The sequence below is a fragment of the Pantoea sp. Mhis genome (assembly GCF_009830015.1).
On sequence record NZ_SZZX01000004.1, the window covers coordinates 57,672 to 112,136 of the forward strand.

Here is a 54,465-nt window from a genome sequence, read left to right on the forward strand (position 1 = left end):
ATATGATTAATATTATTTTGTTTAAAGATTTCTTTAAGTCAAGTTATTAATTTGTGCTATTAAATTAGTTTTATGACGTGCAGCCTTATTTTTATGAATTAATCCTTTGGTAGCTTGACGGTCTACAATTGCTTGCATCGTATTAAATGCTTCTTGAGCTTTAAGCTTATCTCCTATCATAATAGCTGCATAAACCTTTTTAATAAAGGTTCTCATCATAGAACGATTACTTGCATTATGCTTGCGACGTTTCTCTGATATTAAGACTCGTTTTTTAGATGATTTTATATTAGCCAAATTTAATCTCCTAAACCTATCTCATTATATAAATATTTTATAGTATATTATTGTGCATTTTGTATTTTTTATTGTCAATAAACTTGTAGTAATTAACTATTATTTTGGTTACAACTCTTATCATGTTAAAGTTGATAACTTTTTAAATATATATTTAAAATATAAACATTATGTAAATCTAATAAATATTATTAAACTATCTTATATTAGATATACTCAAAATATATAAATAAGTAAACTTGAATACTATTCAAAGATATAATTTAATTATTTTTACCGGTTTTGAGTTAACAATGAATTTTATCCGCGGTATTTATAATTTTAAAAAGCAGCATCGCGGCTGCGTTTTAACTATAGGTAATTTTGACGGCGTACATTGTGGTCATCAATCCTTAGTAAAGTTACTAGTTGATAAAGGACACCAAGATAACTTACCAGTAGTAGTAATGCTATTTGAACCACATCCACTTGAAATCTTTTTAGGGAATAAAGCTCCAGCGCGTTTAACATGCTTACGTGAAAAATTACACTATTTAGAACAAATGAACGTAGATGCGGTGCTCTGTATTCGTTTTAATCGCCAATTTGCTAGATATTCAGCTCAAAAATTTATTGTTGAATTATTAGTAAATAAGCTAGATGTACGTTTTTTAGCTGTTGGTAAAGATTTTAGATTTGGCATTGATCGTCAAGGAGATTTTTTATTATTACAAGATGCTGGTGTTAGATATGGATTTGAAATTATGTGTACACGTACCATATATGATGATCATGGAAAACGTATCAGTAGTACTTCGGTACGTGAAGCATTATCAACAAATAATTTTGCGCTTGCACAAAAACTCTTAGGTCATCCATTTAGTATTTCGGGACGTGTAGTACACGGTAATGCTTTAGGAAGAACTATTGGTTTTCCCACTGCTAATATCCTTTTACGACGTATTGTAATGCCTGTCAGAGGCGTATTTATAGTTGAAGTAAAAGGATTAGGTGAACAATTAGTTTATGGTGTAGCAAATATTGGTTTACGTCCCACAGTAAAAGGTATAAATCAGCAGCTTGAAGTTCACTTGTTTAATACACATATGGATTTTTACGGATGTTATATTGAAGTAATACTCAAAAAGAAAATACGCGAAGAACAAAAATTCGATTCGTTAGGCGCATTAAAAATGCAAATAGTTAAAGATGTAGCTATAGCACACAAGTTTTTCTTAAAAACTTATCTAAAACGTAATTAATATATACATGGAATAAATAATGTAATGAGTGATTATAAAACAACTTTAAACTTACCACAAACACAGTTTCCAATGAAAGCAAATTTAGCAAAGCGTGAGCCATATACTTTACAACGTTGGTATAACGATGATTTATACAAACTTATTCGTTTATCAAAACAAGGAAAAAAAAAATTTTTTTTACATGATGGCCCTCCTTATGCAAATGGCGATATCCATATTGGACATGCAGTTAATAAGATACTTAAAGATATTATTGTAAAATCAAAAAATATGGCTGGTTTCGATTCACATTATATACCAGGTTGGGATTGTCATGGTTTACCAATAGAGCACAAAGTTGAACAAATGATTGGTAGGCCGGGGGAAAAAATTAGTATGCAAGCTTTTCGTAAAGCTTGTCGTCATTATGCAGCTGAACAAGTGGAAAAACAGAAAAAAGAATTTATACGTTTAGGGGTATTAGGTGATTGGTCTAATTGTTACTTAACTATGAATTTTCAGACTGAAGCAAATATTATTCGTGCTTTAGGCAAAATAATAGCTAATGATCATTTATACAAAGGTATTAAACCAGTATACTGGTGCCTTGAATGCCAATCAGCACTAGCTGAAGCGGAAGTGGAATATTATAATAAAGTTTCTCCATCCATTTATATAATGTTTAATGCATTAGATGTTAATGAAATTTATGCAAAATTTAAAGTAATGATTTCAAAAAATTTAATTTCATTAGTTGCATGGACAACAACACCTTGGACTATTTTAGCAAATCGTGCAATTTCATTACATCCTAATTTTACATACCAATTAGTACAAATAAATAACCGTAACTTAATTATCGCCAAAAATTTAGTAGAAAATATCATGGCAAGAGTTGGAATTACTGACTGGATAATTTTAGGAGAATGTAAAGGTTCAGAATTAGAGTTTCAACTATTTCAACATCCTTTTTTTGAAGAGATTAATTCTACAGCAGTTTTAAGTAAGCATATTACATTGGAACTTGGCACTGGTATAGTACATATTGCACCAAGTTACGGTACTGATGATTATTTAATTGGGTTAAAGTATGGATTAGAAATTATGAATTTAGTAGGGCCTGATGGAACTTATTTACCAGGTACTCATCCTAGTGTAGATTACATGAATATTTTTAAGGCAGATAATGTAATAATTAAATTTTTAAAAGAAAAAAATGTACTTTTACATTCTGAGAAAATAGAACATAGCTATCCTCATTGTTGGCGCCATAAGACTCCTATCATTTTTCGTGCTACTCCACAATGGTTTATTAGCATGGAAAAAAAAAGATTACGTGAACAATCTATTGAAGCAATAAAAAACGTAGATTGGATTCCACATTGGGGTCAAACACGTATCACTAAGATGATTCTAAATCGTCCTGATTGGTGTATTTCTCGTCAACGAACTTGGGGTGTACCCATCACATTATTTATACATAAAGAAACAGAACAGTTGCATCCTAATACAATAGCACTGATAGAAGAAATAGCTCAGCGTGTTGAGCATTTTGGCGTTGAAGCATGGTGGAATATTGAACCATATGATTTAATAGGTGATGATGCAAAGAATTATATTAAAGTTTTAGATACATTAGATGTTTGGTTCGATTCAGGTTCTACTAGTCAGACTGTAGTAAATACATATCCAGAATTTAAAGAATATATTTCCGATTTATACTTAGAAGGTTCAGATCAACATAGAGGATGGTTTTTATCATCTTTAATGATTAGCACTGCTATTAAAGGTAAAGCACCGTATCGTCAAGTACTAACCCATGGATTTACAGTAGATAATCAGGGTAGGAAAATGTCTAAATCGCTTGGTAATGTTATATCTCCGCAAGAGATAATAGATAATTATGGTGCAGATATTCTACGTTTATGGGTAGCTTCTACTGATTATTCAAGTGAAATAGTTATTTCTAATGAAGTGATTCATCGAGTTACTGATATTTATCGTCGTATTCGCAATACTGCACGTTTTCTTTTAGCTAATCTTTCAGGATTTAATCCTAAAATTGATGCTATTAATCAAGATAATATGGTGTTAATTGATCGATGGGCAGTGGGGCGTGCATTGGCGACACAACAATCTATTATACAATCTTATGATGTATATAATATCCACGAGGTAATACAACGTCTAATGCAATTTTGTTCAGTTGAAATGGGTTCATTTTATCTTGATATAGTAAAAGATCGCCAATATACCACTAAATATGACAGCTTAGCACATCGTAGTTGCCAAACAGCAATGTGGCATATTCTTGAAGCGTTAGTTCGTTGGATTCTACCTATTATGTCTTTTACAGCTGATGAAATATGGAGTTATCTGCCCGGTGAACGTTCTAAATATATTTTCACTGAAGAGTGGTATCAGAATTTATTTAGTTTATCTGATAATGAATTATTAAATGATTATTTTTGGGATGATTTATTAAAGTTGCGTAGCGAAGTTAATAAAATAATTGAACAAGCACGTAATAATAATTATATACGTAGTTCGCTTGAAGCAAGCGTGACACTTTATGTAAAACAAGAATTATTAACTAAATTACAATCAATAGATAATGAATTATGTTTTATATTATTAACTTCAAATGTACATATTACTGATTATTCATTAGCAACCAATAAAGCACAAAAAAGTAAGATATTACAAGGTTTAAAAATTGAATTACATAAAGCAAAAGGTGATAAATGTCCACGCTGTTGGCACTATAAATTAGATATTGCTGATAATCCTAAAAATATACCAATATGTAAACGTTGCTATACTAATGTATTTGATAATGGTGAATTTAGGAAATTTGCCTAATGTTTAAAACTTTATGGTTAACTGGTTTACGCTGGCTATGGTTAGTAGTTATCATAAGTATTTGTGATATGTATAGCAAGTATTGGATTATGCATCATATGTTTTTACATGAAACGTATCATTTTATTCCGTTTTTTAATTTACTTTATCTTCATAATTATGGAGCTATATTTAGTTTTTTATCTGACCAAAATGGTTGGCAGCGTTGGTTTTTTATTAGTATAACTTTGATCATCGTAATAGAATTATTAATGATGATGTATTGCAATCATGCTAGTAATAAAATAGCAAATATCGCTTATGCCCTGCTTATTGGAGGTGCAATAGGTAATTTATTAGATCGTATTCGTTATGGATTTGTTATTGACTTTATTGATTTTTATATTTGTAGATGGCATTTTGCTATTTTTAATTTTGCTGATTGTACTATTTGTATAGGTACTATATTATTAATAATAAAAAAATTTAATTTTAGGGATGAAAGTAGTTAATCATGAATATTCATAAGAATTAAAAGATGTTGTATACGCACTATTTTTATATAAAACAACAAATTTTGTTTTAATTAAATGAATAGAGAAAAAAGTATTTATATCTTAAATATTATATAAATTATAAACAGTTAAAATTTTCAGACATTAATTTTTTAAAGAAAATAATGGAAATTATATTAGCTAATCCTCGAGGATTTTGTGCGGGTGTGAATCGAGCTATTAATATCGTAATACGCGCATTAAATATATATGGAAAACCCGTTTATGTCCTTAATGACATAGTACATAATTATTATGTAGTGAACACTTTATGTTCATATGGTGCAATTTTTGTTCAAGAACTTAGAGAAGTTCCTGATAAAGCTATTTTGATCTTTTCAGCTCATGGCGTTTCAGAAATAGTACGTAAAGAAGCTAAATCACGTAATTTAACTATGTTATTTGATGCTACTTGTCCTTTAGTTGCTAAAGTTCATATAGAAGTGACTCAGGCTAGTCGTCAAGATATGGAAGTTATTTTTATTGGACATGCGGGCCATCCAGAGGTAAAAGGAAGCATGGGACAATATAACAATCCTAATGGCGGAATATATTTACTAGAATCTTCAAAGAATATTTTTAGTTTGAAGGTTAAAAATGAAAACAAACTTTGTTTTGTAACACAAACTACATTGTCAGTTGACGATACCTTAAATATAATTAGATTATTGAAACAGCGTTTTCCTACCATTACTGGACCTCGTCACAGTGATATTTGTTATGCTACTACCAATCGACAAAGAGCTGTACAATTATTATCACAACAATGTGATTTAATACTTGTGTTAGGATCGAAACATTCTTCTAATTCTAATCGTTTAATGGAATTAGCTAAGAATATTTGTAAATTTGCTGAGTTAATAGAGTCAGTGGATGATATTCAAATAAAGTGGATAAAAAATATAAAATATATTGGTTTAACTGCAGGAGCTTCAGTACCAGATATTTTAGTACAACAAGTAATTGAATATTTTTGTTCTATAGGAGGTGTAAAAGTAATAAGAGAATTAATGGGTAATAAAGAAAATTTTGTGTTTAAATTACCAAAACAATTATGTATTAAAGTACATAAAATATAATTAGCATTTTTTGAGTGGAGTGGTTAAATTCCTTTATATGTATGAGTTTACATTAGGAATAAATCTAAAATGACTTATATTCGTATAGCTATAGTTGATGCTTTTGGACGAATGGGAAAATATTTAATTCAAGCAGTTCAACAAACAAAAGGAGTATTACTTGGAACAGTGTTAACTCATAGGAAATTATCTAAATTGGATTTAGATGCTGGAGATTTAGTGGGCATTGGCAAAATTGGTGTAATAGTTAATAATAATCTTGAAGAAGTAATTGATAAATTTGATGTATTAATAGATTTTACTCGTCCAGAAGGAACATTAAAGTATTTGGATTTTTGTTGTAAACATAATAAAGCAATGGTAATTGGTACTACTGGTTTAAATGATAAAGCATGTGAAATAATTTATGCTGCATCAAAAGAAATTGCTATTGTATTTTCTAGTAATTTTAGTGTTGGTATCACTTTAATGCTTAATCTAATTAAGCAGACTACTAAAAGTCTAGGTAGTTATACTGATATTGATATTATTGAAGCACATCATCGTCATAAAATTGATGCTCCATCTGGTACAGCATTAACAATAGGAAATGTTATTGCAAATTGTATGAATTGGAAATTAGAAGACCATATAATTCATAATGATGCAAGAACTACTAAAGAACGTAAACCACATTCTATATCTTTTTCTAGTATTCGAGCAGGTGATATTATAGGAGAACATACAGTAATGTTTACTGATATAGGAGAAAGGATAGAAATATCTCATAAGACTTCTAGTCGTTTTATTTTTGCTAATGGTGCAATTAAAGCCGCACAATGGCTTAATAAAAAGAATGTAGGTCTTTATAACATGTTTGATGTGCTAGATTTATAGACTATATAATTAGATATGCATATATTACTATGATTAATAGTAGATAAAAAAAGAATTTTATCCATTCAAAACTCATTTTAATATAATTCAAACTATTAATAATGTACTACTTACTTGAAGTATTAAAGTTATTTATTATGATACTGATAGAGTAAATATCAACGATGCATATTGATTTCCTTAATTGAAATAATCGATGTAAATTAGCATAAAATACAAAATTATGCTTATTCAGTGGAGAATATTTTGAGTAAATCAGCCCTATTGGTTATGGAAGATGGTACCAGATTTCATGGACAAGCTATTGGTGTCACCGGATTTACAGTAGGTGAGGTAGTTTTTAATACATCAATGACTGGATATCAGGAAATAGTCACTGATCCATCATATTCTCACCAAATTGTTACTCTTACTTATCCCCATATTGGTAATGTTGGTATCAATGCTACAGATGCAGAATCTAGTCAAATTCATGTACGTGGTCTTATAGTACGTGATTTATCTCTTGCTACTAGCAACTTTCGTAGCGAAGAAAGTTTCTCGTCTTATTTGCAGCGTAATAATATTATCGGTATTTCTAATGTTGATACACGTAAATTAACTCGTTTATTACGTACAAAAGGAACACAGAATGGATGTATTATTTCTGGTAACGATTCAAATATTTCATTAGCCTTGAAAAATTTACAAGAGTTTTCTGGTTTACAAGGAGTAGATTTAGTAAAAGAAGTAACTACTACAAAATATTATATATGGCAAACAGGTAGTTCTGCATTTAAAGGAGAAGAAAAACAAATTATTAAACTATTATTTAATGTTGTAGTCTACGACTATGGCATTAAACGTAATATACTACGTATGCTTGTGGATCGTGGCTGTCGTTTAATAGTTGTACCAGCACAAACTACTGCTGAGGATGTATTAAAACTTAATCCTGATGGTATTTTTCTTTCTAACGGTCCTGGTGACCCAAAGTCATGTGACTATGCTATTAAAGCCATTAAAATATTGCTAAACACTAATATTCCGATTTTTGGTATTTGTCTTGGACATCAATTATTAGCTCTAGCAAATGGAGCAAAAATTATCAAAATGAAACATGGTCATCATGGTGCTAATCATCCAGTAAAAGATCTTGACAATAATATTGTTATAATTACTGCACAAAACCATAATTTTACCGTTGATAAAAGTAATTTAACTACTAACCATTTACGTATTACACATATCTCTTTATTTGACCAGACAATTCAGGGCATTCACTGCATTAATAAACCTGCTTTTAGCTTTCAAGGACATCCAGAATCCAGTCCAGGTCCTCATGATGCATCTATGCTATTCGATCATTTTATTGCACTGATTAACATTTACCGTTCTCGGGTTAAATAATTAGGAGAATATTATGCCAAAACGTACTGATATAAAGTCCATTCTAATTCTTGGTTCAGGCCCAATTATTATTGGTCAAGCTTGTGAATTTGATTATGCTGGTGTACAAGCTTGTAAAGCTTTACGTGAAGAAGATTACCGTGTTATTTTAATCAATTCTAATCCAGCTTCAATTATGACTGATCCAGAAATAGCTAATGTTACCTATATCGAACCAATTCATTGGGAAATAGTACGTAAAATCATTGAAAAAGAACGACCAGACGCAATACTTCCTACCATAGGTGGTCAAACTGCACTAACTTGCGCACTAGAATTAGAACGTCAAGGTGTATTAGAAGAATTTAACGTAATAATGATAGGTGCGACTTCAAATACTATTAATAAAGCTGAAAATCGTTGCCTTTTTAATATGGCAATGAAGAATATTGGTCTTGATACTCCACGTTCTGGTATTGCTCATAATATGCAAGATGCATTAAAGGTAGTTAAAGAAGTAGGATTTCCATGTATTATTCGTCCTTCTTTTACTATGGGAGGTACAGGTGGAGGTATTGCTTATAATCATGAAGAATTTAAAGAGATTTGTCAACGTGGTTTAGATATGTCTCCTACAGTTGAATTATTAATTGATGAATCATTGATTGGATGGAAAGAATATGAAATGGAAGTTGTCCGTGATAAAAATAATAATTGTATAATCGTTTGTTCTATTGAAAATTTTGATCCTATGGGTATTCATACTGGTGATTCAATCACAGTGGCTCCAGCGCAAACTTTAACTGACAAAGAATACCAAAGAATGCGCAATGCCTCTTTAGCCATTTTACGTGAAATTGGTGTTGAAACCGGGGGTTCTAATGTTCAATTTTCAGTTCATCCAACTACTGGTCGTCTCATTGTTATAGAAATGAATCCACGTGTTTCTCGGTCATCTGCGTTAGTATCAAAGGCTACCGGTTTTCCAATTGCCAGAATAACAGCAAAGTTAGCTGTTGGTTTTACATTAGATGAATTAATGAATGATATTACAGCTGATTATATTCCAGCATCATTTGAGCCATGTATTGATTATGTAGTTACTAAAATTCCTCGCTTTAATTTTGAAAAATTTATTGGAGTTAATGATCGTTTGACTACTCAAATGAAATCAATAGGTGAAGTAATGGCCATCGGTCGTACCTTTCAAGAATCAATACATAAAGCATTACGGAGTTTAGATATCGGTGTTAATGGATTTGATCCAAAAGTGGATATTAATCATAATGAAGCATTAATTTGTATTCGTCGTGAATTAAAAAATGCTGGTTTTGATCGAATATGGTATATTGCAGATGCTTTTCGTGTTGGTATGTCTATAGACAATATAGCTGATTTAACTAATATTGATCCTTGGTTTTTATATCAAATTGAAGAATTAGTAAAACTAGAAAAAACAGTTTTACACAGAGGAATAAATGGATTAACAAAAGATTTTTTATACGCTCTAAAGCGTAAAGGATTTGCAGATGCTCGTTTAGCTTCCTTAGTTGGCGTAAACGAAGAAGTAATCTATAAAATCCGTCAACAATATAATTTACATCCAGTATATAAACGAATTGATGCTTGTGCAGCAGAATTTAACACAGATATCAATTATTTATATTCTACATATGAAGAAGAATGTGAATCTAATCCAAGTTGTAATTCTTCTAAGATAATAATTTTAGGAGGAGGTCCAAATCGTATTGGCCAAGGTATTGAGTTCGATTACTGTTGTGTTCATGCTGCTTTAGCTTTGCGTGAAGATGGTTATGAAACAATTATGATAAATTGTAATCCTGAAACTGTATCGACTGATTATGATATTTCTAATCGTTTATATTTTGAACCAGTTACTTTAGAAGATGTATTAGAAATTGCTTATATAGAGCAACCAAAAGGTGTAATTGTACATTATGGAGGTCAAACTCCACTAAAGTTAGCAAGAGATCTAGAAAAGTATGGCATACCAATTATTGGAACTAATCCAGATGCCATTGATAGAGCAGAAGATCGTAAACGTTTTCAACAAACCGTAGAATCTTTAGGTTTTAAACAACCAGCAAATATTACTGTTAATTCTTTAGAAGAAGCGTTAAACGAAGCGGTTAGTATAGGTTACCCATTGTTAGTAAGACCTTCGTATGTTTTAGGAGGAAGAGCTATGGAAATTATTTATGATAAAATTGATTTAAATAGATATTTTCAAACCGCTATTTCTGTTTCTAACAATGCTCCAGTACTACTAGATCGTTTTCTTGATGATGCAGTAGAAGTAGATGTTGATGTTATATGCGATGGTGAAAATATATTAATTGCTGGTATTATGGAGCATATTGAACAAGCAGGCATTCATTCCGGTGATTCAGCATGTTCATTACCTCCCTATACTTTAAATAAAAATATTCAAAATATAATACGAAAGCAAGTAGAAAAACTAGCTTTTGAGCTAAACGTATGTGGTTTAATGAATGTACAATTAGCTATAAAGGATAATGAAGTGTATCTACTGGAAGTAAATCCACGTGCTTCTAGAACGATTCCATTTATATCAAAAGCTACTGGTATTCCATTAGCAAAAATTGCAGCACGAGTAATGGTAGGTAAAACATTAATTGAACAAGGTTTTAATAAAGAATTGGTAGAACAACCTTATTATTTCGTTAAAGAAGTAGTGCTCCCATTTAATAAATTTTATGGAGTTGATCCTATTCTTGGGCCTGAAATGCGCTCTACAGGTGAAGTTATGGGTATAGGCCGAACTTTTGAAGAAGCATTTGCTAAAGCCATGTTAGGTGCACAAACTAATATGAAAAAAACTGGTCGTGCATTATTATCGGTACGTGATAAAGATAAAAAACGTATTGTTGATCTTGCTATAATATTAAAAAAATTTGGATTTGAATTAGATGCTACTCGTGGTACAGCTATTGTATTAAGTGCAGCTGGTATTAATCTACGTTTAGTAAATAAAGTTCATGAAGGACGTCCACATATTCAGGATCGTTTAAAAAACGGTGAATATACTTATATAGTAAATACGACTGAAGGACGTCAAGCAATTGAAGATTCAAAATTGATTCGTCATAGCGCACTGCAATACAACGTACACTATGATACTACTTTGAATGGTAGTTTTGCTACAATGATGGCATTAAATTGTAATCCTAAAGAGAAAATAATTTCTATACAAGAAATGCATGCTCAATTAATTAGTTAATAATTGAATTCATTTATATTGTAATACTTCTACTATTAAGGATATATTAAGTTTGATTAGCTTAATTGCTGCATTATCAATGCAGAGTGTTATAGGCATAAGAAATACTATTCCTTGGAGATTACCTGCTGATTTAGCATGGTTTAAGCATAATACTATTAATAAACCTGTTATCATGGGAAGAATGACGTTTGAATCAATAGGTCGTCGTCCACTACCGGAACGTATAAATATAGTAGTTACTAATCATGTACAACATTATATTAATGCAGTTAGTGGTGTTATTTGGGTTAGTTCATTGTATCATGCTATAAAAGCTGCATTTTCTGTAGGAAATTTTAAAGAAATTATGGTGATTGGTGGCGGCTCTATTTATGAAAAAATGATCATATATGCAGATCGTCTTTATCTTACCCACATTGAGGTTAATATAGAGGGAGATGTATTTTTTCCAAAATATAAACTGAAAGAATGGAAAGTAGTATTTAATGAATCATATGATCATGATATAAATAATCCTTATAGATATCGATTTGAAATTTTAGAACGCAAAATAATACCTAATAAATAGATAGGTTAATAATAAGTTAATAAGAAAAGTTATTTGCAGAACTTAAAGAACTTTGCACATAATATTTTTTTGTCTCCCAATGTAGTAATGTGAGACTTCCTCCCCAACAACAACCAGTATCTAATCCAATGATTTTATTTGGAGTACCTTTTCCTTCTAAAGCAGCCCAGTGTCCAAATACTATGGTATACATATCATCAAGTTTTCTAGGTATTAAAAACCATGGTTTTAAATTATTAGGAATATAACAATTTTTATTAGGTGCTTTTTTATATAGCATATTTAATTGACCTTTTGAAGAACAGAAACGCATTCGAGTAAGAGCATTAATACTAAAACGTAAACGATTTATTCCTTCTAATTTTGGCGTCCAACTATTTGGCATATTACCGTACATGTCATGTAAAAATAATGGATAGTCATCGCTAGAAAGTACTTTTGTTATTTCATTCGCGCACATTTTTGTAGTATCTAAATCCCATTGAGGGGTAATACCTGCATGCGTCATTAATAATTTTTTCTCTTCATCTATCTGATATAATGGTTGACACCTTAACCAATTAATAAACTCATCTATATCTTCGTTTTTTAATAAAACATTGAGAGATTCTTGTGTCTGATTGGTTACAATACCTTTATATAAAGATAAGAGGTTTAAATCATGATTACCTAGTACTAAATGAACACATTCTCCAAGATATTTTACATAGCGAAGTACTTCCAATGGTTTAGGACCGCGTCCTACTAAGTCGCCAGTTAGCCAAAGTTGGTCATTTGATGGATTAAATTTTACTTTGTCTAGTAATATACAAAGTTCGTCATAACAACCATGAATATCACCAATTAAATATGTACTCATTATGATTTTATTTTAAAAAAGTATTTGATATGCATTGTTTTTAAAAAAGATCTCATTATTGATCTAATCAATATTAATTATTATTTAAATAAATAAATTAAATAGTTGATTCAACTTTATATTTATAACTTACAATAGGTACCTAGCCAATTTGCTAATTGACAATACTGTGATAATGTTATGTTTTCAGCTCTTAATGAAGGATTTATATTTAATAAATCTAATATATTAGTTGTAAATAAATGTTTAAGACTGTTATTTAATGTTTTTCGTCTTTGGCTAAAAGCTATAGTAGTAATATACTTTAGTAAAGATACATCAGTTAATGGATAGCGTGATTCAGTGAATGGTACTTGACGTACTAAAACGGAATTTACTTTAGGTCTGGGAATAAAAGCGGATGGCGGGACATCTAATAATGGAATAGTTTTACAAAAATATTGAGACATCACGCTAAGACAACCATAATTTTTAGTTCCTGGTATAGCAATTAAACGATCCACTACTTCTTTTTGAAGCATAAAATGCATATCTTCAATTACTTTAACATATTGAAAAAGATAAAATATTAATGCAGTAGAAATATTATATGGTAAATTACCAAAGATACGTAATTTCTGATTTTTGTCCTTAATAATTTTAAAAAAATCAAAATTCATTGCATCTTCTTGATAAATAATAATGTTTTTTTCTAAAAAATTATGATTTTTTAATATTTTAACTAAATTACGATCTATCTCAATTACTGTTAAAATATCTAAAAATTTACTTATCGGTTTTGTTAATGCTCCCAATCCTGGACCTATTTCAACCATTATTTCTTTTTTCTGGGGCTGTATAAATGATATAATATTGTCAATAATATCATTATTTTTTAAAAAATGTTGTCCAAAACGTTTACGAGAATAATGTGGATGATGATGTACATATTGATGATTCATGAGTATTTCCAAACATATAAATAGCATATTTAATTGCTATAGTAAAACTACTTGGATCTGCAGTTCCTAAACCAGCTAATTCTAACCCCGTACCATGATCCACAGAAGTACGAATAAATGGAAGACCAAGTGTGATATTAGTTGAACGTCCAAATCCTTTTAATTTAGAAGCTATAAGACCTTGATCATGATACATAGCCAGTATTACATCAGCATGTTCTAAATATTTTGATTGAAATATTGTATCAGCTGGCAATGGCCCTGTTAAATGTATTCCTTTTTGACGTAACGCATTAAGTACCGGAATGATAATCTCAATTTCTTCTGTCCCTAAATGACCACTTTCACCTGCATGAGGATTAAGTCCACAGACAAAAATATGTGGATTAGATAATCTTAATCTTTGTTTTATATCATTATGTAAAATAATAATAATTTCGTATAATCTATCATACGTAATTGTTTGTGAAACATCTTTTAGTGGTAGATGAGTGGTTACTAATGCTACACGGATATCTTGACTTACCAACATCATTACAGTGTACTGAATACCAGTACGTTTAGCTAAAAATTCAGTATGTCCTGTAAATATTATACCGGCATCATTAATGATGCCTTTATGTACTGGACCAGTAACCAACGCAAAAAATTCGTTATTCAAGCAACCGTCACATGCACGCTCTAATGTATTAATTACATATTGGCTATTAGCTATATCTAATAAGCCAGGAGTTACTGGCTTATCGATATTAATATGTAGTAATGTTAATGAACCAGCCAATTGTGGTTGTGGTATTGTATTAGATTTATAATCATGTAAATTTAAAGTTAATCCTAGTTGCTTTGAACGCTGGTGTAATAAATCGCCATCTGCACATACTACTAATTCAATAGGCCAATTAAACTGCGCTAATTGAATCGTCAGATCAGGACCTATACCAGACGGTTCCCCAGGAGTTATTATTAAACGATTACTATTCATTATGATAAAATTTTTATATACGAATTATTTCGTTGTTCTTGCATCCAACTTTGCATTTCTTCTGAGTATTTTTTATTAAAAATAAGGTTATAAGCAAGCTCTTTTTCCATTTCATCAGTTTTATCAACTTGACGGTTATCTATTAACTGAATCAGATGCCAACCTAATGAAGAGTATATTGGTTGACTTATCTGTCCTTTATGTAATTTAAGTAATACATTACGAAACATAGAATCATAAATATCTAATGCTGTCCAACCGAGATCACCACCTTGTTCAGATGAACTGATATCATCAGAAAAATCTTTTGCTGCTTTAGCAAAAGTAATTTTATTATTTTTAATATTTTTAATAATTTGCTTTAATTTAGAACGAGCTTCTTCATTTGTAAAAATAGGAGAAGTTTTTAATAAAATATGTCTGACATGCACTTCCGTTATAATTTTTTTTTCATTTTTTTTTCTTACATCGTTAATTTTTAAAATATAAAATCCAGAGTCAGAAACTATTGGACCAATAATATCATTTTTTTTCACAGAATATAAATTCTGAGCTAATATGTCAGGCAGATCCTTAATCTTATTCCAACCGATGTTATAGCTTCGAAATTTATCCGCATTAGCTGAATACTGTGCAGTAATTTTGTTAAAATCACTACCATCTTTTAATTTAAAAATCAAATGATCTGCTAATTTTTTCTGAACATTAAATTGTTGTTTTGTTGCAGATATGGGAAGAGGTATTAGAATACTACTAATATTTAACTGTATATCTTGATTATTTTGTATACGTAACTGCGTAACTAAAGTTTCTACTTCCTGTGGTAATATAGTAATACGTCGTCGTACTTCATTATTGCAAATTACTTCAATCATAATTTCTTTACGGATTTGATCACGATAATCTTGATAATTTATTCCTCTATTCACAATAATAGTATGTAATTGATTTAGAGTTATATGATTAGTAGCGGCAATATGTTGAATTGTCTCATCTAATTCTTCTTCGCTTACATTTAAATCAGTATTTTTATTTATTTGTAAAATAATATTGTTCATAATTTGTTGTTCAAGAATCTGATCATATAATTTCTTCTTATCAATAAATTGATGGCTAGATTTATATAGATGTAAGTTCAAATTATGTATAATCTGAGTAATGCTACTTTCTAGTATTATATCTTGATTAACAATTGCAGCTATTTTATCAATCGGTAGTGGAGATCCAAAAGCAATATTAGCAATAATTATTGTGCTAAAGATCAATATTCTCCAGTTTTTCATATTTTGTCCGTTTTTCCACTTTAACGTTTACGTTATAAACGATAAACTTACAAGAAATTATTTTAGCTAGTTACTTTCTGATTTATGATATCATGATCATAATCAGAATTAGATTCTGAATTAAAATTCTATTTTAATCCACGTATTTCAATGTTAAATGAAATTTGATTATTGTAGATAATGTTATTATTTTGTGAATTATTAATATTTCGTTTATATCCTAATCGAATTGAATAACAACAAGAATTATATGATAATCCAATTAGATTTTCAGTAGATCTGTTGTTAACAACATCATAATGATAACTTGCTACTAGTGACCAATGACTAGTAATCATCCAGTTTGCTACGATACCTATTTGCGAAAATCCATTTGTATAAATTGGATAATGTTTATTATTTAAAATGTGTGAAATATAAATTGGATTACAATAATCAAAATTCAATTGTACCATATCTTTATCATTTATACGATATTCTAATATTGAATTACTATGAGATATCCTATGGATAAAGGGAGAATATTGCAATTCACTTTTTACATGTAAATGATTACTTATTTTCCAAAAAGTTTCACCTGACCATACTATAGTTCCCCTATCTTTTTCTTTTTTTTGTATATGGATATCGCTAGCATTAGATGGAGAAAAGCAGTAAATTTGCCCTACAGAAACATTGAAGCGTTCGATAAAATTTTTATCATTAATTCGTGTGGTTATGCCAGTAATTACTTTATTGGATGAAGCAATGCGATCTAACCCACTATAACTATTTTCACTAAATAAACTATTATAATCAATTTGTAGTTCTGTAGTGTCATATAAATAAATATTACTTTGATCACGATAAGGAATATAAATATATTTTATATGTGGTTCTAATATTTGATTATAACCCTTTACCCTATTTATATTCTTATAAAATCTTAAACTACCATCAATCTTAAATTGTGGTAATGTGCGATTAACAACATAACTTAATAAATAATGTGATTGTCTTAAATAATGAATATTACTCTGCTTATAATGAGTCGCTAAAAATTTAACTTCAGTATTTAAATTAAACCAATCATTGTTTAATGATAAATTTAATGATGGTTCAATATGAAAGCGAATTGCTTTAGGCATTAATTTATTTATATTATTGAATCTTACTATTTGTGCATAAATATGTCCTTCAAAGGGTTTAATATTAGTTAAATAGAAATTTAAATCTAATTCTGGTACTGCTCTATAAGATACGCTATATTTTTCATTAAGAGAATAAAAGTTTTTAGTATATAGCATAATATTCCAGTTATTATTTAGATAACCAGCACTAATATTTTGTGTAAAATAATCTTTATTCAAATTATTTAAATGAAGATCTTTGAAATAAAAAAATTCATTTATTTTGAAATAATCAATGTCAAAGTACCAATGATGATTGTAATCGTCAATATGACGCCAGTAAAATAACCAACCATTAGAATTATTTTTGAGGATATTTCTATTTAATAATCTGTTGTTATAGTGATCATAACTTAATAATAAGTAATTAAAATTAATAAAACCTGAACTTGATGGAATCAAATAACGGAATTCGTTCTGTAATAATACACCATGTTTACTCATATAATGTATACTGGTAGTAGCATCAGATTGCGGTAATATATTCCAATAATAAGGAAATATAAGTTCAAATCCATTAGTATTGCTAAATTTAGCATGAGGTAATAAAAAACCTGAAGTGCGATTGTCATCAATTGGAAAACTCAAATAAGGACTATAAAAAATAGGTACTTTACCAATTTTAAAACGAGCATTCCATATCTTAGTTATTTTCTTTTGTCGATCTTGTATTAATTTTGAACCAGTTATACTCCAACTGTTGATACCAGATATGCAAGAACTAAAACTACCATTAGTTAAAATGATATATCGATTGTTATCTCGTAATTTTATTTGTTCAGCACTTCCATGACCTTGTTTCCCAACTATTTGATAATCAGCGTTCCATATATTAGTATCTTTATTATTTAGATTTAACCATGCTTGGTTTCCTTTTAAAATAATTTTTTCATCATGATAATGAACATTGCCTAATGCATCCATGGTACGTATCAATATAGCTTGTTTTTTCTTTAAATATTGATGAAGTCGTACTTCATGAGCATACAATAAACTATTTCCTTGTTGTACATTAACATTACCATTAAATACGATATTATTTGGATAATTACCTTTAGCTAAATTAGAATGAATGATTATTGGTAAAGACGTAGAATTATTATTATCCATTATAAATAATTGATGATAATGAGGAATATTTATCATACATTCAGACATTAAATCTTCAGCAAATAAAGACATACTACAAAAAGATATCCTAAGTATAATAATACTTAGTATCCATATATATTTTTTCATATCTTAATTTTAATCATCTTATAAATACTTGCATTATAATAAAATTTGAATTAACGAATTTATTTAGTAATTGAACATTAAGATTCGTCTTTTGTGCGAATTACTCTTAATTACTAAGATAATTATAAATAACTAAGTATCATAATATAATCTTGAATCTTAAGCATGATTAATTATAAATCTAGTTAAGATTATTTGATTAGTATTAGAATTTATAAAGTTTCTATATTATATAGATCTGCTATCATCATGTTTAAATTAATAATATCTAAAACATTGTTTATAGCAACAAACATATTTTAAACAATTTTAAAAAATTATTTTTTTAAATTAGAACATCTAATTATAATTTAGATAAGTTCTATATAAATATATATTGATATCATTTTGTTATTTATGATACATCTCTTTTATGAATAATTAGGTTTATATTTGAATAATAATTGGATTTGATTAAAATATTGTAGTGTTTAACACTAATATTTATTAAATAATCGAAGTAGTATATTACCTGATAAAAAGAAGATAACGTTTTATAAGTATATGAAAAGTTAACTGATCAATTTCATAATCTAATATAGATTGTTCATGCTGAAGTGTGAGCTCGATACTATCAAAACCATTGATAATACAATTTTTATAAATTTGATGATCCATATCAAAATTGTAAATTTTATTATTAGATATAATGAACCGTTTTGCTTAATTTACATTAAAGCTACTAACTGGATGTTTATGTACTAATTGGAACATTTCTTCTATTTCTTTATGCATTAATTTTACTTGAATTAACTGATTATTAAAACTTTTTGATAAAAAAATCAGCAAAACTAGGTGCAATGAACACATAAAAACCAACATTTTTAATACCAATAATGCATATTTTCTTGAAGAACCACATCTAAAATATTCACGTGTAAGTAAAATACTGATATTTATATATTCAAGTTTATTTAATATGAAGTTACGTTATGGTATAATACCTGCATCGTCTTTAAAACGCCACTTATGAAACAAGTATTCACCTAAATCTGTACGCATAAATTTTTGTAAAAATTCCTTGAGAATAATTGAATTAGCATCAATATTAGCTACATATATTGTAGCTATCATTCTGATATATATATATATATAAAATTTATTTTTCATATTTTCACTTATTAACTTAATTTTCTAATATCAACAAAATGACCAGATACTGCAGCAGCACCTGCCATTGCTGTACTTACTAAATAAGCACATCCAGCAATGAGCATGGTGATTTTAAAAATTACGATTACTTGTTTAAGTACAACGTGCTATTGAAGCAAGACAATCATTGTTCATCGCTAAACACATAGAATATTCAGAACAATGCAATTCAAAACCAGTATCCAAAAAGATTTTATACAATAATTCTATTTCTACTTTTTTTCACTGGATTAAATCCAATAATAACTAGAGCTTTAACATAAGAAGAAATTTTACGATTTTTAATAATAGCTGTTGCTAAACGCAAATCTTCAATACGTCTATTGGTACAAGAATCAATAAAAACTTTATTAATAATAACATTTGTTAATTAAATATCAGGTTTTAAACCAATATATATAAATGCCTTTTCTACACATGAGCGTTTAAGGATATCTATAAATGATACCAAGTTTGCTATGATTTGATCAGTATCTATTACTTTATCGGGCTCGGTTTCCTAATTAATTTAGGGTGAAATACTTGTAATATTTAATGTTAATATAATATCAAATTTTGTAGATACATTAGATTTTAATTAATTCCAGTAATTAATTGCTAAATTCTATAGTTTTTCTTTTGGACAGTATTTTTTACTTTTAAATAATAAACATTTTACTATCTACACTAATTAAACCTGCTGTAGGAATCATTTAAATTGTTATGTTTCATAAAGTTATGCATTCTTCCATACTGAATTCTTTAATTGCTTTACCACAGAATTCGATAATATGTCCCTTTCCACCGAAACTACCTATTTTATTAATAATTGCTAATGCTATATCTTGAGCAGTGATATCATAATAAAGGTATATCACCTATTAATTGAGTTTTCATTGTTTTTGTATTAATTTGTTTCAAAGTTTGAGTAGCAAATATATGCTCTATTCCTGAAGTGCCAATACTAAATGTTAATGCACTCAATGCTTCTTGAGTAAAGGTATATAAATCATCAAATAGAACAGTTATACTTGTTAATATTATCCTGTGCTTAACAAAGGCAATAACGTGCACTACTATACCTTGCAAAGAATCATGTATATTGTAAAGTTTAATATTAAAATTATCACAATCTTTTATAAGAGATTGTATTTAAAAATAAACCATTTTACTTAATGCTTTAATATTTTAGCATAAGTAGGACTATTATGATCCATTGTTGCACAATTTTTAGATGGTTATCATATTTTGCGATCATAGAGACGTAATCCATCAAAAAGCTTGCCGCGATGTAACTTCATGAACTAAATGAAGATCGATATATAATCATGGAATGATATTATATTCTTCATAAACTACATGTGAATGAAATAATTTTTGATATAGAGTTGTCAGTTTTGTTTTCCTCAACAATAAATTTAACAATAATATTATCCATTCCATGTATATTCAAAATCTTATTATTATTTCATTGAGTAAGACTATGACTAGTCTATCCTGCTTCTAATAAATATTGAATATCCCTTTCAATAATGTCAGCAGCTTTCAATCGATTTAGACTATGACGTAATAGAAGAGATAAAGAAAGTATTTGAGCCATAGTATCAGTAAGTAATATGCTGATTAGCAATATTGGTCACAAAATCAGCTGCTGATTGTTTCATAAATACCAAAATACTTTTCATTCAGACTAGCCGTAACTAATCTACCTATAGAACCTATAAGCAGCACAGCACATACATTAGAAACAATGTAACCAAATAAATTGGAACATAAAATTATATCAAATTGTGATTGTCTTTAAATAAGCTACATGATAAAATAGTCAATGCACAGGTGATTCATTTGTACGTCTATATATTCTTTAAATAGGTTATTAATAATTTCACGCTACATACGTGAACTTTGTAATACATTAGCTTTGTTGATCAATGTCACTTTCTTTTTTCTTTTACGGAATAAATTAAACGCAATACTTGCAATACATTCAATTTCAAATCGATGATGATAAATCTCTGTATCAAAGTAATTTCATACGTGAACTATACCTTTTCGACCTCTTTTTAATGGACTAAGATAGATATCTCTGATTAGTTCACGTATACAAATTGTATTATGTCAAAACCACGTACACTAATATCAGCAGATAAGGAACAAAAATTTTATAATTATTTATAAATTTTAGCTGAAGGTAAATTAGTAAATAAATTAAAGTGTTTTCTAAGTTTTAAAAGATCTGCTCGTTCTGATTGTTTATCTAATGATTGATTTTCCTCTTGATGAGCAGCTATAGATCCTAATAAGATAACATCGGTATGTTCAGCTTCTGTGATAGGAGCTGTTGGTAATGCTTTTTCATAATTATTGATAGCAATGCAAACAATATCATATTTATTACCATTGATATTTATATTGAAACATACATAAATTAAATCTTGCACCTTTATGGTCTGTTTCATTACTTCTGAACCTATATCATTACCTGGCATAATTGCTAAATTAAAAGATTTATTCAGAATTTAATTCTATTAATTTTAAGATTTATGTTATATTTTCTACTTATTTAGTCTACCATATCTTATTTAAAGCATTTTCCATGGTCTTAGCAAAAGGCTTTGCAATATCAATTGCGAGTCTAATACCTTAAAATTTAAGATTTTTATATTTAATTATTCTATTAGCTTGATTTCATATATTTTACCTTTATCCTTTTGTAGTTGAATCATAATTCACTAATTTAGTTTCAAATTTATTGATAAGATTAATAGCTTAATATAGCATCTATAGGACCATTACCAGTAGCTGTATTAGCTGAATTTGTAGCATCATAATTTAACTACACAGAGTCAATTGTCAATATGTCAGATCTAATCTGTACATTAAATTTATTTAATTGAAAATATTCAAATTCTTAATTTTGTTTGTTAGTAAACGCTAAGCTTTCTAAATCATAATCAGATTATTTGTAGTCTATTTTTTCCATATGATATTTTATTATTGCACGCCCCAGAACGAGATGTTAAATGTAATTTAATTTTATGTAAGTCTATAGATTCTGGAGGATTAAAATTTCGTAATTTTTTAAAATATCATCTTGATGAATGCGTTAAGAATATACAAAGGTATTGAACCTATTATAGCTTTGTAAGCAGAAATAAGTATATTACAAATTTGATTAATAGTTTGGCTAGTATGATATACTTCTTGATGATTAATATTATTATATAGATTTATAAGTTATTTTAGGATTTTAATTGCCATAATTACTTTTTAAGTACACATTCACCCGCACGTTAGTTAGTTCATTCAAAGCATTTAATGTGTTCCTTCAATTTATTTAGCTTCAACTGAAATAGCAGTAACAGCATTATCAGTAGCCATATCTACTAGGTAATGATGAGTATGTATTCATACAATAGCTTTATCAATATTTGATACTTTATTAATTAAATTATTAATAATATTACTATATTCATTAGGAGATATAGTATAATCGACGGTATGTGGAATATTAATAGTTTTTGTACCAGCATTAATAGCTGATTCGACTATGTGACATATATCATTGAAGTACTTCCGCTATCTTCACATGAAAATTGTATATCATGAGTATAATCACGTGATTATTTCACCATCTGAATCGCTTGCTTAATAACATCAACCAAATTATACAGTAATTTGGTAATAACTTGTATATGTAAAGTAAAGATAAATATATGGATACGAAACACCTCAGCAATGCATAGATCTTGATAAGTAGCGTCAATATCTTTTTCTATACAATGAGCTAATCCTCAAATACAATTATTATTAATATTATGTCAATATTTTGCACTGATTTAAAATCATTTGACGATGACATAGTATAATCATACTACCATTACATCTATTTCCTTTCTTCTAACTCATAGATAATTTATCATTTTTCTTAATACTCAAACTAGCTTGTAATCATTGTTCTGCATCACAGATAGTTGTATCAAATATGATAACTTATTGGTTTATCGGATTGGCCGTGTATTAATTATTTTTCTGTACTATAAGAATTTTCATTACAAATCTATGTTGCTTATAACGACAGGAAATAATTAATATAAAATATTAAGATAAAACTAATAATTTATATATTTTAATATTTTTATTTGATAAATATCAACTTTAATCAATATAATTAATTTTAGCAACTTAGATAAATAATTTATTAAAATCTATACATTATATGATGGCTATATATTAATTTTTACTTCTTTATTAATATATAGCCATCATATATATGTTGTATTAAATAACTATAATTAAAATTATTTAATATAAATAATTTTATAATTATAGTAGTGTTAATTACTTAAATTAATATTTAATTAATTATTCACTTTACTAACAAAGATTATTAAATTGTTATATAAAATATTAATAAAAATTAATTATTGTAATAAATATATCTATTTTAATTAAAAATTACAATTTAAATTTTGATTATTAATTAACATAAATAGCATTGGTAATAAAAATCTTTAAAAAATTATGATTTAACTTTATATTTTTGATAAATTTGATTATTTATCAATTTATTTTATTTAAATCATGTTAAGAGCAAGTTAAATAACTTAATTGACTTAAAAGTTTTTCAAACCTGGAGACAAAAATGGAAATATTGTCTGGAGCCGAAATAATTATTCGTTCGTTAATTGATCAAGGCATAAAGCAAATATTCGGTTATCCAGGTGGATCGATACTGGATATTTATGATGCGTTACAAACGATCAATGGTATTAATCACATATTAGTGCGGCATGAACAAAGTGCAGTTCATATGGCTGATGGTTTAGCTCGTGCTACAGGTGAAATTGGTGTAGTGTTAGTAACTTCTGGGCCAGGAGCAACTAATACTATTACTGGTATTGCAACAGCATATATGGATTCTATACCAATCGTGATCCTATCAGGACAAGTTGATTCTTCATTAATTGGTTATGATGCATTTCAAGAATGCGATATGGTGGGAATTTCAAGACCGATAGTAAAACACAGTTTTTTAGTAAAATCTACTAAAGAAATTCCAATAATATTAAAAAAAGCCTTTTGGCTTGCGATAACTGGTCGTCCAGGCCCTGTAGTAGTTGATTTACCTAAAGATATTCTTAATCAAACTAATAAAGTACCATACTTATGGCCTAAAACTATAAATATACGTTCATATAATCCAACTATTCAAGGACATAAAGGGCAAATTAAACGAGCATTAGATTCTTTATTACTAGCTCAAAAACCAGTAATTTATGTTGGTGGAGGTGCTATTAATTCAACTTGCTCAGAAGAATTACTTCAATTAGCTGAGAACTTAAATTTACCCGTTACTATGTCTCTTATGGGACTTGGTGCATTTCCTGGTACTCATGAGCAATGTCTTGGAATGCTAGGAATGCATGGTACCTATGAAGCTAATATGACAATGCATAATGCAGATTTGATTCTTGGTATAGGCGTACGATTTGATGATCGAACTACAAACAATCTAACAAAATATTGCCCAAATGCCATTATAATACATATTGATATTGATCCAACTTCAATTTCTAAAACTATTAAAGCAGATATTCCAATTGTCGGTGATGCAAAATATATACTTATAAAAATTTTAGAATTACTTAAAAATAGCACATATAAACAAAATCAAAAAAAAATATATGATTGGTGGCAATGCATTGCAATCTGGCGTGAGTATAAATGCTTAAAGTTCGACCGTACTAGTAATAAAATTAAACCACAAGCTGTTATTGAGACTATCTGGAATTTAACTAAAGGTAATGCTTACATCACTTCTGATGTTGGTCAACATCAAATGTTTACTGCACTTTATTATAGGTTTAATAAACCAAGACATTGGATTAATTCTGGAGGTCTTGGTACAATGGGCTTTGGCTTACCTGCAGCTCTTGGTGTGAAAGTAGCACTACCAGAAGAAATTGTTATTTGTATTACAGGAGATGGTAGTATTCAAATGAATATTCAAGAATTATCAACTGCATTACAATATAATTTACCTATACTTATCCTAAATCTAAATAATCGTTTTCTTGGCATGGTTAAGCAGTGGCAAGATATGATCTATTATGGTAGGCACTCACACTCATATATGAAATCGTTACCAAATTTTGTAAGTTTAGCAAAAGCTTATGGTCATATAGGTATGTCTATCAAAAAACCGACTGAACTAGAAGAAAATTTAACTCAAGCATTACAGCAGTTATCGCAAGGACATTTAGTTTTTGTTGATGTAATTATCGACGATAATGAACACGTATATCCAATGCAAATTCAAAATGGTGCTATGAATGATATGTGGTTAAGTAAAACAAAGAGAACTTAATTATGCGGCGTATTTTATCAGTTTTACTGGAAAATGAATCTGGTGCATTATCTCGTGTAATAGGTTTATTTTCTCAACGCGGTTATAATATTGATAGTTTAACAGTTGCCCCTACTGAAGATCGTACGTTATCACGTATAACAATTCAAACTGTTGGGGACGAGAAGGTATTAGAGCAAATTGAAAAACAATTACATAAATTAATAGATGTACTACATGTTAGTGAATTAAGAAAAAACGCATATATTGAACGTGAAATTGTTTTAGTAAAAATCAAGACCAATGGTCTTGTTCGTGAAGAAGTAAAACGCAATACAGAAATCTTTCGGGGTCAAATTATTGACGTAACTAGTATGCTATATATAGTTCAATTAGTTGGAACTAGCAAGAAAATAAATGCTTTTCTTCAGTTAGTACGCGATATAGCAGAAATTCTGGAAGTTGTACGCTCGGGAATTGTTACTTTATCACGTGGTTTACGTATATTACATTAGTATAATTAGTCAGTATTAATGTTATAGTAATATAATTAATTATAAATTATTGAATAGATTTTTAACAATCTATTTTATATTTATATGTATGATTATATTAATTTTATATAAAGTTAATATAATTAGTATTAAAAACTTTAAAATAAGTTAAGTAATATTAGAACTATTTAAATATTATTATATTGTCAATCTAAATAAATAATTTGCGTTATTTAATAATATATTTACTTTGTAAAGTTTTGAATTGTTAATTTTTGTGTATTTATACTTACTTATATAATATATAAAGTTATAATTAAAATTATTTTTATAATTAAATAAAACATTTAAATATTTCACAAATCTTAGTTAATCAATGAAGTTAACTAACAGAACAAGTTACTTTATATATATAATATAATGCCACAATTAATTATTGATTAAAATCATTTTTATTTATTTTATAATATAAATATCTATTTGATAATGTATATAAATAAATATTTTAAACTTTATATATATTAAATTTGGTAGTTTTTAACTAAAATATAAATTATATAATTAAATTAATAAAATAATTTAATTTATTAACATATTTACTTATTTTGATAATTAATTCTATGGAAAAAATATATAAACATATAACCGTATTATTACACGAAGCTGTTAACGGTCTTAACATAAAAAAAAGCGGTATTTATATTGATGCAACTTTTGGCAATGGAGGACATTCCAGATTGATTTTATCAAAATTAGGTATAAATGGACACTTAATTGCTATTGATCGAGATCCACAAGCTGTAGCTAATGCTAACATAAATGATTCACGTTTTTCTATTATACATGGCCCATTTTCAGCTTTAATAAATTACGTTTCACAACGTGGTCTAATTAATAAGATTGATGGTATATTATTAGATCTTGGTGTTTCTTCAACACAACTAGAAGATCCAAAACGAGGATTTTCATTTATGTATAATGGATTATTAGATATGCGCATGGATCCTACATGTGGCCAATCTGCAGCAAAATGGCTATTAAATGCTAAAGAAAAAGAAATTATATTTGTACTTAAAAAATATGGAGAAGAGCGTTTCGCTAAACGCATTGCTCATGCTATTGAATTACGTAAACGCAAAAAACCAATAACTACAACAAGAGAATTGGCAATTTTAATAAGTCAAGTAGTACCCATTAAATTTACACATAAACATCCAGCAACTCGTAGTTTTCAAGCTATTCGTATTTTGATTAATAATGAATTAGAAGAAATTAATAATGCATTAAAAGGAACACTTGCTGTATTAGCCTTAGATGGTAGACTCTCAGTTATTACTTTTCACTCTCTTGAAGATCGAATAGTAAAACATTTCATGCAAGATAATAGTCGTTTACCACAAATAACAAATGGTATTCCAATAACTGAAGATCAATTAAAAAAATTAAATTTTCGTCAATTAAAAATCTTAGATAGAATTTTTCCAAGTATGTCGGAAATTAAAAATAATCCTCGAGCACGTAGTTCAATTTTACGTATAGCTAAAAGAGTAAGATAATGGATAAAAATAACAATTATTATTTAACAACTATATTCTTCAAGATATTTGTAATATTAGAAAGATTGCTTTAATTCTTTTAGTTATTGTATTTTATCATCATTATTTGTTATATCTATAATACATCAAATACTCTTAATAATAGTAAAATATGTTCAACTAATATTAGATAATAATATGCTTAATATTAAATTATGTAATCTTCTTTTACAAACAAGAACACTGAAATAATATAGCAGAAATGAAGATATAACCATTAATAAATTGCAAATGCAACATGTTAAGTCTTATCAAGAAAATATAATAATAGAAGAATAAGGATTAATTAATTTTAATAAGTTGCATAGATAAAATTATGTTTTAAAAATATAAATATAACATGAATTTTAATAATTCACATTTTATAGTATTATACTGCTCTATTTTTCTAGTATTAAATTATTTATTATCACGTGTAACGTGAATTCAATTAATTAATCGATAGATTTTAATAAAAGAAATAAATTTATGCTTTAATTATATAAAACCTATTATGCTTGAGATAATTATAATGGCCTTCCTCTAGATCTGAATGTTCAATTTAATTTAATTTAATTTAATTTGAGTAGACCTTAAAGAAATTTACTAATGCACTTCTATCACAATGTATAAAAGATGGTAAATACTATCTAAAGCTCTATTAACGCCGATTAATTAGATAAAATCACGTATTAATGCTAATCCAAAAAGAGGATTTGTTTATCTAGCACGTCAAGTTAATTCAACCATTAGCGAACATGTAAAGTCATTTTAGAAGCCTCATATTTACGCGAATGATCTACTGATCAATATTGTCCTATTGGCCAACGAATTAATGTGAGTTTAATTGGTTTTACAAATATCGACAAATATGGTGATTGTTATTCGAAGTTATTAAAAAGTTTTGATACATCGCTTATAAGCGAATCAGATTAGTATACTGTACGTAAGGATTGTTATTGATAAATTATTGAAAACATGTCTTCCGTAAATTTTTACATTGCACATAATTTAATATTAAGTATTGATAAACATTTGCCAGTTTTAGTTCGTAGTTTATTGAATAATGCTGTAATAGTGAATTAAGCTGAGTCAACTATAGTAGTTTTGCTAGATGCTAATCCTGGGAAAATATTAGCTATTGTTAGTAGGATGTCTTTTAATATAAATAATGTTAACAATATTTTAAAATATGTTACGAAGAACAGAGCAATTACCGATGTGTTTGAACGTGGTTTTACAATAAAATATATGATAATTATTACAGTTTTAAAAATTGGAATAGTTAAGAAGAATAATATTTTAAGTTCAGATTGGTATAAATAAATGGTTATAAAATTAAAGATCTAATAGATTATCATAAATTAACTTTAACTGGTGTTTTACAAAAATGAAATAATGGGATGTTTCACGTTTAGTATTATCAATGGCTTATTCAGCATGAATATATACTTATTCTTATTTTGGAATAGGAAAATCAACTAATTTAGGTCTTATTAGTAAAATAATGAAATAAATCCTAAAAAATGGTGTAGAACTGAAAAACAACTTTTTCGTGTGGATATTGGTTAATGTTAAATGTTATCATCTTTACGATTAGCAAATGTCTATGCAATTATTGATAGTTATGGTATTAATCATGCAGTATCCATTACTAAAATTAATCATCCTATTATAGAACATTGTGTTCTTTCAGAAAATTTAGTGGAAATAGTATTCCATATGAGGGAAAGTATAGCATGACCAAGAAATGGTGCTGCTGTTAGAGATTCTATCAAAGAATACTTAATTGCTATTAAAATTGATACTACTAAAAAATCAAGTTCGAACAGACATAATAAATACATTAATTATGCTATAAGCATTGCACCTACTAGCAAACCTCGTTTCTTACTAGTAGTTTTAATAAATAATCCGGAAGTAGGCAAATATTGTGATGGCACAATTTATTCACTTTTATTTGTTAAAATAATGAAAAATTTACTAAGTTTGTTACATATTAAATCTGATATAAATATAAATTAACAATTTAATTTAATAAATTATCATCAAAATTATGAGGTCACAGGTGATAGAACGTAATTTACGTAAATTATTAGCGCCTTGGGGGATACCAAACGTGCCAATGCTAGATTGTCGTAATATGACATTAACTAGCTCTTCTGTAACCTCTGGTGATTTATTCATTGCTATTATTGGTCATAAAACTGATGGACGTCTTTTTATTACTCAAGCAATTGATAGAGGTGCTATAGCAGTGCTTGCAGAAGCTGAGTGTCAAGCTAAAGATGGACACATAGAGCAAATCAATAAAATTCCTATTATTTATATATCACAATTATCACAGAGACTGTCTGCATTATCAGGTCGCTTTTATCAACAACCAGCTTATAAATTAAAACTAATTGGTGTAACAGGTACTAATGGAAAAACTACAACTACACATCTTATTGCTCAATGGGCTAATTTATTAGGTGAAAATAGCGCTATAATGGGTACTATCGGGAATGGTATATATGGTAATTTAATAGCAAGCAAAAATACTACTGATTCTGCAGTAGTTATACAACAAGTTTTATATGATTTAGTAAAAAAAAATACTAACTTAGTGGCAATGGAAATTTCTTCTCATAGTTTAGTACAACATCGTGTTCATGCATTACCATTTGTAGCTGCAGTATTTACAAATTTAAGTCAGGATCATCTTGATTATCATCATAATATGGCTGAATATGAATCGGCTAAATGGTTATTATTCTCTCAACATAAAATAAATAAAGCCATTATTAATGCAGATGATAAAATAGGTCGTCAATGGATTAATAAAATTCCAAATGCTGTTGTTGTTACATCACAAAAAATATTTCAATTCAAATTTTATCAATATTGGTTACACGCTAACAATATATATTACCATGATAATGGTACATTTATTTCTTTTAATTCTAGTTGGGGAAATGGAAACTTTAAAAGTCAATTAATAGGAGAATTTAATTCTACAAATATACTATTAGCGTTAGCAACAATGTTAACTCTTAATTATCCATTAGAATTACTCATTGATACTGCAATAAAATTGCAACCAATATGTGGTCGTATGGAAAGATTTACTGCTCCTGATAAACCTCTTGTAATTGTAGATTATGCTCATACACCAGATGCATTGGAAAAAGCATTAAAGACAGCACGTATACACTATTGTAAAAAAGGAGGATATATTTGGTGCGTGTTTGGATGTGGTGGAGAACGTGATAGAGATAAACGCCCATTAATGGGTGCTATTGTAGAAAAATTAACTGATATAGTAATAATTACTAACGATAATCCACGTAATGAAAAATCAATGTTTATTATTAATGATATTCTTTCTGGCATGATTCAACCAAAACGTGCCCGGATAATTCTTAATCGTAAACAGGCGGTTACTAGTGCTATTATTGAAGCTCGAGTTAATGACCTTGTATTAATTTTTGGTAAAGGACATGAAAACTACCAGATTATTGGAAATGAATACATTCATTATTCGGATCGTGATATTGTTACTAAGTTGCTAGAAATAAAAACATGATTCCAATATCTCTTGATATTCTATCTAAAATTACTAATGGTTATTTATATGGTGAAAATTTAATTATCACAGATGTCAGCACCAACACTAATAATATTCCGAATGGTAGTTTATTTATTGCATTAATTGGTCAACGTTTTGATGCACATATGTTTGCAAAAGAGGCAGTTCTCCAAGGAGCACATGCGCTACTAGTTCAACATTTATTACCAATTAAAATTTCACAAGTAATAGTAAATGATACTCGTATTGCTCTTGGTCAACTCAGTAGTTGGGTGCGTCAACAAACAAAAGTTCGTATGATAGCTTTAACCGGTTCTTCAGGGAAAACTTCTGTAAAAGAAATGACTGCAGCAATTCTAAGTCAATGTGGTAATACGTTACATACCATTAAGAACCTAAATAATTCACTAGGAGTGTGCATGACATTGCTGTGTCTTACTACACAGCATGATTATGCTGTAATTGAACTTGGAGCTAATCATCATGGAGAAATTGCTTATGGAACAGAATTAATTCAGCCCGAAACAGCATTGATAAATAATTTAGCTCCAGCACATTTAAAAGGTTTTGGTTCATTAAACGGTCTAGCAAAAGCTAAAGGTGAAATTTTTAATGCGCTATCAATAGAAGGTACTGCAATTATCAATAATGAAAGCAATGATCTAAGTAATTGGTCTAAATATTTTTTAAACAAAAGATTATGGCGTTTTTCACTTGAATACACAAATAATGCAGAATTTTATGCTAGCAATATTTGTATAAATACTAAATTCACATTATTTACATTACATACACCTCGTGGTGATGTAAAAATTAAACTATTTCTGCTAGGAAGACATAATATTGCAAACGCATTAGCTGCAGCTGCTCTATCTATGTCAGTAGATGCGCCATTAAATGCTATTTCTACTGGTTTGCAATCTTTAAGATCAATTCCTGGTCGTCTTTGTCCAATTTATTTATCAACTAATCAATTAATACTAGATGATAGTTATAATGCTAACGTAGGTTCAATGATTGCTGCTATTAATTTTTTAAAAAATATATCAGGTTTTCGTGTTTTAGTAGTAGGTGATATGGCAGAATTAGGTGATCAAACCGAGGCCTATCATCGTCAAATAGGTAAAGTAGTAAAGGCTTCAGGTATTGATTGTATATTAAGTATCGGTACCTTTAGTTACTTAATAAGTAAATATTGTAGACAAGGTAAACACTTTATTTATCAATCTTCTTTAATTGAACATTTAGAACAAATGTTATCTAAATATAAAAATATTACTATATTAATTAAAGGTTCACATAATGCTAATTTACGTCAAATAGTACAAAGTTTACAGGAGAAAAAACATGCTACTATGGCTAGCTAAATATTTAATTGTTTTTTATTCTAGCTTAAATGTTTTTTCATATTTAACTTTTCGCGCTATTGTTAGTTTACTAACGGCTTTATTTATTTCTCTAATTATCGGACCTTATTTAATCTCTTGGTTACAGAAACTACAAATCTCTCAGATTATACGTAATGATGGACCTAAGTCTCACTTTAGTAAGTGTGGAACACCAACGATGGGTGGTATTATAATACTCATATCGATTATTATTTCAGTATTACTATGGGCTTATCTATCTAATCCTTATGTATGGTATATTTTAGTCATATTAATAAGTTTTGGGATTATTGGTTTTATTGATGATTATCACAAAGTAATACGTAGAAATACTAAAGGATTAATTGCACGTTGGAAATATTTTTGGATGTCTATTATTGCACTTATCCTAGCATGTACCCTATACATAACAGGTAAAAATACAGCTGCAACACTCATTGTTATTCCATTCTTTAAAGATATAATGCCGCAGTTAGGATTATTTTTTATTTTATTGGCTTATTTGGTAATTGTTGGTACTGGTAATGCTGTTAACTTAACTGATGGTCTAGATGGGTTAGCCATTATGTCTACTGTGTTTGTTGCAGCTGGATTTGCATTAGTGGCTTGGGTTACGGGTAACATTAACTTTGCTCAATATCTTCATATTCCTTATTTAAAATATGCAGGAGAATTAGTAATTGTTTGTACAGCTATTATAGGTGCAGGATTAGGATTTTTATGGTTCAATACTTATCCTGCACAGGTTTTTATGGGAGACGTAGGTTCATTAGCACTAGGTGGTGCATTAGGTACTTTGGCAGTATTGTTATGTCAGGAATTTTTATTGGTGATTATGGGAGGTATATTTGTACTTGAAGCACTTTCTGTAATTTTACAAGTGATATCATTTAAATTTTTAGGTTATAGAATCTTTCTTATGGCGCCTATTCATCATCATTATGAGTTAAAAGGATGGCCAGAACCACGTGTAATTGTGAGGTTTTGGATTATCTCATTAGTCTTAGTTTTAATTGGTTTAGCTACATTAAAATTACGTTAGTTATGATTAATTATCACAATAAAAAAATTGTTATTATAGGACTTGGTATAACTGGTATATCTTGTATTAATTTTTTTTTATCACAAGGAATTATTCCTCGTGTAATGGATAACCGTATATCACCTCCAGGATTAGCGAATCTACCGAAACAAATAGAATACTATCTAGGCGGTATTAATATTAATTGGCTTTTAGAAAGTGATCTAATTATTAAGAGTCCTGGTATAAAATTAGATGATCTGATATTAAATAAAATTTTTGAAAATGGTATTGAAATTATAGGTGATATTGAATTATTTTGTCGTGAAGCGGAAGCACCAATTATAGCAATTACTGGTACTAACGGTAAAAGCACAGTGACTATGATGGTAGCTGAAATGGCTAGGGCAGCAGGTTGGCTGGTAAGTGTAGGAGGCAATCTTGGAACACCTGCTTTAACTTTGTTAAAGTTTAGCACGCAACTGTACGTATTAGAACTTTCTAGTTTTCAACTAGAAACTACATATAGTTTAAAAGCATTTGCATCAACTGTACTTAATATAACTGAAGATCATATGGATCGTTACTCAAATGTACAGCAATATGCTGACTCTAAATTACGTATTTATAAGAATAGCTATATTTGTATTTTTAATGCAGAAGATAATATGACAGTACCTAAATATCATTTAAGTCAGCAATATATTAGTTTTGGTGCGAATATTGGAAATTACTCGCTTTATAAACATAAAGAAAATATATGGTTACAGATACATGGTAAAAATATTATTAATACTAATAAAATGAAAATAAGTGGACATCATAATTATATTAATGCGCTAGCTGCGCTAGCATTAGCTGATACAATTAATATTCCTCGAGTTGATAGTCTTAGTGTATTAAGCACTTTTTCTGGATTACCTCATCGTTTTCAATTAGCACATCAGGCAAAAGGTGTACGCTGGATAAATAATTCCAAAGCTACCAATGTTAGTAGTACTATAGCTGCTTTAAAGGATTTGAATATTCAAGGTAGATTATGGTTATTATTGGGGGGTGATAGTAAATCGGCAGACTTTTCTTCATTAATTAATTATTTACGAAACAATGATATTAGAATATTTTGCTTTGGTCAGGATGGTAAGCTATTAGCTACATTATGTCCAGAAATTACCACTTACACTAAAACGCTCCAAGATGCAATGATTAAAATTGCAGAACAGGTAGCAAATGGAGATATTGTGTTGTTATCTCCAGCTTGTGCTAGCTTGGATCAATTTTTAAATTTTGAACACCGTGGAGAAGTATTTACACAGTTGGCAAAAAAATTAAGCTAATTTAGATATTTTATTTTTATCATTTATATTAACTCATTGTCATAAAGATTGAACTATGGATCAATTCAATAAAAATAAGTCATGTCTAATAATGTATGATTATACGTTGTTATGGTTAACTTTAGATGTAGCAACTATTGGATTAATTATGGTAACTTCTGCTTCTATGCTTCTTTTTAATCAATATTTAATGGAAAATCCATTTTTCTTTACTAAACGTGGTATTTTTTATATTTTACTTACATTAAATATATCTTTTTTAATCATTTTTAGTATTACAATGAATTTTTGGCAACATTATAAACATATAATTCTAATAAGTGCAATGTCAATATTTTTCACTGTATTCTTTATTGGTAATTCAGTAAATGGAGAATTATGCTGGATTGAATTAACACTTCTTCGAATACAATCAGCAGAGATAACAAAACTATTATTATTTTGTTATCTTTCTAGTTATTTAATACTAAAATCACAACAATTACGTCATAACTTGTGGGGATTTTGTAAATCTATAGCATAAGAATAACTTTTTCTATATTATCATTAAGAAAAGCTGATTTTGGTATTGTGATAATGATATTAACTATTACTTTGGCTATTTTATTTATTGAAGTTACTAAAGTATGCCAGGCAATAGTAATTATTGATTCGAGAATTTTAGTAATTATTATAATATTAATTTTTATAACACCTTATCGAGTTATTCTTATTATTTCATTTGTAAATACTTGGAAAGATCCATTTGATAATGACTGTCAGTTGACAGAATCTTTAATGACATTTAGTCGTAACGCACTTGGTGGTCAAGTTCCTAATGATTCTAGGCATAAATTAAACAATTTGCCTGAATCTCATACAGATTATATTATTTCAATCATGAATGATCAATTAGGTTATATTGGTGTAATCTTTATATTATTAATGATATTGTTTATAGTTTTTGTGTAATGTTAATTGAATATCAATGATTTAAAATCAAAAAAAATTTTCTCTGAATTTTTCATTTGTGCAATTGGTATATGATTTACTTTTCAGGTTTTAATAAATGTAGGGGCTGCTGTCGGTATTTTGCTTACCAAAAGTTTAACCTTTCTTTTTCTTAATTAGTTATGGAGGTTCTATCTTAATTATTATATCTATAGTTATTTCTATTTTATTAAGAATAGATTATGAAATACATATGACGAAAGCAAAATTATTTATCTGATTACAAAAAAATTATAATAAGGAATATATGAAGGTTAAACGGTTAATGTTAATGGCAGGTGGAACTGGTGGACATATATTTTCAGGTTTACCTGTTGCTCAACATTTAATAAAACAAGGATGGGAAGTATGTTGGTTAGGAACTTCTGACCATATGGAAGCTAGTTTAATTCCACAACAGGGTATTCCAATAAAATACATTCGTATTAGTGGATTACGTGGTAAAGGCATAATAACTCTTGTTTTATCTCCGATAAAAATTTTTAATGCTTGGTATCAAGCATACCGTATTATGAAAGAATGGCAACCTGATATAGTATTAGGTATGGGTGGCTATGTTTCTGGACCAGGTGGTTTAGCTGCTTGGAGCTGTGGTATCCCATTAGTATTACATGAGCAAAACAGAATTGCTGGATTAACTAATAAATTGCTAGCAAAAATTGCTACCAATATAATGCAAGCATTTCCTAACACATTTCCTCAAGCTGACATAGTAGGTAATCCAATACGTGATCATATACTAACTATAAAATCACCTAAAGAGCGTTTTAACGGAAGAACTGGTCCTATACGTGTATTGGTATTAGGTGGTAGTCAAGGTTCAAAAATTCTTAATCAAAAATTACCAGCAGTGGCAAAAGCATTAGTTAATAAAATTATAGTATGGCACCAAACTGGTCAAAGTTCTAAAGAAATTGTACAACAAGCTTATTCTACAGCAGGTCAATTGCAATATAAAATCACTGAATTTATTGATGATATAGCTGAAGCTTATTCTTGGGCAGATGTTGTAATTTGTCGTTCTGGAGCATTAACTGTTAGTGAAGTAGCAATTATTGGTATACCTGCAATTTTTATACCATTTCCCCATAAAGATCGACAACAGTATTGGAATGCTTTACCTCTGCAAAAAGTAGGTGCTGCTAAAATTCTTCAGCAGCAACATTTTACTACAAGCGCAATAGTAGAAATACTAAGTGAATGGCAGGACCGCGTTACATTATTAGCAATGGCAGAAAAAGCCCGTCAGGTAGCTATTTTTGATTCAACTAATAAGATTGTTCAAATTATTATCCGAATACACAATAAGTTAATTAGCTAATGTACTGTATATCTTAGGTACACATAAAATAGGTAACGGAGAAAAATGAATATACAACAATTAGCAAAACTGCGTTCTATTGTACCTGAGATGAGGTTAATTAAGAACATCCATCTAGTTGGTATAGGAGGAGCGGGCATGGGTGGTATTGCTGAAGTATTAATGAATGAAGGATATCATATTAGTGGTTCTGAACTAGTTCCTAATTTGGTAACGCAACATTTAATTGCATTAGGCGCTACTATTCATTTTAATCATGATCCTAAAAATGTAATTAATGCAAATGTAGTTGTTGTTTCAACTGCAGTACCCCAGAATAATCCAGAATTAATTGCAGCTCGTGAGCAAAGAATTCCAGTAATTCGTCGTGCCGAAATGTTGGCTGAACTAATGCGTTTTCGTCATGGAATAGCTATTGCTGGTACTCATGGGAAAACAACTACTACTGCGCTTGTAGCTAGCATTTATGCTGAAGCCGGTTTGGATCCTACATTTGTAAATGGTGGTTTAGTAAAATCTGTAGGTACTCATGCACGTCTTGGTAGTAGTCGATATTTAATTGTTGAAGCAGATGAAAGCGATGCATCTTTTTTACATTTACAACCAATTGTTGCAATTGTTACAAATATTGAAGAAGATCATATGGAGACATATTTAGATAATTTTGAGAATTTAAAACAAACATTTATTAATTTTTTACATAATTTACCATTTTACGGACGTGCTATATTATGCAGTGATGATACAGTGATTTCTGAATTAATGCCAAGGATTGGTCGTCACATTACAACTTATGGTTTTAACCATAATGCTGATATCCGTATTGATAATTACGAACAACGTGGAGTACAAGGATATTTTTCTTTAATTAGAAGAAATAAAAAAGTTTTAAATGTTACTCTAAATGCACCAGGACATCATAATGCTCTTAATGCAGCAGCCGCTGTTGCAGTAGCTAGTGAAGATGGTATTCATGATAATGTCATTTTATCAGCTTTAGAAAGTTTTCAAGGAACAGGACGGCGATTTGATGTACTTGGAGAATTTGATACTAGTATGATCCATGGTTATCCTGGAACTGCTATATTATTAGATGATTATGGACATCATCCAACTGAAGTAAATGTTACAATTAAATCAGCACGAGCAGGTTGGCCACAAAAAAAACTTATTATGGTATTTCAACCACATCGTTATACACGTACAAGATATATGTTAAATGACTTTGCTAAAGTATTATCGCAAGTAGATGTATTACTATTACTAGATGTATATTCAGCAGGAGAAACTATTATTCCCGGAGCAGATAGTTATTCTTTATGTTGTGCGGTTCGTAATCGTGGCATAATCAATCCTCTTTTGGTTTCTAAACATGATTCATTACCTAAGATATTAATATCTTTGCTATCTGGAAACGATTTAATCATTGTTCAAGGTGCAGGTAATATAGGAAAAATTACTCATAAATTAGCAAAAATTTTACTTCAGTTAGCAGAAGAACGAGATGAACACAATTAAAAAATAATTTTTTAATATAATATATTATCAAAAATTTTTATATTAGATGAATATCTAATAAATTATAATATTATTGATATTATATTGATATTTAGTGGTAGTTTTAAAAAAAATGAGTTTACTTGGATATTAATTTTGTTTTTATAAAAAATCATATTTTTAAGTGCTTTATGTCAATAGTTATATTGACCATAATGTTTTTATCATATTGTATAATTAATCATTAAATTCAAATAATTAATATGTTTCAACAATAAAAAGCATTTCTAATAAAAGTGATGAATTTCTACAATATGTACAAATAAAACACAATAATGTTATCGAATTAGTTGGTATTAAATCATTATGCAATTGTTATTAGTACAATAATACTAGTTGCTAAATTCGCACAGAGTTACATATGCTAAACAATGTATAGCGTTTACCTTCATCAAAATTAGTGATAACTGGTAAAATGCATTACACCACTTATAATAATATTCACCAATCTATTCTAGAAATTGATTCACCTAATAATATTTTATATCACAACGTACAGATCAAATTCAAAAATAAATTAAACATTTATTTTGATTGAATAAGTTAGTGTGCGTAAAAGGTGGCCTTATGAATTAAATATTAATTTAATTGAATTTATACCTATGATGCAATGGAATGATTTATATATGCTAATGGTGTAGAATTCAATATTCCAATTAATCACATAAGTAAAGAAAATATACCTATGCTCTATTGACCTAGACAAACTGAAAAAGAAATAATAGCTGCATATTATGGTATGAATGTAAAACTGCAAACTAATCAATTTAATGTAAAAAGTTTATTAATGACAGATTGGCATTCATGGCAGCTTCTTGTTGGTAATGGAATACGTATCAAACTAGGGCAACATAACGTTATTAAAAGTCTAATGCGTTTTATTGCAATCTATCGCAATTTACAACATAAAGTACTTATTCACAATTAGCATATTAATTATATTGCTCTATGGTATGAATGTGGCGTAATAGTCTGATAATAATGATTTACTTCATAAAGTATAAATTTTTAAAAGTCAAGCATAGGTTAAAAATGATCAAAGTAACAGATAGAAAACTAATAGTAGGACTAGAAGTTGGCACTGCTAAAGTTGCTGCTTTGATCGGTGAAATTTTACCAGAAGGTATAATAAATATTATTGGAGTAGGCAGTCATCCTTCTCGTGGCATGGATAAAGCAGGTGTAAATGATTTAGAGTCGGTGATACAATGTGTACAACATGCTATTGATCAAGCTGAAATAATGGCTGCTTGTAAAATTACTTCAGTATATCTTGCATTATCTGGGAAACATATTAATTGTCAAAATGAAATCGGGATGATCCCAATATATGGAGATGAAGTAACTAAAGATGATATAGAGAATGTAGTACATATAGCAAAATCTGTACGTATATGTGACGAACATCGTATTTTACATGTTATTCCACAGGAATATACAATTGATTATCAAGAAGGTATTAAAAATCCAATAGGATTGTCTGGCGTACGTATGCAAGCAAAAGTTCATTTAATTACATGTCATAATGATATGGCAAAAAATCTAGTTAAAGCAGTTGAACGTTGTGGTTTAAAAGTGAACCAATTAATTTTTTCTGGTTTAGCTTCTAGCTATGCTGTTTTAACTGAAGATGATCGTGAATTAGGAGTATGCCTTGTTGATATTGGTGGTGGTACAATGGATGTTACAGTTTATACTAGCGGTGCATTACGTCATATAAAAGTATTTCCTTATGCAGGTAATTTAGTCACTAGCGATATTGCTTATGCTTTTGGTACACCACCCCCTGATGCTGAACTTATTAAAGTTAAACATGGTTGTACTGTTAGTTCAGTTATTAAAAAAGATGAACATTTAGAGTTACCAAGTGTTAGTGGCTTACCTTTACGTAATCTTCATCGCCAAACATTAGCTGGAGTTATAGAACCACGCTATACAGAATTGCTTAATTTTGTAAATAATGAAATTATACAAATTCAGACAAAATTATGTCAACAAGGAATAAAATATCATTTAGCAGCTGGTATTGTGTTAACTGGAGGGGCAGCACAGATAGAAGGTTTAACGATTAGTGCACAGCGCGTGTTCAATACTCAAGTCCGCATTGGACAACCATCAGATATTAATGGATTAATTAATTGTGTTCAAGAACCTTATTACTCTACAGTCGTTGGATTACTATATTACGGTAAAGAGTTATACATGAATGATGCGGCTATAGAAAAACGGTCTTCAATAAGCAGTTGGTTTAAGCATATTAATAATTGGCTAAAAAAAGAATTTTAGTTATTTTAAAAAAATATAATCGATAAATAGTATATATAAAAGCAATAGGCATAAAATGGAGAGAAGTCATGTTTGAACCTTTGGAATTAACTAATGATGCAGTAATTAAAGTTATTGGTGTCGGTGGTGGTGGTGGAAATGCTGTAGAACATATGGTACGTGAGCGTATTGAAGGAGTAGAATTTTTTGCTATTAACACCGATGCACAAGCGTTACGTAAAACATCAGTTAATCATACGATCCAAATCGGGACGAATATTACTAAAGGACTAGGTGCTGGTGCAAATCCAGAAGTTGGAAGAACTTCAGCTGAAGAAGACCGAGAAATATTACATTCTGCTTTAGATGGAGCAGATATGATATTTATTGCAGCTGGTATGGGAGGTGGTACGGGTACTGGTGCAGCCCCGGTAGTAGCTGAAGTAGCAAAAACTTTAGGTATATTAACCGTTGCAGTAGTAACTAAACCTTTTAATTTTGAAGGTAAAAAGCGAATGTCATTTGCTGAACAAGGTATCACTGAGCTTTCTAAACATGTTGATTCATTAATTACCATTCCTAATGATAAGTTATTAAAAGTATTAGGTAGGGGCATATCTCTGTTAGATGCTTTTAGTGCAGCAAATAACGTATTAAAAGGTGCTGTACAGGGCATTGCAGAATTAATTACGCGACCTGGTTTAATGAATGTTGATTTTGCAGATGTACGTACTGTAATGTCAGAAATGGGATACGCTATGATGGGTTCAGGTGCTTCGTGTGGAGAAGCTCGTGCTGAAGAAGCAGCTGAAATGGCTATATGTAGCCCATTACTAGAAGATATTGACTTATCAGGTGCACGTGGTGTATTAGTTAATATTACAGCCGGATTTGATTTACGTCTTGATGAATTTGAAACTGTGGGTAACACAATTCGTGCATTTGCTTCTGAAAACGCTACCGTAGTAATTGGTACTTCTTTAGATCCGGAAATGAATGAAGAACTACGTGTTACTGTTGTTGCTACCGGTATAGGTATGGATCGACATCCAGAAATCACTTTAGTAACTAGTAAATTAAATTCTCAATCATTAATAGATCATCGCTATCAACAACATAATATATCGTCATTAACTCAGGATAAACGAACTACAACTAAAGTCATGAATGAGAAGATTACATCGTCTAATAAAGATCCTGATTATTTGGATATTCCAGCATTTCTACGTAAGCAAGCAGATTAAAGGTAAATTTAAACTAGGAATCTCTGTTTTTATGCTAACTTGTTCTCATAATTTAATGATATATATTAATAATTAAATGTAGATAATACAGCTTAATATGATGATCAAACAAAGGACGTTAAAACGTATTGTTCAGGTCACCGGTATAGGTTTACATACTGGAAAGCAAGTAACATTAACTTTACGTCCAGCTTCGGCAAATACAGGAATCATCTATCGTCGTACCGATTTATATCCATCAGTTGATTTTTTATCTGATGCAAAATATGTACGAGATACAATGTTGAGTACTTGCTTAATTAATGATGAAGGCGTACGTATTTCAACAGTAGAGCATCTCAATGCTGCGCTAGCTGGTTTAGGTATCGATAATATCATTGTTGAAGTTGATCTACCAGAGATTCCAATAATGGATGGTAGTGCTGCTCCTTTTATTTATTTACTTATGGATGCTGGTATTAAAGAACTTAATGTAGCAAAAAAATTTTTACTTGTTAAACAAGTAGTACAGGTAAAAGATGGTGATAAATGGGCTAAAATTAAACCTTATCATGGTTTCTCGGTTTCTTTCGCAATCGATTTTAATCATCCTGTTATTAATTCAAGTACACAGTACTACCAATTGAATTTTTCAGCAGATGCTTTCATTCAACAGATTAGTCCTGCACGCACTTTTGGATTTATACGTGAGATGAAGAATTTACAAGCTAAGGGATTATGTTTAGGGGGCAGTTTAGATTGTGCTATTGGTCTGGATGATTTTAGTGTCTTAAACGTAGATGGATTACGTTTTAAAGATGAATTTGTTCGTCATAAAATATTAGATGCTATTGGTGATCTATTTATATGTGGTTCCAATATTATTGGAGCTTTTTCTGCTTTTAAATCTGGTCATTCATTAAATAATAAGTTATTGCAATTGATATTATCGCAGCAGGACAACTGGGAATTTGCTACTATTGAACACAATGAATTACCCGTGGCATTTAATATAATTAATTTACCTAGTTTAGGTATGTTATAAAGTAAACTTTTATATATTTTATACTAATAAAAAATAAGAATCTATGTGATTTAAAATCTAATACCTGTATATATAATTACTATAATTTTAATTTATGATTATGTAAAAAATTTTAGATTATTTTTAATAAATGCAAAACAATTTTATTGTTTTATATATAAAATATACGATCATATTAAATTATATACTTGTAAAACATTAGTATTTAACAGTATAAAAACAATCACTTATATTATTAGATAGTTATTTTTTTTGACAAAAATACTCTGCATTATTATTATCAATAGATATTTTCATAATGAATAAGTAATGTATTAAAATATGATCTTCAATCGAAAGTTAACAGAGCTCTTTATTAGGTTTATATTTTATAATCATACCGTAATATATATTATTTAACTTGTACTTGAATAAAGTAAATTGTTTTTTACTAAAATGTATCATTATAGTAATATGTAGATTCTATTAATTTAATATTAAATTAATATTTATACTGAATTACTATTACCTATATATTTATTTTTAATTTGTTTCTATTTTAAATTCTACAGTTAATTAAATTATAAAAATTAAGAAGATCTATTATGTTAATTAAAGTTTTAACAAAACTTTTTCGTAGTAAAAATGATCATGTACTATGCCGTATGCGCAAGATGGTAGATTGTATCAATAAAATTGAGCCGATTTTTGCAAATCTTTCAGATGAGAGATTAAAAATGAAAAGCTCAGAATTTAGACAAAGATTAGAAAAGGGTGAAACTCTTAAAGATCTTATTCCAGAAGCTTTTGCTACTGTAAGAGAAGCAAGTAAGCGCATATTTGGTATGCGTCATTTTGACGTTCAATTAATTGGTGGTATGGTTTTAAATGAGCGTTGTATTGCTGAAATGCGCACAGGTGAAGGCAAAACTTTAACAGCTACACTACCCGCATACTTAAATGCACTTAGTGGTAAAGGTGTACATATTATTACTGTTAATGATTACTTAGCACAACGCGATGCTGAAAACAATCGTCCTTTATTTGAATTTCTCGGATTAACAGTAGGAATTAATTTATCTGGTATGTTACCTACATCTAAACGTGCAGCTTATCTTGCTGATATTACCTACGGAACTAATAATGAATACGGATTTGATTATTTACGTGATAATATGGCTTTTCTTCCAGAAGAACGTGTACAACGCAAACTTCATTATGCATTAGTTGACGAAGTTGACTCTATTTTAATTGATGAAGCACGTACACCACTCATAATTTCTGGACCTTCAGAAGATAGTTCTGAACTTTATATAAAAGTAAATAAAATTATTCCTTATTTAATTTGTCAAGAAAAAGAAGACTCTGATACATTTCATGGTAATGGTGATTTTTGGAAAGATGAAAAAATAAGACAAACGTATATGACTGAACGTGGTCTTGTTAAAATAGAAGAATTATTAGTTCGTCAGGGAATTATGCAAGAAGGAGAATCTTTATATTCATCAAAAAATATCATGTTGATGCATCATGTACATGCAGCACTTAATGCTCATTCTCTATTTGCCAGAGATGTTGATTATATATTAAATAATGGTGAAGTTATTATTGTTGATGAACATACTGGGCGTACTATGAAAGGTCGTAGATGGTCTGATGGATTACATCAAGCTATAGAAGCTAAGGAAGGTGTAAAAATTCATAGTGAAAATCAAACCTTAGCTTCTATTACGTTTCAGAATTATTTTCGTATTTATGAAAAATTATCTGGTATGACAGGAACAGCTGCTACTGAATCTGTTGAATTTAAATCAATTTATAATTTAGATACTGTTGTTATACCTACTAATCGGCCAATGATACGTAAAGATAAGGCAGATCTAGTATATATGACAGAAATAGAAAAGATTAATGCTATTATAGCAGATATTCGTACATGTATTGCTATTGGACAGCCAGTATTAGTAGGTACCATTTCAATCGAAAAATCTGAAATTATTTCTAAAGAATTAACTCGTGCTAATATTAAGCATAATGTTTTAAATGCTAAATTTCACGAACGTGAAGCACATATTATTGCACAAGCTGGAAGACCAGCTGCTGTGACCATTGCTACTAACATGGCAGGACGTGGTACTGATATTATGTTAGGTGGTAGTTGGCACAGTGAAGTAGCAGCATTAAATAATTCTACTAAAGAACAAATTCAAATAATAAAACTAGAATGGCAAAAACGTCATGATCAAGTTTTAACTGCAGGTGGATTACATATCATTGGCACTGAGCGTCATGAATCACGGCGTATAGATAATCAATTACGTGGTCGTGCTGGAAGACAAGGTGATCCTGGTTCATCTCGTTTTTATTTGTCGATGGAAGATGCTTTAATGCGTATTTTTGCTTCAGATCGTGTCGCAAGTATGATGCGTAAATTGGGTATAAATACAGGAGAAGCAATTGAACACCCGTGGGTAACTAAAGCAATTGCCAATGCACAGCGCAAAGTTGAAAATCGTAATTTTGAAATTCGCAAGCAATTATTGGAATATGATGATGTAGCAAATGATCAGCGTCATGCTATTTATAGACAACGAAATGAATTATTAGATGTATCCAATATTTCTGAAACTATTAAAAATATCCGTAAAGATGTATTTAAATCTATTATAAATAATTATATGCCTTTATCGTATGGAGAAGATAACTGGGATTTACCTGGACTTAAAGAATGTTTGCATACTGACTTTAATTTAGAATTACCATCTATTTCTGAAGAAGAATTATTAAATAAAGAGGTAGATTTGTACTCAAATACTTTATTAAAGCGTATTGTATTTAGTGCTACTGAAAAGTATGAAAATAAAGTAAAACAAATCGGCGCAGAAATAATGCAAAATCTTGAAAAAAGTATCATGTTGCAAACATTAGATTCTTTATGGAAAGAACACTTAGCAGCAATGGATTATCTTCGTCAAGGGATTCATTTGCGCGGTTATGCACAAAAAAATCCTCAGCAAGAATATAAACGTGAATCATTTATTATGTTTTCTACTATGCTAGATTCATTAAAATATGAAGTTATCAGCACTCTTAGTAAAATACAAGTAAATAGTATTTTAGACAAATTAAAAGAAAAAGAAAAACAATATTACATAAACATTGGCCGTAATAATCCATGTCCCTGCAGATCAGGAAAAAAATATAAACAGTGTCATGGTCGTTTGACTTAAAGGTATTTAGTTGATAACTAAATATATATCTGTTGAATATGTTTTAATACAAACATATTTTTTCTCTTTGCTTCAGTATATCTATCAACGTAAATGTATCCATAAACTTTATTGCCTATTATTTTTCACACATTTCAAAATAATTAGAAATTCCTTTTATTGCTATTAGTAATTTTTCTAATTTAATTGATTGATAATACTTACTATAAAAATTTATAAATTTTAAATTTTCATCTTCAAAAACCATCTTTCACAATTTGGATATGGTGGGCAAGATAATTTTTTCTTATGCATCAATTTTCCTTCTTTGCTAGCAGCAAGCTAATACAAAATCTAAATGAGTTGGTATTTCACCTACCTCCGTATCAATAGGTAAAAAACGAATAGCATAACGATTTTTATGTCCAGATACTTGAGGATAAAGCGCATCTTCTAATGTTAATTGAAGGCGCAATAAATCAGATCCTTCAGCATTATTTTGATAAAATCCATTTAAACTTGTTTGTTGGCGAAACATTCCTGATTGTCTAATAAGTTCAAGAATAGTACTAAGACTATTATAAACTGGGTTTAATGAAGCAAGCCAACTTTTAATTTGTACATCTCGTAATGATTCTTCTTGATGAAGCCATATATGTAAATTAGGTAGATCAAAACTGCAACATCCTCCAGGAATATTAAGTCGATGTCGCACTAACGAAATTAAACGTTCTTCTCTTAATTGTTGACCTATACGTACTACATTTATTAATTCATTAGATTGCTGTTTTAGTCGTTCTTGTAATTGATGAACAAGTTTTTTATCTACACCTGGAACATTTATCCAACAATATAATTTTTGTTGCTGACGTTCCAGTTCTTTAAGAAGATCACTCCTTAAATCACCCCGTTCAAAAATATCTAATAAATCACTAAGAATACGGAAAATACTTAGTACGGATACTACATTTCTTACTGGCACTATTTCATATAATTGCTTCATCAGAAATTCAACACGTAACCAAGTACGCATCTTTTCGTTTAAAGGATGTTCAAATAGCACAATTGTATTCATGATGTTAATCCTGTGCAATTTCTGATAGCCGTAAGTAATATTGATGCAGTGCAATAACTTGTGGTAAAATATTTTTTAAAGAACCGTTATTATCAATAATATCATTTGCATAAGTAAGTCGATACTCACGGCTAGATTGTATTTCAATAATATTTTCTATTTGTTTGAAGTGAACTTTATCTCGTTTTTTAGCGCGTTGTATTTGCGTATTTTCATCTACGTCAATTATCAACACCCGATCGACTAAATGTTGTAAATTATTTTCTAATAGCAATGGTACTATCCAAAGTATATAAGGTGAGGTAGTTAATGTTTTTATCTTTTGTGTATATAATTGAATTAATGGATGAAGTAAGTTATTTAGCCAATATCTTTCTTCTGGTTGATAAAAAATAATATCTCGTAATTTAGAACGATTTAATGTACCCTCTTTAGTTAAAATTGATTTATTATAATGTTTAACGATTTTATGGAAAGCATTTGAGCCTTGTTTTACTATTTCTTTGGCTATGATATCAGCATCGATAATATTTACACCAAGTGATTTAAATATTTTAGTAATAGTACTTTTACCACTACCAATTCCGCCAGTAAGTGCAACTTCAAAAGACATAAAGGTATCCTATAAAATATATATCATATTAATCTTCATATATAAAGGATCAGTTACTCTAAAAAATTATTATGGAATTATTGATATATATACTATGAAAACTGCGACTATTAATATATACCTATTACTGTTGATAAATTCATTTTTACTATATTTATTTTATAGCAATATATTAATAAAAAATTTGATATTATCTTAGAATAAGAAATCTATAATGTATATAGTGTAAAATATATTGCTTTAATATTTGCAATCATACATAAAAACGCATAGAAAAATCTAACACACTTATATTTTTTGTTAATGTGCCAACCGAAATATAATCGATACCTAGCCGAGCAATCTTTGATAACATTATTTCAGTAATATTACCAGAAACTTCTAGTAATGCTCGTTTATTAGTAATAATTATAGCTTCATGAATTCTCTTGATATTAAAATTATCTAACATAATAATATCAGCACCAGCGTCAATTGCCTTTTTTAATTCTTTTAGATTTTCAACTTCAATTTGAATTGGTAAATCTGGATATAAGCAAGATGCTTTTTTGATGGCATTATGTATAGAGCCATTACTAATAATATGATTTTCTTTTATTAAAAAAGCATCTGAAAGATCTAATCTATGATTATTACCTCCACCGCATAGCACTGCGTATTTAATAGCGGTACGTAAACCAGGTAAAGTTTTGCGAGTATCTAGTAATTTGGTATTGCTACCAATTAGTAAATTAACATAACGATTAACTACAGTTGCTATACCAGATAACGTCTGTATAAAATTAAGTATAGTTCTTTCTGCAGTTAACAATAAACGTGCTGGACCATCAAGAGTAAAAAGTAACTGATTAGTTTTTATTGCTTGCGCATCTTGAATATACCAAGTTATAGTTACCTTATTACCAAGTTGTATAAATACCTCTTCCACCCAACGTTTACCGCAAAATATTCCGTTTTCATTCGTGATAATCCTTGCTTTTGCTTGTTGTCTCTGTGGTAACAATAGTGCAGTAATATCGCGAGTTGCGTCTACTTCACCACCTAGATCTTCTTGAAGTGCTTTTAAAACAATTTCAGGAATATCTTGCTCCATGCGTTTAATTAGTTTTTGATGACGAAGATTCAGATCATAACAGCGTAATGACATTTCTTATAACTCTATATTATTTTTAAATAAAAATATTTTATTTATGACCATATTTTAATTATACCAATTTTAGTATTTAATTTACTATATGTATGTATACAAATTCAAAATATTGAATTTTTTAATATTACACGATTAATAATAAAAATATTTTTATTAATTAAGCTTAAATTATTACACTAATGAATTTATTGGTAATTAGTTATATAAAATATTTAGTTTATAATTTGTAATTAATCTAATAGATTAATAATTTTTAAATACTTTATGCAAAATTATAGAAGAATAATTATTAATATTTATTAATTAATTAATTTACTAATGCTTGATAAGCATAATCAAATGAGTATAAAGTTGAATATACTTAATCATGTAATGAATGTATTAAGTTATCATTAAATAATATTTATATATTAAATGTTTGACACATTTATATATTATTAAATATCTTTTATTTTATACTAAAATTGTTATATTTAACTAATCTTTTAAAGGAAGTTGGGTTATATATTTTATTTCTTCCATAGCCAAACTAGATGTAACTACACTTAAACCATTTATTGATTTTACTAATTTTTTATAAAAATTATCATAATCTTTTATATCATTTACCACTACCTGCAATAAGTAATCAAATTCACCAGTTGTACGAAAAAAACCAATTACTTCTGTCATATGATGAACTTGCGATATTAAATTAATATGCCAATTATAATTATGATTTTGAGCTTTAATCATTACAAACGCAGTAAGATTTAATCCTAATTTATACTTATTTAATAATGCTACCCTTGAATTAATAATTCCTTCTTTTTCAAGACGTTTTATACGTTTCCAACATGGATTAGGAGTCAAATTAACAGCAATTGCAAGATCTTGCAAACATAGACTACAATCTTGTTGTAATAATCTCAATAATTGTTTATCTTTTTTATCTAACACATTTTTTTCTCCTTAAGAGAAAATTTCTCTCTTAATTTATAAAAAATTAACTAAGAAAACAATATTTTTCTTCTAATAAAAAGTTACATTAATCTTTTAGCTGAGATAAAATATGCAAAAGATTATTATATCATTTCTATTTATAATAGTTGCTTTAACTTGGGGAACAACATGGTTAGCAATGAAAATTGCTATTGAGACTGTTCCTCCAATTTTTGCAACTGGTATGAGATTTCTATGTGCTTCGCCATTTTTAATATTTATTGCATGGATAACAAAAAAACCTTTAATCTTTCCTATAGGATATCGTTTTTTCCAACTCTTAGTTTCATTATTTTATTTTGCTATTCCTTTTTCATTAATGATTTATGGTGAAATGTATATTAGTTCAGGAGTTGCATCAATTATATTTGCTAATATGCCCATAATTATGTTAATAACATCTGTTATATTGTTATGCGAAAAAATAAGTTTAACTCAAATTTTAGGTTTAACGATAGCCCTAGCTGCTTTATTGAATATTTTAATAAATGAATCAAGAATAAGTACAGAAAGTAATTGGCAAGGTATTTTTGCAATCGTCATTGCATTAATTATGCATGCAGTAGTATATACTGTATGTAAGAAAAACAGTTGTACTGTGCCTATAGTTACCTTTAATGCATTACCTTGTTTTTTTGCAGGTATAATACTTTCTATGTTAGGTTGGATATTTGAAAAGCCACAAATTGAAAATTTTTCGGTATATTCAATATTATCTATTATTTATCTTGGTGTATTTGCTGGAGTATCTGGTATAATGTGTTATTTTTTGCTCCAAAAGAAAGCTAAAGCTTTTCAAGCTTCGCTCGTTTTCCTAATTTTTCCTTTAATTGCTGTAGGTATGGAAAATTATATTTATGGTAGTAGCATGTTAATAAAGTCTAAATTAATGTTAATTCCTTTAGCATTAGGGATAATAATTACTCTTTTGCCAAGAAAAGCTGTATAAAGCATTATCCTATTGTGGTTAATAACTTAATATATTTATATATATTAAGTTAACTTTTTATCAACTGATTTTTTATAATTAAAATTATTCAGTAAGTATTTTAATTCAGTTACAAACTTAGAATTAAGAAATATTTTTTATTCTAAAGTGTTCAAATCTTAAAGGATTATCAAGAACCATAATATATATGTATGTAAATTAAATCTATAGTTAAAACATTAATTCTAATAAGATCAATATGAATATTTCAAAATTATACTTAATATTGTAATTTTATATTTAAACAGCTAGAAAATTTTAGCGTGTTATTATATTAAAATAAGAGATAATATTAAAATATTTTTAGTTATATTAAGATTAAATATACATACATTATTATTGAGTATTGGTTGATAACAATAATAATCAGTTTAGCAAACATAAATATGAGGCACATATAATTGCCTTTATAATATATAGCTCTATTTTATTATTATACTATCTTTGTGTCCTTGTCTCTTATTAACTTTATAGGTAGCTAATTATTGCCGAGTTAATAACTAATGTAAAGAATACTAATAAAACTAAGAAATTAAAATTCATGGGATATAAAATTAATGATTATACATTTTAATAGTTAATATAAATACAACTCGCAATGATTGCTATATCATGATTATCTAACTTTAATGGTGCTCTTTTGTAGCTTATTTGTAATGTAAAGCGTACAAAGTACTTTTATTATAAAATATACATCTATTATAATCTGATAGATAAATCAGTGATTATGATTAGTTATTACTAATACTATTAGTTATTTACTTATAATCTAATTGATAAGAAATCAAAGCAACTTAACTAGTATCTTGTGTAAAATGTATCCATAATACTATTTATAATATAATTATACCCCATATTACTATTTAATTTTTAATATTTAATTTCTATTGTAATTTATTGTAATTATAGCTATGAATTCTAATCTTCCAAAAATAATAATAATTGAAATATCATTATCAATCCAATTAATGATACCATATGTATAAAAACCAATTTAGCTCGTAAAGTTACTAATTAAAACTTATGTACCTTATCTATCAGTACAGAACAATCAACTACCAAATAATATTATTTGTTTATAAGCGCAAATACTTTTATAATAATTAATAAAATCCTGTTATACCAAACATTTTACTTTAACTAAATTTAGTATATTGATACTAAATTTAAGATTATGATATTTAAAATAAATAAATTTGAATATCCACATTAAATAGTATATTTAATTGCTACGGTGAGTTCTAACGTCTAGATTAATATCTAGTATTATCAATAACTTCATCCATAAACAAAATTTATAAATTATTCTCAATATTTGTAAGCTCAATGCATCAAACTTGCAGCAATAGGTTTTCTTAGAATAATCTAATGCCATTGTTTCATAGTAAGTAAAATAATAACATTAGTAACCGTATATAATAAAATAATTAATTGAGCAACATTCTAATCACTGAAGCATTAATAAGAATAGATTACTATGTATGAACACTGAATCATAATTATGCTAGTATGTAGATTTTTTAATATTCAATTAAACATATTATTTTGATGTGGTTACACGTTAACTTCAATACTATGATTATAGATCTAAAATTGAAATATATATAATTAAGTTTTTATTGAATACTATTGATGATAAATAGTTGGTTATATTATTAATTTTAATAGATAAATATTATTATTAATATGATAATTAAAATATAATAAAAGTTATTTAATAAGCGGTTTGATTATATATGTTTTCTTCTAAAATATTTATTTATGTCATTAATATATTTTTATATAAAAATTAAAAAAATATTTATATTTTATATTTCTTATTAAGAAATCTTTATGATAAAAGGTAGTAGTCAAAAAATATTTGAGGATATCGATTAATTTATTTGGTTAAATATTGATTTTAAAAGTCAAAGAAATCTATATGTCTTAACAAAAAAAATACTTAGTTAAATTTATTTACAAATTTATTGTTTGTGTTATTAATTTTTAATGTTTTTTAAAAGGTAAAAATTTTCTAAAATAAAATTTTTTATTTTGATATATGATGATTAAATTCATTACCATCTCTTTCTAAATAAGAAATATACAGTTATAAAAATACATAAGTTGAATGTATATTATTAAATAATTTTTTTATATTTATTTAGCATTAGACACTTCAAACTTTATAAAATAAAATCTTTTCATTAAATAATAAATTTATAAATATATTTATATTATAGTAGTGAAGTTGACGAGATTATTAATGATACCAATCAATTACTCACCTGGTAACTGAATTTAATAAAAAATAATACGGGTAAATGGGACTAGCGGTGTATGGACGATTTTAATTTCTATTGTTTGTTTGTTTGTTCATTTATGGTCATTTTATGCTGCTATGGCTAATTAGACCATGCTACAGTGGGAGCTCTAAATTTTCCCTATCCAGGATTAATTAGGACCGGGATTTTTAACGAGTACCTGACATCGTACAGGCTCGGGACCCCCGTTAAACGTCCCTTCCGAAGGACGGCGTAACTCAGGATTTTTTACTCCCTTAAAAAAATCCTAGGGCCACCTGCCGGGTTTGAACCCGCGAACTTGGGCTCAGTAGTTGGTTACGCTAACCACTGGACCAC

The 54,465-nt window shown here is 28.4% G+C and carries 44 protein-coding genes and 3 pseudogenes; 28 read left to right on the forward strand and 19 right to left on the reverse strand.

What is annotated here, in order from left to right:
- Nucleotides 1–33: 33 nt before the first annotated feature.
- Entirely contained in the window at nucleotides 34–297 is a 264-nt protein-coding gene (rpsT, locus tag FD727_RS02220; protein ID WP_159938534.1) for a 30S ribosomal protein S20, read from the reverse strand.
- A gap of 293 nt (nucleotides 298–590) precedes the next feature.
- Here rpsT and ribF point away from each other — a divergent pair, with 293 nt between their 5' ends.
- From ribF to folA, 8 genes are all read left to right on the forward strand, one after another.
- Complete coding sequence (gene ribF, locus FD727_RS02225) at nucleotides 591–1,538, forward strand: bifunctional riboflavin kinase/FAD synthetase (RefSeq protein ID WP_159938535.1); 948 nt, start codon at nucleotides 591–593, stop codon at nucleotides 1,536–1,538.
- Nucleotides 1,539–1,562: 24 nt separating this feature from the next.
- Nucleotides 1,563–4,382, forward strand: a complete 2,820-nt coding sequence (ileS, locus tag FD727_RS02230) for an isoleucine--tRNA ligase (RefSeq protein ID WP_159938536.1) — start codon at nucleotides 1,563–1,565, stop codon at nucleotides 4,380–4,382.
- Nucleotides 4,382–4,873 (forward strand): signal peptidase II, encoded by a 492-nt coding sequence (gene lspA, locus FD727_RS02235; protein ID WP_159938537.1) that lies wholly within the window; start codon nucleotides 4,382–4,384, stop codon nucleotides 4,871–4,873. The genes ileS and lspA overlap by 1 nt, the downstream gene beginning before the upstream one ends.
- A 167-nt stretch (nucleotides 4,874–5,040) precedes the next feature.
- Nucleotides 5,041–5,994 carry a 4-hydroxy-3-methylbut-2-enyl diphosphate reductase gene (gene ispH / locus FD727_RS02240; protein WP_159938538.1) on the forward strand — a complete coding sequence of 318 codons (954 nt, stop codon included), beginning with the start codon at nucleotides 5,041–5,043 and terminating at the stop codon, nucleotides 5,992–5,994.
- Between the two features lie 69 nt (nucleotides 5,995–6,063).
- Nucleotides 6,064–6,870 carry a 4-hydroxy-tetrahydrodipicolinate reductase gene (gene dapB / locus FD727_RS02245; RefSeq protein WP_159938539.1) on the forward strand — a complete coding sequence of 269 codons (807 nt, stop codon included), beginning with the start codon at nucleotides 6,064–6,066 and terminating at the stop codon, nucleotides 6,868–6,870.
- A 246-nt stretch (nucleotides 6,871–7,116) separates the two neighbouring features.
- Nucleotides 7,117–8,259 (forward strand): glutamine-hydrolyzing carbamoyl-phosphate synthase small subunit, encoded by a 1,143-nt coding sequence (gene carA, locus FD727_RS02250; RefSeq protein WP_159938540.1) that lies wholly within the window; start codon nucleotides 7,117–7,119, stop codon nucleotides 8,257–8,259.
- Nucleotides 8,260–8,272: 13 nt separating this feature from the next.
- Complete coding sequence (gene carB, locus FD727_RS02255; protein WP_159938541.1) at nucleotides 8,273–11,500, forward strand: carbamoyl-phosphate synthase large subunit; 3,228 nt, start codon at nucleotides 8,273–8,275, stop codon at nucleotides 11,498–11,500.
- 52 nt (nucleotides 11,501–11,552) lie between these two features.
- The gene (gene folA, locus FD727_RS02260) at nucleotides 11,553–12,071 is read left to right on the forward strand and encodes a type 3 dihydrofolate reductase (RefSeq protein ID WP_159938542.1); all 519 of its coding nucleotides are present in this window, start codon (nucleotides 11,553–11,555) and stop codon (nucleotides 12,069–12,071) included.
- A 16-nt stretch (nucleotides 12,072–12,087) separates the two neighbouring features.
- Here the strand turns inward: folA and apaH are convergent, their stop codons facing one another.
- From apaH to FD727_RS04115, 14 genes and pseudogenes are all read right to left on the reverse strand, one after another.
- Nucleotides 12,088–12,930 carry a bis(5'-nucleosyl)-tetraphosphatase (symmetrical) ApaH gene (gene apaH / locus FD727_RS02265; RefSeq protein WP_159938543.1) on the reverse strand — a complete coding sequence of 281 codons (843 nt, stop codon included), beginning with the start codon at nucleotides 12,928–12,930 and terminating at the stop codon, nucleotides 12,088–12,090.
- A gap of 122 nt (nucleotides 12,931–13,052) precedes the next feature.
- A complete protein-coding gene (gene rsmA, locus FD727_RS02270) occupies nucleotides 13,053–13,871 on the reverse strand; it encodes a 16S rRNA (adenine(1518)-N(6)/adenine(1519)-N(6))-dimethyltransferase RsmA (protein ID WP_159938544.1) in 819 nt (272 codons plus the stop codon).
- Nucleotides 13,828–14,853, reverse strand: a complete 1,026-nt coding sequence (pdxA, locus tag FD727_RS02275; protein WP_159938545.1) for a 4-hydroxythreonine-4-phosphate dehydrogenase PdxA — start codon at nucleotides 14,851–14,853, stop codon at nucleotides 13,828–13,830. Before pdxA ends, rsmA begins: the two co-directional genes overlap by 44 nt.
- Nucleotides 14,853–16,136: a peptidylprolyl isomerase SurA gene (gene surA, locus FD727_RS02280; RefSeq protein WP_159938546.1), complete on the reverse strand. Its 1,284-nt coding sequence runs from the start codon at nucleotides 16,134–16,136 to the stop codon at nucleotides 14,853–14,855. The genes pdxA and surA overlap by 1 nt, the downstream gene beginning before the upstream one ends.
- Before the next feature lie 128 nt (nucleotides 16,137–16,264).
- On the reverse strand, nucleotides 16,265–18,544 hold the full coding sequence (lptD, locus tag FD727_RS02285) for an LPS assembly protein LptD (RefSeq protein WP_159938547.1): 2,280 nt from the start codon (nucleotides 18,542–18,544) through the stop codon (nucleotides 16,265–16,267).
- Nucleotides 18,545–19,246: 702 nt separating this feature from the next.
- The gene (locus tag FD727_RS04145) at nucleotides 19,247–19,405 is read right to left on the reverse strand and encodes a hypothetical protein (RefSeq protein ID WP_370515959.1); all 159 of its coding nucleotides are present in this window, start codon (nucleotides 19,403–19,405) and stop codon (nucleotides 19,247–19,249) included.
- A gap of 108 nt (nucleotides 19,406–19,513) precedes the next feature.
- On the reverse strand, nucleotides 19,514–19,657 hold the full coding sequence (locus FD727_RS04150) for a hypothetical protein (protein ID WP_370515960.1): 144 nt from the start codon (nucleotides 19,655–19,657) through the stop codon (nucleotides 19,514–19,516).
- 271 nt (nucleotides 19,658–19,928) lie between these two features.
- Nucleotides 19,929–20,042, reverse strand: a complete 114-nt coding sequence (locus FD727_RS04040) for a hypothetical protein (RefSeq protein WP_236393564.1) — start codon at nucleotides 20,040–20,042, stop codon at nucleotides 19,929–19,931.
- A 400-nt stretch (nucleotides 20,043–20,442) separates the two neighbouring features.
- Nucleotides 20,443–20,592 carry an aconitase family protein gene (locus FD727_RS04075; RefSeq protein ID WP_255454570.1) on the reverse strand — a complete coding sequence of 50 codons (150 nt, stop codon included), beginning with the start codon at nucleotides 20,590–20,592 and terminating at the stop codon, nucleotides 20,443–20,445.
- Nucleotides 20,573–20,803 (reverse strand): aconitase family protein, encoded by a 231-nt coding sequence (locus FD727_RS04080; RefSeq protein ID WP_255454571.1) that lies wholly within the window; start codon nucleotides 20,801–20,803, stop codon nucleotides 20,573–20,575. Before FD727_RS04080 ends, FD727_RS04075 begins: the two co-directional genes overlap by 20 nt.
- Before the next feature lie 403 nt (nucleotides 20,804–21,206).
- Nucleotides 21,207–21,344: an isocitrate/isopropylmalate family dehydrogenase gene (locus tag FD727_RS02300; protein ID WP_159938548.1), complete on the reverse strand. Its 138-nt coding sequence runs from the start codon at nucleotides 21,342–21,344 to the stop codon at nucleotides 21,207–21,209.
- Between the two features lie 14 nt (nucleotides 21,345–21,358).
- A pseudogene (locus FD727_RS04155) lies at nucleotides 21,359–21,727 on the reverse strand (isocitrate/isopropylmalate family dehydrogenase).
- Between the two features lie 155 nt (nucleotides 21,728–21,882).
- A complete protein-coding gene (locus FD727_RS02315) occupies nucleotides 21,883–22,203 on the reverse strand; it encodes an isocitrate/isopropylmalate family dehydrogenase (protein ID WP_159938549.1) in 321 nt (106 codons plus the stop codon).
- Between the two features lie 919 nt (nucleotides 22,204–23,122).
- Complete coding sequence (locus FD727_RS04115) at nucleotides 23,123–23,275, reverse strand: hypothetical protein (protein ID WP_304622090.1); 153 nt, start codon at nucleotides 23,273–23,275, stop codon at nucleotides 23,123–23,125.
- A gap of 1,084 nt (nucleotides 23,276–24,359) precedes the next feature.
- Between FD727_RS04115 and ilvI the strand changes: the two genes are divergently transcribed.
- The 19 genes and pseudogenes from ilvI (at nucleotide 24,360) to FD727_RS04165 (ending at nucleotide 47,058) form a co-directional block, all read left to right on the forward strand.
- Nucleotides 24,360–26,084 carry an acetolactate synthase 3 large subunit gene (ilvI, locus tag FD727_RS02320; RefSeq protein WP_159938550.1) on the forward strand — a complete coding sequence of 575 codons (1,725 nt, stop codon included), beginning with the start codon at nucleotides 24,360–24,362 and terminating at the stop codon, nucleotides 26,082–26,084.
- 2 nt (nucleotides 26,085–26,086) lie between these two features.
- Complete coding sequence (ilvN, locus tag FD727_RS02325) at nucleotides 26,087–26,578, forward strand: acetolactate synthase small subunit (RefSeq protein WP_159938551.1); 492 nt, start codon at nucleotides 26,087–26,089, stop codon at nucleotides 26,576–26,578.
- Between the two features lie 599 nt (nucleotides 26,579–27,177).
- Entirely contained in the window at nucleotides 27,178–28,113 is a 936-nt protein-coding gene (rsmH, locus tag FD727_RS02330) for a 16S rRNA (cytosine(1402)-N(4))-methyltransferase RsmH (RefSeq protein WP_159938552.1), read from the forward strand.
- A 1,125-nt stretch (nucleotides 28,114–29,238) separates the two neighbouring features.
- Nucleotides 29,239–29,457 (forward strand): penicillin-binding transpeptidase domain-containing protein, encoded by a 219-nt coding sequence (locus FD727_RS04160; protein WP_159938553.1) that lies wholly within the window; start codon nucleotides 29,239–29,241, stop codon nucleotides 29,455–29,457.
- A gap of 252 nt (nucleotides 29,458–29,709) precedes the next feature.
- Nucleotides 29,710–29,874: a hypothetical protein gene (locus tag FD727_RS02340; RefSeq protein WP_159938554.1), complete on the forward strand. Its 165-nt coding sequence runs from the start codon at nucleotides 29,710–29,712 to the stop codon at nucleotides 29,872–29,874.
- Between the two features lie 325 nt (nucleotides 29,875–30,199).
- A complete protein-coding gene (murE, locus tag FD727_RS02345) occupies nucleotides 30,200–31,699 on the forward strand; it encodes a UDP-N-acetylmuramoyl-L-alanyl-D-glutamate--2,6-diaminopimelate ligase (RefSeq protein ID WP_159938555.1) in 1,500 nt (499 codons plus the stop codon).
- On the forward strand, nucleotides 31,696–33,069 hold the full coding sequence (gene murF / locus FD727_RS02350; protein WP_159938556.1) for a UDP-N-acetylmuramoyl-tripeptide--D-alanyl-D-alanine ligase: 1,374 nt from the start codon (nucleotides 31,696–31,698) through the stop codon (nucleotides 33,067–33,069). The genes murE and murF overlap by 4 nt, the downstream gene beginning before the upstream one ends.
- Nucleotides 33,050–34,132, forward strand: a complete 1,083-nt coding sequence (mraY, locus tag FD727_RS02355) for a phospho-N-acetylmuramoyl-pentapeptide-transferase (RefSeq protein WP_159938557.1) — start codon at nucleotides 33,050–33,052, stop codon at nucleotides 34,130–34,132. The genes murF and mraY overlap by 20 nt, the downstream gene beginning before the upstream one ends.
- Nucleotides 34,133–34,134: 2 nt before the next feature.
- Entirely contained in the window at nucleotides 34,135–35,448 is a 1,314-nt protein-coding gene (gene murD / locus FD727_RS02360) for a UDP-N-acetylmuramoyl-L-alanine--D-glutamate ligase (protein ID WP_159938578.1), read from the forward strand.
- A gap of 55 nt (nucleotides 35,449–35,503) precedes the next feature.
- A complete protein-coding gene (locus FD727_RS04085; protein ID WP_159938558.1) occupies nucleotides 35,504–35,971 on the forward strand; it encodes an FtsW/RodA/SpoVE family cell cycle protein in 468 nt (155 codons plus the stop codon).
- 14 nt (nucleotides 35,972–35,985) lie between these two features.
- The gene (locus FD727_RS04090; RefSeq protein ID WP_255454572.1) at nucleotides 35,986–36,399 is read left to right on the forward strand and encodes an FtsW/RodA/SpoVE family cell cycle protein; all 414 of its coding nucleotides are present in this window, start codon (nucleotides 35,986–35,988) and stop codon (nucleotides 36,397–36,399) included.
- Between the two features lie 286 nt (nucleotides 36,400–36,685).
- On the forward strand, nucleotides 36,686–37,759 hold the full coding sequence (murG, locus tag FD727_RS02375) for an undecaprenyldiphospho-muramoylpentapeptide beta-N-acetylglucosaminyltransferase (protein WP_159938560.1): 1,074 nt from the start codon (nucleotides 36,686–36,688) through the stop codon (nucleotides 37,757–37,759).
- Between the two features lie 45 nt (nucleotides 37,760–37,804).
- Nucleotides 37,805–39,277, forward strand: a complete 1,473-nt coding sequence (murC, locus tag FD727_RS02380) for a UDP-N-acetylmuramate--L-alanine ligase (protein ID WP_159938561.1) — start codon at nucleotides 37,805–37,807, stop codon at nucleotides 39,275–39,277.
- 751 nt (nucleotides 39,278–40,028) lie between these two features.
- Nucleotides 40,029–40,244, forward strand: a pseudogene (locus FD727_RS02385) (cell division protein FtsQ/DivIB); the annotation flags it as partial.
- A 104-nt stretch (nucleotides 40,245–40,348) separates the two neighbouring features.
- On the forward strand, nucleotides 40,349–41,602 hold the full coding sequence (ftsA, locus tag FD727_RS02390) for a cell division protein FtsA (RefSeq protein WP_159938563.1): 1,254 nt from the start codon (nucleotides 40,349–40,351) through the stop codon (nucleotides 41,600–41,602).
- 68 nt (nucleotides 41,603–41,670) lie between these two features.
- Nucleotides 41,671–42,825 carry a cell division protein FtsZ gene (gene ftsZ, locus FD727_RS02395; protein WP_159938564.1) on the forward strand — a complete coding sequence of 385 codons (1,155 nt, stop codon included), beginning with the start codon at nucleotides 41,671–41,673 and terminating at the stop codon, nucleotides 42,823–42,825.
- A gap of 100 nt (nucleotides 42,826–42,925) precedes the next feature.
- A complete protein-coding gene (lpxC, locus tag FD727_RS02400; protein ID WP_159938579.1) occupies nucleotides 42,926–43,849 on the forward strand; it encodes a UDP-3-O-acyl-N-acetylglucosamine deacetylase in 924 nt (307 codons plus the stop codon).
- Nucleotides 43,850–44,433: 584 nt separating this feature from the next.
- Nucleotides 44,434–46,932, forward strand: a pseudogene (secA, locus tag FD727_RS02405) (preprotein translocase subunit SecA); the annotation flags it as partial.
- A 54-nt stretch (nucleotides 46,933–46,986) separates the two neighbouring features.
- The gene (locus FD727_RS04165) at nucleotides 46,987–47,058 is read left to right on the forward strand and encodes an SEC-C metal-binding domain-containing protein (RefSeq protein ID WP_370515962.1); all 72 of its coding nucleotides are present in this window, start codon (nucleotides 46,987–46,989) and stop codon (nucleotides 47,056–47,058) included.
- Nucleotides 47,059–47,368: 310 nt separating this feature from the next.
- Here the strand turns inward: FD727_RS04165 and zapD are convergent, their stop codons facing one another.
- From zapD to FD727_RS02425, 4 genes are all read right to left on the reverse strand, one after another.
- The gene (gene zapD / locus FD727_RS02410; RefSeq protein ID WP_159938566.1) at nucleotides 47,369–48,112 is read right to left on the reverse strand and encodes a cell division protein ZapD; all 744 of its coding nucleotides are present in this window, start codon (nucleotides 48,110–48,112) and stop codon (nucleotides 47,369–47,371) included.
- A 4-nt stretch (nucleotides 48,113–48,116) separates the two neighbouring features.
- Complete coding sequence (coaE, locus tag FD727_RS02415) at nucleotides 48,117–48,725, reverse strand: dephospho-CoA kinase (RefSeq protein ID WP_159938567.1); 609 nt, start codon at nucleotides 48,723–48,725, stop codon at nucleotides 48,117–48,119.
- A gap of 253 nt (nucleotides 48,726–48,978) precedes the next feature.
- On the reverse strand, nucleotides 48,979–49,872 hold the full coding sequence (gene nadC, locus FD727_RS02420) for a carboxylating nicotinate-nucleotide diphosphorylase (protein WP_159938568.1): 894 nt from the start codon (nucleotides 49,870–49,872) through the stop codon (nucleotides 48,979–48,981).
- A gap of 480 nt (nucleotides 49,873–50,352) precedes the next feature.
- On the reverse strand, nucleotides 50,353–50,814 hold the full coding sequence (locus FD727_RS02425) for an Lrp/AsnC family transcriptional regulator (RefSeq protein WP_159938569.1): 462 nt from the start codon (nucleotides 50,812–50,814) through the stop codon (nucleotides 50,353–50,355).
- A gap of 112 nt (nucleotides 50,815–50,926) precedes the next feature.
- On the opposite strand from FD727_RS02425, the gene FD727_RS02430 reads away from it, so the two are divergent.
- Nucleotides 50,927–51,805: a DMT family transporter gene (locus FD727_RS02430; RefSeq protein WP_159938570.1), complete on the forward strand. Its 879-nt coding sequence runs from the start codon at nucleotides 50,927–50,929 to the stop codon at nucleotides 51,803–51,805.
- Nucleotides 51,806–54,465 lie beyond the last annotated feature (2,660 nt).

What these genes read in the sequence shown, in the direction of transcription:
- ilvI (WP_159938550.1), top strand. Translation starts at nt 24,360, where the DNA reads ATGGAAATATTGTCTGGAGCCGAAATAATTATTCGTTCGTTAATTGAT.
- murG (WP_159938560.1), top strand. Translation starts at nt 36,686, where the DNA reads ATGAAGGTTAAACGGTTAATGTTAATGGCAGGTGGAACTGGTGGACAT.
- ribF (WP_159938535.1), top strand. Translation starts at nt 591, where the DNA reads ATGAATTTTATCCGCGGTATTTATAATTTTAAAAAGCAGCATCGCGGC.
- ftsZ (WP_159938564.1), top strand. Translation starts at nt 41,671, where the DNA reads ATGTTTGAACCTTTGGAATTAACTAATGATGCAGTAATTAAAGTTATT.
- apaH (WP_159938543.1), bottom strand. Translation starts at nt 12,930, where the DNA reads ATGAGTACATATTTAATTGGTGATATTCATGGTTGTTATGACGAACTT.
- nadC (WP_159938568.1), bottom strand. Translation starts at nt 49,872, where the DNA reads ATGTCATTACGCTGTTATGATCTGAATCTTCGTCATCAAAAACTAATT.
- FD727_RS02315 (WP_159938549.1), bottom strand. Translation starts at nt 22,203, where the DNA reads ATGCCAGGTAATGATATAGGTTCAGAAGTAATGAAACAGACCATAAAG.
- FD727_RS02430 (WP_159938570.1), top strand. Translation starts at nt 50,927, where the DNA reads ATGCAAAAGATTATTATATCATTTCTATTTATAATAGTTGCTTTAACT.
- zapD (WP_159938566.1), bottom strand. Translation starts at nt 48,112, where the DNA reads ATGAATACAATTGTGCTATTTGAACATCCTTTAAACGAAAAGATGCGT.
- lspA (WP_159938537.1), top strand. Translation starts at nt 4,382, where the DNA reads ATGTTTAAAACTTTATGGTTAACTGGTTTACGCTGGCTATGGTTAGTA.
- dapB (WP_159938539.1), top strand. Translation starts at nt 6,064, where the DNA reads ATGACTTATATTCGTATAGCTATAGTTGATGCTTTTGGACGAATGGGA.
- lptD (WP_159938547.1), bottom strand. Translation starts at nt 18,544, where the DNA reads ATGAAAAAATATATATGGATACTAAGTATTATTATACTTAGGATATCT.
- murF (WP_159938556.1), top strand. Translation starts at nt 31,696, where the DNA reads ATGATTCCAATATCTCTTGATATTCTATCTAAAATTACTAATGGTTAT.
- rsmH (WP_159938552.1), top strand. Translation starts at nt 27,178, where the DNA reads ATGGAAAAAATATATAAACATATAACCGTATTATTACACGAAGCTGTT.
- mraY (WP_159938557.1), top strand. Translation starts at nt 33,050, where the DNA reads ATGCTACTATGGCTAGCTAAATATTTAATTGTTTTTTATTCTAGCTTA.
- ilvN (WP_159938551.1), top strand. Translation starts at nt 26,087, where the DNA reads ATGCGGCGTATTTTATCAGTTTTACTGGAAAATGAATCTGGTGCATTA.
- rsmA (WP_159938544.1), bottom strand. Translation starts at nt 13,871, where the DNA reads ATGAATCATCAATATGTACATCATCATCCACATTATTCTCGTAAACGT.
- ispH (WP_159938538.1), top strand. Translation starts at nt 5,041, where the DNA reads ATGGAAATTATATTAGCTAATCCTCGAGGATTTTGTGCGGGTGTGAAT.
- surA (WP_159938546.1), bottom strand. Translation starts at nt 16,136, where the DNA reads ATGAAAAACTGGAGAATATTGATCTTTAGCACAATAATTATTGCTAAT.
- coaE (WP_159938567.1), bottom strand. Translation starts at nt 48,725, where the DNA reads ATGTCTTTTGAAGTTGCACTTACTGGCGGAATTGGTAGTGGTAAAAGT.
- murD (WP_159938578.1), top strand. Translation starts at nt 34,135, where the DNA reads ATGATTAATTATCACAATAAAAAAATTGTTATTATAGGACTTGGTATA.
- lpxC (WP_159938579.1), top strand. Translation starts at nt 42,926, where the DNA reads ATGATCAAACAAAGGACGTTAAAACGTATTGTTCAGGTCACCGGTATA.
- FD727_RS02340 (WP_159938554.1), top strand. Translation starts at nt 29,710, where the DNA reads ATGTTATCATCTTTACGATTAGCAAATGTCTATGCAATTATTGATAGT.
- carB (WP_159938541.1), top strand. Translation starts at nt 8,273, where the DNA reads ATGCCAAAACGTACTGATATAAAGTCCATTCTAATTCTTGGTTCAGGC.
- FD727_RS04145 (WP_370515959.1), bottom strand. Translation starts at nt 19,405, where the DNA reads ATGTTGGTTTTTATGTGTTCATTGCACCTAGTTTTGCTGATTTTTTTA.
- ftsA (WP_159938563.1), top strand. Translation starts at nt 40,349, where the DNA reads ATGATCAAAGTAACAGATAGAAAACTAATAGTAGGACTAGAAGTTGGC.
- pdxA (WP_159938545.1), bottom strand. Translation starts at nt 14,853, where the DNA reads ATGAATAGTAATCGTTTAATAATAACTCCTGGGGAACCGTCTGGTATA.
- FD727_RS04085 (WP_159938558.1), top strand. Translation starts at nt 35,504, where the DNA reads ATGGATCAATTCAATAAAAATAAGTCATGTCTAATAATGTATGATTAT.
- ileS (WP_159938536.1), top strand. Translation starts at nt 1,563, where the DNA reads ATGAGTGATTATAAAACAACTTTAAACTTACCACAAACACAGTTTCCA.
- murC (WP_159938561.1), top strand. Translation starts at nt 37,805, where the DNA reads ATGAATATACAACAATTAGCAAAACTGCGTTCTATTGTACCTGAGATG.
- FD727_RS04150 (WP_370515960.1), bottom strand. Translation starts at nt 19,657, where the DNA reads ATGATAGCTACAATATATGTAGCTAATATTGATGCTAATTCAATTATT.